We start from the raw sequence: 54,296 nt of genomic DNA, 5'->3' as shown, positions 1-54,296 counted from the left end.
GACGCCCATGCCCAGCGAGCCGGTGGCGAAGCCGGCCAGTGGGCCGCGGGGCAGCGCGAGCGTGTCCCGCCGCTGATCCAGCCCGGTCATCGACCGCCTCCTGTCCCGGCGGCCACGCCGCCATCAATCCAACGGATGCTGGATTGTAGGGGTAACAATGGCCTGATGACCATGCCTCGCCGCCGACCGGGCCGGCCCCGCCGCGACGATCAGCGGCCCACCCGGGAGTTGGTGCTCGCGGCCGCCACCGTGCTGTTCGCCGAGCGGGGCTTCGACGCGGTCAGCGTCCGTGACGTGGCCACCGCCGCCGGGGTGGACGTGGCCACCGTCGCCCACCACACCGGCACCAAGGCGCAGCTGTACGACGCATGCTTCGCCCGGGTGTTCAGCGCCGAACGCGAGGTGCTGGAGGCGGCCGGGGAACGTGCCCGGGCCGCTCTGGCCGCCGGCCCGCGCGAGGCGCTGCCGGCGTTGCACGACCTGCTCGACGTGTTCGTCGACTTCTTGGAGGACCGGCCGGAGACGACCGCGTTGTGGCTGCGTCGCTGGCTGGAGCCGAGCCGGCACGGTGAGTTGGACCGTCGCTACGCCGCGCCGCTGTACGCCGGGGTGGAGCAGTTGCTCGCCGCCGCGACCGCCGCGGGCGCGCTCGTCGAGCCGACCCCGCACGTCACCGTGCGCAGCCTGGTCTGGGCGGCGCACGGTCACGTGGTGGCGTTGGCCGCGGGCACCGGCTCGCAGGCCCGGCAGCGGCGGGAGTTCCGGGCGTTCGTGCACCGTTTCCTCGACGCGTTGTACCGGCCCGGGCCTTGACGGCGGGCCGCCCGCCGGAGATTATCCATCGGTCGTTGGATTAAAAGGGGGCGGGCATGACCACACCGAGAGTCGCGGTCGTCGGCGCCGGCGCCGCCGGCCTGGCCACCCTCAAGGCGCTCGCCGACGTGGGCGTGCCCGCGGTCGCGTTCGAGGCCGCCGACACCGTCGGCGGCCTCTGGGTGTACGGGTCGGCCGGGTCCCCCACCTACCGCACGCTGCACCTGAACACCAGCAAAGGGCGCACCGAGTTCGCCGACCACCCGATGCCGGCCGACTGGCCCGACTACCCCGACCACACCCGCATCGCCGGCTACCTCGGCGACTACGCCGACCGGTTCGGCCTGCGCGACGCGGTCCGGCTGCGGCACACCGTCGACCGGGTCACCCGCGTCGGGGACGGCTGGCGGGTGCACGCCACCGGCCCGGACGCACCGGTGACGGTCGACGTGGCGGCCGTGGTGGTCGCCAACGGGCACAACCGGCTGCCCCACCGGCCCGAGCCGTACCCGGGCGACTGCACCGCCGAACAGATGCACAGCCACGACTACCGCGGCCCGGAGCAGCTCGCCGGCCGGCGGGTGCTCGTCGTCGGCGGCGGCAACTCCGCCATGGACATCGCCGTCGACGCCTCGTACGCCGCGCAGCGCACACTGCTGTCCCTGCGCCGCGGCGTGTGGGTGGTGCCGAAGTACCTGCTCGGGCGGCCGTCGGACACCCTCAACGGTGCGCTGGCGCGCCGGCTGCCGTGGCGGCTGCGGCAACGCATCACCCAGGGCATGCTGACCGCCACCGTCGGCCCGCCCAGCCGCTACGGCCTGCCCGCACCGGCGCACGGCTTCCTCCAGGACCACCCCACCCTCTCCGACGGGCTGCTGTCCCGCCTCACCCACGGCGACATCCAGGCCCGCCCCGGCATCGCCCGGTTCGACGGCGACCGGGTCGAGTTCACCGACGGCCGCAGCGACCAGGTCGACCTGGTGATCTGGTGCACCGGCTACCGGGTGGCGATGCCGTTCCTCGAACCCGACCTGCTCGGCGACGGCCCGGAGCGGCTGCCGCTATACCGGCACGTGTTCCACCTGGACGCCCCCGGCCTGGCGTTCGTCGGGCTCATGCAGTCCACCGGCGCGGCGTTCCCCCTGGTCGAGGCGCAGGCCCGGCTCGTCGCCGCGCGCCTGGCCGGCACCTGGGCGCCACCGGACGCGGCCGGTCAGGCCGCCGCCTGCCGGGCCGAGCTGCGCGCCGCCACCACCCGGTGGGGGCAGCGCCGACCGCACATGCGGGTGGACTTCGACGCGTACCTGGCGCAGCTGCACCGGGAGTTGCAGGCCGGGCGGCAGCGGGCCGGAGCGGCGCGGTGAACGCGCTGACCGGCAAGCGGGTGCTGGTCACCGGCGCCCGGGGCACGTTCGGCCGGCACCTGGGCGCCGCACTGACCGCCGCCGGCGCCCAGGTGGCCGGGCTGGACCTGCACGCCGACCCCGACGCGGCCGTCCCGGTGTACGGGGTGGATCTGACCGACGCGGCCGCGACGCCGCCGGCCGTGGCCGCCGCCGTGGACCGGCTCGGCGGACTGGACGTGCTCGTCAACAACGCCGGGGTGGGCGGGCCCGCGCCTGCCGAGCTGCCGCCGGACGAGGTGGTACGCCGGCAGATCGAGGTGAACCTGCTCGCCGCCTGGCGGACCACCGCCGCGGCGCTGCCCGCCCTGGAGGCCAGCCGTGGGCGGGTGATCTTCGTGGCCAGCCGGATGGCGGTGCTGCCGCTGCCTTTGGCGGCCGCGTACGGGGTGAGCAAGCGGGCGCTCGTCGCGTACGCCGACGCGCTGCGCCACGAGGTCGGCACCCACGTCGGGGTCAGCGTCGTCTACCCCAGCATGGTCGCCTCCCCGATCCACGACAGCACGGTGGCGGCCGGGCTGTCGCTGAGCGGGGTGTCCCGGCCGGAGCCGGTGGAGGGGGTGGTCGCGGCGATCCTGCGGGCCGCCGCCGCCCGCCGCGCGCCCCGCGACGTGGCCACCACCCGGCGCGGCCGGATCGAAATGGCCCTGGCCCGGCACGCGCCGGCCCTGGCCGACCGAATGGTGCGCCGGACCGTCACCGGGCGGCTGGGCGCCGGTGACCTGGACGGCGCGACGTTGGCCGCCGGCATGCTGCGACGGCACCGGCAGGCCCGCGGGTAGCGTCCTCGCCATGCCCGTCTCGCCCTACATCGCCCGGCTGCGCCGGCACGTCGGCCACGACATGCTCATGCTCTACGGGGTCAGCGGCGTGGTCACCGACGACGCGGGGCGGGTGCTGCTGGCCCGCCGCGGCGACAACGGCCGCTGGTCGGTGCCCGCCGGCACGGTCGACCCGGGGGAGCAGCCCGCCGACGCGCTGGTGCGCGAGGTCCGCGAGGAGACCGGCGTGGACGTGGCGATCGTCCGGCTCGCCGGGGTGGCCACCCACCCCGTGCTCTACACCAACGGCGATGCCTGCGAATACCTCAACGTCTGGTTCCGCTGCCGGGCCGTCGGCGGCGAGCCCACCGCCGACGGCGACGAGTCGCTGGCGGTCGCCTGGTTCACCGTCGACGCGCTGCCCGAACTGGACGAGTGGGCGCGGCTGCGCATCGGCACCGCCCTCGACGAGGGCGCCCCACCCTGGTACGCCGCGCCAGGGCAGCGCCACCCGGCGCTGTGCCACCCGGACAACCTCTGACGGTCAGCACACCACCTCGCGCGCCGCGCCGCTGGTGTCGCGTACGGTCAGCCGGGGTTCCAGCAGCGTCACCTCCGGCACCGGCTCGTCGCGCAGCCGCCGCATCAGCAGCCCCACCGCCTGCCGGCCGATCTCCTCGGCCGGCACCGGCACGCAGGTCAGGCCGGACTGCTCGGCCAACTCGTCGGGGCACACCGCGACCACCGACACGTCCCGCGGCACCTGGCGGCCCAACTGCGGCAGGGTGGCCAGCACCGGGCCGACCGCGGACTCGTTCTGCACCACCAGCCCGGTGACGTCCGGGTGCGCGTCGAACAACGCCGCCAGGTCCTGGCGTACCGCCGTGGGGCCTTCCTCGCCGGGTCGGGTGACCGCGTCGACGCCGAGCCGGTCGGCGGCGGCGAGCACCCCGGCCCGGGTGCGGTGGGCGAAGCCGGTGCCCCGGTCGTAGACCGCCACGGGAGCGCCCAGCAGCGCGACCCGCCGGTGCCCGGCGGCGGCCAGGTGTTCCACGCACAGTTCCCCGGCGCGGCGGAAGTCCAGGTCCACGCAGGCCAGCCCGCTGCTGTCGGCGGGGTGGCCGATCAGCACGCCGGGCAGCGCCAGCTCCCGCAGCAGCGGCACCCGGGAGTCCTCCAACTCCACGTCCATCAGCAGCACACCGTCGACGAGCGCGCTGCCGGCGATGCGGTGCAGCCCCGCTGGCCCTTCGTCGGCGGTGACCAGCAGCACGTCGTGGTCGTAGCGGCGGGCGGTGGTGACCACCGCGGTGGCGAAGCGCATCACCACCGGCACCTGCATGCCGGTGCGCAGCGGCAGCACCAGCGCGATCACGTTCGCCCTGCGGCTGGCCAGGGCGCGCGCCCCGGCGTGCGGGTGGTAGCCGAGCGCGCGCACGCTTGCCAGCACCCGCCCACGGGTGGTGGCCGAGATGGTGCGTTTGCCGCTGAGCACGTACGACACGGTGCTGGCGGCCACCCCGGCGTGGCGGGCGACGTCGGCGATGGTGACCTGCTCGCCGGGCGCGCGGGCGGTCACCGGGCGGCGCCGTCGCGGCGGGCCGCCGGGGCGGTCGCCGGTTCGCCGCCGGTGACGGCGAGCGCGCCGACCAGCCGGATGTCCCGGGCGGAGCGGCCGACCAGCACCGAGTGGGTGGCGTCCTCCACGACCGGGGCGGCCCGCGTCTCGTCCCACCAGGTCAGGTCGGCGGTACGCAGGCGTAGCGTCACCCGGGCGGCGTGGCCCGGTTCCAGGGTGACCCGGGCGAAGTCCCGCAGCTGCCGCAGCGGCTGCTTGACCCGGGAGCGTCGCTGCCGGGTGTAGAGCTGCACCACCTCGGTGCCGGTGCGGCGGCCCGTGTTGGTGACCTCGACGCTCACCTCCACCTCCTCGCCGGCGTGCGCCGTGGCGGTGCTCAACCGCAGGTCGGCGTAGCCGAACTCGGTGTAGCTGAGCCCGTGCCCGAACGGGTACAGCGGCTCGCCCCGGTGGTAGAGGTAGGTGGCGTCGGCACCGATGACGTCGTAGTCGAGCAGGTCGGGCAGCTCGGCGGTGTCGGCGTACCAGGTCTGGGTGAGCCGCCCGGCCGGGTCGGCGGCGCCGAGCAGCACGTCGGCCAGCGCGTTGCCGTGTTCCTGCCCGCCGTGGGCGCTCCACAGCACCGCCGGCAGGTGCCGCTGCGCCCAGCCCACCGCGTACGGGTAGCTGCTGGTCACCACCAGCACGGTACGCGGGTTCGCGGCGTGCACGGCGCGCAGCAGTTCCCGCTGCCCGGTGGGCAGCGCCAGGTCGACCCGGTCCTCGGTCTCCCGGCCGTTGACCATCGGGTGGTTGCCCAGCGTCACCACCGCCACGTCGGCGGTGGCGGCCAGCGCGGCGGCCTCGGCGGTCCCGTCGACGACAAGGCCCACGGTGAACGCGGCCGCCTCGCCGCCGGTGACGCTCAGCCGCCCGTCCGGTTCGACCCCGACGTGCCGGCCGGTGGCCAGGTGGTGCAGCCCGGTGGTGCCGTCGGGGCGGTGGTGCAGGCGGAACGTCTCGCGTACCACCCACCCGCCCGGGCCGGGTCGGTCGACGACGAGCGCGCCGGTGTCGTCGGCGCCGACGTAGCCGCCGGTGTGGACCGCGCGCAACGCCACCACGTCCTGTCCCCAGTCGACCACGTCGAACTCGGCCGGCGTGGTGTCGCCGAGCGCCAGCGGCCCGGCGTCGTGGTGGCGCACCGCCAGGTCGCCGACGCGCAGGACGACCCGGTCGGTGCCGGGGTGGGTGGTGACCTGGGGCAGCCGGCCGCGCAGCGCGGCGTACGCGCTGACCGTGTACGGCGGGGTGCCGCTGTACCAGTCGGTGAGCACGGTGTCGGCGAGCGGGCCGAGGACCGCGACGCGGGTGCCGGCGGCCAGCGGCAGCAGCCCGTCGTTGCGCAGCAGCACCACGCACTGGCGGGCGGCCTCGCGGGCGAGTTCCCGGTGGGCCGGGCTGTCGAGGGTGTCCTCGGGCCCGTCGTCGTGCGGGTCCGGGTCGAGGTCGCCCAGGCGCAGCCGCACGGACAGGATCCGGCGGGCGGCCCGGTCCACGTCGGCGGCGGTGATCAGCCCTCGGTCCAGCGCCTCGGTGAGCCGTGCGACGGTCGGGCCGGGGTCCTCGTCGTCCTCGGTGAAGCTGTCGATCCCGGCGCGCAGCGCGGCGGCGAAACCGCTCACGTGGTCGGGCAGGTGTGCCTGCACCCCGGCGAGGTTGCCGACCGCACCGGCGTCGCCGACCACCATGATCTCGTCGTCGGCCCAGCGGCGCAGCACGCCGTCGATGAGTGGGCTCAGGTGCGCCGGCACGCCGTCGACCAGGTTGTACGAGGCCATCACCGCCACCGCCGCGCCGGCGGCCAGGGGTGCGCGGAAGGCCGGCAGTTCGTACTCGTGCAGCACCCGGGGCGGCAGGTCGCTGGAGGTGGTGGCCCGGTCGGTCTCGTTGTTGTAGCCGAGGAAGTGCTTGAGCGTCGGCGCGGTCCGCAGCCGGTCGGGGTGCCCGCCGCGCAGGCCGAGGCCGTACGCGGTGGCCAGCCGCCCGGTCAGCCACGGGTCCTCGGACCAGCCTTCCTCGTTGCGGCCCCACCGGGGGTCGCGCAGCGGGTTGACCACCGGCGCCCACACGTTGAGCCCGACGCGCTGCGGGTCGGCCCGGTGCTTGACCCGCACCTCGTCGGCAACGGCGGCGCCGACGGCCCGGATCAGGTCCGGATTCCAGCTCGCGGCCAGGCCGATCGCCTGCGGGAAGACGGTGGCCTCGCCGAGCCAGGCGACACCGTGCAGCGCCTCGGTGCCGGTGCGGAACGCCGGCAGGCCGAGCCGGGGCACGGGCGCCTGCCACTGGTGCAGCAGGCCGACTTTCTCCGGCAGGGTGAGCCGGGCCAGCAGGTCGTCGAGACGGTGGGATGCGGGGTCGGTCATGGCGCGGGCCTCCGGTCGGCGTACGGGTCGCCCGCCCGATGGTCGAAGCGCTTCGACAACCGGTCCGGTGGACGGCGGCGCGTACGCGAAAAGGGGTGGTGGTCGTGCGGCGGGGGCCGGCCCGGAGCGGTGGTGAAGCGCTTCGACGACCGCCGAAAATCATGCCGCCCCGGGTTGCCCGGTCCCGGGATGCGGCGCTACCGAGATTGGCACCCGAGGCGGACGCGGTCAAGGGTCATCCGGTGGGCAGTCGTCCCGCCTCCACGCCGGCAAGTGCGGCGGTGGCGCCACCGAGGGCGGTCACCGCCGAGCCCAACGTGCCGGCCTCCAGCCGCACGCCGGGCGGCACGGGCGTGCGGGCGGCGAGTTCGGCGCGGGCCGCCGGCAGCAGCCAGGGCGCGAGCGCCGCGAGGTGCCCGCCGACCACCACCACCTCCGGGTCCAGCAGGTCGGCCAGGACCGCCACCGCCTGCCCGAGTTGCCGGCCGGCGTCGGCGAGCCCGGCACACACCGGCTCGTCGCCGGCCCGGGCGAGGGCCTGGATCCGTTCGATCTCCGGCAGGTGGTCGGTGACCGGGCCGTCCTGCGCCACGTCGGGCAGCAGGCGGCGCACCATCGCGTCCACGCCGAGCAGCGCGCTGAGGCAGCCCCGCCGCCCGCACCCGCAGGGCGGGCCGTCCGGCGCCACCGGCAGGTGGGCGACCTGTCCGGCGAAACCCCGGGCGCCGCGTACCAGCCGGCCGCCGCTGACCAGGCCCGCGCCGATCGTCGGCCCGCCGGTGAGGTGCACCAGGTCGGCCGTGCCCGCGTACGGGCCGTGTCGTTGCTCGGCCAGCACGGCGAGGTTGGCCTCGGTGTCGACGACGACGGGGAAGCCGGGTTCGCGCAGGGCGCGGCGCAGCGCCGCGGCGAGAGGGAACCCCCGCCAGCCGAGCGCCGGGGCCACCGGCACCGTGCCGTCGGCGTCCACCAGGCCGGGCACGCCCACGGTCAGCCCGAGCACGGTACGGCCGGCGCCGGTGACCCGGGTGAGCGCGCGCCGGGTCAGCGCGGCGAGCGCGCGTACCGTCTCGTCACCGCCGGCGGTGCCGGCGGCGAACGCGCGACGCCAGGTGAGCACCGCCTCGCCGGCCAGATCGGCGGCGACCACGACGAGGTCGTCGGCGCCGATGTGCAGGCCCAGCCCGACGTAGCGGGAGCCGTCGACGACGAGCATGGTGGCGGGGCGCCCGACGCGGTTCTCGGTGACCCCGGTCTCGCGCAGCAGCCCGCCCTCGATCAGCTCGCCGACCAGGCTGGACACGGTGGCCTTGTTGAGCCCGGTGTGCGCGGCCACGTCGGCCCGGGAGCAGGGGGCGTGCCGGCGTACGTGCCGCAGCACCACCGCCCGGTTGGCCACCCGCACGTCGCCCAGGTCGGCCGTCGGCCGGTCCATGCTGATCACGTACTGCCCGCCTCCCGCGCCCCGGCCGTCCGGTTCGGCCACAGCCTAAACTAACTCGTGGATGCCCCCGGCCCGCCGGTCAGCCGGCGAACCACGGCGCGAACGGGGCCGGCTCGACCGGCTCGCCGTCGAGTACGACCCGGCCGGGCGCGTCGGTCCCGACCACGCTGACGCCGCGCACGTCGAGCGGGCCGTCCACCCGCACCCGCAGCGTGTCGCCGTCGCGGGTCGCGGTCAGCGTGGTGTCGCCGTCGGGGTCGTGCACCACCGTCACACCGTCGACGCCACCCCAGGTGACCAGCGTGACGTCACGGAACGGTCCGTCCGCGACGGTCGACGCGGGCGGCGTCACCGGCACCAGCGCGCCGTGCCGCACGTACAGCGGGAACCGGTCCAACGGCACGTCGACCCGCAGGTGCCGGCCGCCGGTGTGCCGTCGCCCGGTGGCCGTGTCCCACCAGTCGTCGCCGTCGGGCAGGTAGAGCACGCGCTGCCCGGAGGTGTCGAACACCGGCGCCACCAACAGGTCGACGCCGAGGCGGTACTGCAGGTCGGTGGTCCAGGCGGTCGGGTCGTCGGGGGTGTCCACCAGCAGCGCCCGCAGCATCGGGCTGCCGGTGCGGGCCGCCGCCACGGCCGCCGACCACAGGTACGGCAGCAGCCGGTAGCGCAGCCGCAGCGCCGCCACCGCGTGGCGTTCCGCCTCGGGCGGGAAGTCCCACGGCAGGCGGCTGGTGGTGCCGTGCAGGCGCACCAGCGGGGACAGCGCCCCGAACTGGGTCCAGCGCACGTACAGGTCCGGCTCGGGCGTGCCGTGGAACCCGCCGGTGTCGTGGCTCCAGAACGGCACCCCGGACAGGCCGTGGGACAGCCCGCCGCGCAGCGTGCTGGCCATGCCCGGCCAGGTGGCGTTGACGTCGCCGCTCCACTGCGCGCTGTGCCGCTGCCCACCGAGGTAGGACGAGCGCGCCCACACCGTGCGGTGCCCGGCCACCTCCTCGGTGACGTCGGCGACCACGTCGTTGAACAGCAACGCGTACACGTTGTGCAGCTCGACGCCGGTCATCCCGTTGTGCGCCACCGCGTCGGCGGGCACGGCCTCGGCGAAGTCGGTCTTGAACACCGCGACGCCCTGGGCCAGCAGCGGCCGCAGCAGGCCCCGGAACCAGGCCACCGCGTCGGGGTTGGTGAGGTCGACGATGGCGCAGGCCGGGTGGCTGCCGTGCCAACTGTCGGCGAGGTACGTGCCGCCGTCGGGGCGGCGCAGGAAGTAGCCGGCAGCCTCGGCGTCGGCGTAGAGCGGGCTGTCGGGCATCAGGTACGGGTTCATCCACAGGCAGACCCGGAAGCCCTGCTCGGCGAGGTCCTTGAGCAGCCGGTCCGGGTCGGGGAACGCCTCGGCGTCCCAGCGCAGCTCCGACCAGCGGCCGGCGACCTGCCAGTAGCAGTCCAGGTGCAGCACGTCGCAGGGGATGTCCCGCTCGCGGATGCGCCGGGCCCGTTCCCGCACCCGCTGCTCGTCGTCCGGGAAGAAGCCGGAGGAGATCCACGCGCCGAACGCCCAGCGCGGCGGCAGGTACGGCCGGCCGGTGAGCGTGTCGAGCCGGTCGAGCACCTGCGCCGGGGTGGGCCCGGCGAGCACGTAGTAGTCGAGCAGGTCGTCCGGGACCAGGATCTGCACGCTGCTGTGGGTGCTGGCGCAGACGTCGAACTGCACCGGCAGCCCGCTGTCCACGAGCACCCCGTAGCCCCGGTCGGACAGGTAGAACGGCACGTTCTTGTGCGACCTGTCGGACTCGCCGCCGAAGGCGTCGAAGTTCCACATCAGGGGGCGCTGGCCACGCTTGTCCAGGGGGGTGAACTTCTCCCCGAAGCCGACGAACCGTTCGTCGCCGGGGGCGACGAAGCTCTCGTGCCAGGCGACCGGCTCGCCGTCCACTGTGGAGCGACCCAGGGGCAGGGTGCGCCGCCGGCCGCTGATGTCGCGGGTGCCGCCGTCGGCGGCCAGCAGCAGCCGTCCGCCGCCGGTGACGAAGCGCAGCCCCCACGGGTCCAGGGTCAGCTCGGCGACCACGCCTCCGGCGTCGACGCGCACCCGCCCGTCGCGCACGGTCACGGTGGCGGGGTGCGGCTGCGGGCGTACCAGGGTCAGCGCCGCGGTGGCGCGTCCGCGGACGGCGAGGTCGTCGGCGAGGCGGACCCGGAGGATCCCCTCGCCGGCCGACTCCACCCGTGCCACGAGAGTGCGCCCGGAGGTGCACGTCGCGGTGAGGGTGACCCCGTGGCTGTCGGTCGCGGCCACCTCGGCCCGCACCACGTCGTCGGCGCCCTCCTCGCCCGGGGCGCGTACCGGCAGTTCGGGCGGGTCGGCCACGAAAGTCTCGTAGGGGACCAGCGGTGGGCGGTACGGCATGGGCGTCTCCTCGCGGCGACCACGGGCGGTACCGCCAGTTTCTTTGGAAGCCCAACTAACTGTCAATGATCGGCCGCATTGACTTTCGGCCTCACCTGTTCCTACTTTGACGGGGATGGCAACTAAAGCGCTCTGGGGTGACGGTCGGCTCTGCTACGGCGGGGACTGGAACCCGGAGCAGTGGCCGCCGCGCGTGTGGCGCGAGGACGTGGACCTGATGCGTGCCGCCGGCGTCAACCTGGTCACCGTCGGGGTGTTCGCCTGGTCCCGCCTGGAACCCACACCCGGCCGGTACACCTTCGACTGGCTCGACGAGGTGCTGGACCTGCTGCACGGCGGCGGCATCCGGGTCGCCCTGGCCACCCCCACCGCGTCCCCGCCGCCCTGGTTCTCGCTGCGCCACCCCGACGCGCTGCCGGTCACCGCCGACGGGACACGCCTGCAACACGGCAGCCGGGACACCTACTGCGCCGCCGCGCCCGCCTACCGCACCGCCGCCCGAGGCATCGCCGACGCGCTGGCCGCCCGGTACGCGGACCACCCGGCGCTCGCGCTGTGGCACGTGCACAACGAGTACGGCACCATCTGCCACTGCCCGCACACAGAGGCCGCGTTCCGCCGTTGGCTCACCGACCGCCACGGTGACCTGACCGCGCTCAACGACGCCTGGGCCACCAGCTTCTGGAGCCAGCACTACACCGACTGGGCACAGGTCGGCGCGCCCCGGGCCACCCAGTACCTGGCCAACCCCGGCCACCTCCTGGACTTCCGGCGCTTCTGGTCCGACACGCTGCTGTCCGCGTACACCGAGCAGCGGGACCTGCTGCGGGCCGCCAACCCGGCGATCCCGATCACCACGAACTACGTCCTCGGCGACTGGGTGCCGGTCGACCACGCCCGCTGGGCCCGCGAGGTGGACCTGGTCGCCGTCGACCACTACCCGTCCGCCACCGATCTGGGCGCGGAGGAACAGACCGCGCTCGCCGCCGACCTCGCGCGCGGCTGGGCCCGCCACGGACGGGGACGCCCCGCGCCGTGGCTGCTGATGGAAAGCGCCCCCAACCAGATCCACACCGCCGGGCGGATGCACACCAAGGAACCCGGCCGGATGACCCGCCACGGACTCGCCCACGTCGCCCGCGGCTCCGCCGGGGTGATGTTCTTCCAGTGGCGCGCGCCGGCCGGCGGTGCGGAACGGTTCCACTCGGCGGTGGTGACCCACGCCGGCGCCGACACCCGGGTGTTCCGCGAGGCCACCGACCTCGGCGCCGCCCTCGGCCGGCTGGCCGGAACCGCGCCGGGTCGTGTCGAGGCGAGCGTCGCCATCGCGTACGACGCCGCCAGCGCCTGGGCCCTGCGGCACCCGGGGATGCCCCGCGCCGGCCTCGACCACACCGCTGAGGTGACCGCCGCGCACCGGGCGCTGTGGCACGCCGGCATCACCGTCGACGTGGTGCCCCCCGGCGACCCGCTCGACGGCTGCCGCCTGCTCGTGCTCCCCGCCCTCTACCTCGCCTCCGACGCCACCGTCGACTGGGTACGCCGGCACGTGCACGGCGGCGGGCACCTGCTGGTCACCTGGCTCAGCGGCGTCGCCGACGAACACGCCCGCATCCGCCTCGGCGGCTACCCGGGCGCCTACCGGGACCTGCTCGGGGTGCGGGTGGAGGAGTTCCATCCCCTCGCCGACGACGAACGGCTGCCGCTGACCGGCGGCGGGACCGGCACGATCTGGTCGGAGACGGTGCGCCTGGCCGGCGCCGAACCGGTCACCGCGTACCTCGGGGGAGGGTTGACCGACCAGCCGGCGGTCACCCGGCACCGGATCGGCGACGCGCGCGCCTGGTACGTGTCCACCCGACCCGACGACGACACCTGGCGGCGGCTGCTCGCCGAGGCGGCCCGACTCGCCGGGGTCACCCCGGCCTGCCCCGGCGCGCCCCCCGGCGTCGAGGCGGTACGCCGCCGCGACGGCGAGCACGGTCGGCTGTACCTGCTCAACCACACCGACCAGCCGCAGCGGGTGCCCGCCACCGGCTGGGAACTGCTCACCGGTGCGCCTGTCGACGGGCTGCTGACCATGCCGCCCGGTGGCGTGGCGGTGCTGTGCGAACAACTGCACTGACGGTGCCGCACCGGGCGCACCCCCGCGTGCCGGCGGGCGCGCGGTCAGGGGGTGGCGACGGCCGCGCGGGACCGGTCGGCGGCGATACGCACCGCGAGCCCCGCCAGCACCGTTCCCATCACGTACCGCTGGAGGCGGGCCCAACCCGGCCTGCGGGTGAAGAACGCCGACACCGCGCCGGCGCCGAGCACGATGAGCGCGTTCACGGTCAACGCGACGACGATCTGGGTCAGCCCGAGCAGCAGGCTCTGCACCGCCACGTGACCGCGCGCCGGGTCGACGAACTGCGGCAGCAACGACACGTACAGGATGGCGATCTTCGGATTGAGCAGGTTGGTGACCAGGCCCATGGTGAAAAGGCGCCGGGGCCGGTCCGGCGGCAGCGCCGCCGGGGTGAACGCCGACCGGCCACCCGGGCGCAGCGTCCGCCAGGCCAACCACAGCAGGTACGCCGCACCGGCCAGCTTCACCGCCGTGTACAGCGGCGGGACCAGCACGAAGACGGTGGCGATGCCGGCCACCGCGGCGGCCAGGTAGACCAGGAAACCGGCCGCCACGCCGAGCAGCGACACCAACCCGGCACGCCGGCCCTGGGCCACCGACCGGGACACCAGGTAGACCATGTTCGGCCCGGGCGTGAGCACCAGACCGAGCGCCACCAGGGCGATCCCCACCACCGCGCCGACCGTGACCACGTCGCCCTCCCGCCGCCGATCCCGACCGGACCCTACGCTCGGCGCGCCGAGCCGCACCAGCGGATATCGGCGGGTCCGGACGATACTGGCCGCATGTCGATCGTGTTGTCCGCGCCGGCCACCCCGACCGTGCCCGGCCTACTGCTGCGTCCGTGGTGCGACGGCGACGCCGACGCGCTGATCGAGGTGTACCGGGACCCGGTGCTGCGGGCCTGGACCAGCTACCCGGTGACCGACCCGGTGCAGGCGCGGGCGTTCCTGCGCCGCAGCCGGCAGGGTTGGGCTTCCGGCGGCCGGTTCAGCTTCGCCGTGCTGCAGGGGGAGGGGCTGGTGGACTGCGTGGTGCTCAAGGGCGTCCGCCCGGGACCCGCCGCCGCCGAGGTGGGCTACTGGACGGCCGCGCCGGCACGCGGCCGGGGTGTCGCGCCGCGCGCCGTGGAGGCGGTCACCGGGTGGGCGTTCGCCCGTTTCGCCGCCGCCGGCCTGACCCACCTGGAGCTGCTGCACCAGGTGGACAACCCGGCCTCCTGCCGGGTGGCGGAGAAGAGCGGGTACGCCTTCGTCGAGGTGCTGCCGGCCCGCCCGCCGTACCCCCGTGACGGCCACCGCCACGTACGCCGGCTGCCCTGACCGTCCGCCCCACGCCCCACCGCACCGGAGGCGCCGACGGGCGGGAACAGTGCGGGCCCGTCCGACGCTGACCCTGCTCGGACGGCGGCGGATACGGTGGGTGGGGGAGGTGACGGCGGTGACGACGAGCTGGGAAGCCACGGTCGAGGCGCAGATCCGCTCGGCGCAGGAGCGGGGCGAGTTCGACAACCTGGCCGGCGCGGGCAAGCCCATCCCGGGCCGCGACACGCCCTACGACGAGGGCTGGTGGATCCGCAGCTTCATGGAGCGCGAGCAGATCCCGTCGGACCTGCTACTGCCCACGCCACTGCAGTTGCGCCGCCGCATCGAACAACTGCCCGACGAACTGCGCGACCTGCCCACCGAGGAGTCCGTACGCGCGTACGTGGCCGCGCTCAACACCGAGGTGGTGGCCTGGCTGCGCACCCCCACCGGCCCGCGGGTCGCAGTTCGCCCGGTCAACGCCGACGAGTCGGTACGCCGCTGGCGGGCCGACCGGGAAACCGCCGGGCAGGCAACTGCCGTGGTGTCGGAGTCACCCCGACCGGCCCCGGCCCGCCGCCGCTGGTGGCACCGTCGCTGACACCCGCTCCCTGGCGTTCAGGTTCGCGCCGCCTGCCAGGTCCACGCGGTACGTCGCGGCCGGCCGCCGAGCGGGGCGCGGCCGGTCAGCCACAGCAGCACCGACACCGGTTCGCCGTCGGGCGCGTCGGGGAACAGCCGGTGCACCACCCGGGCGCACAGCCCGGCCGGCGGCGTCGCGCGGTTCACCTCCGCCGCACCCGCAGCACGCAGGTCAGCATCGGCAGCGTGAACTCGCCGTCGGCCGTCTCCGGCCGGCTCCCCAGGTACGCGCGGATGCGGTCCAGCGTCTCCCGGCGCTCCCGCTGCGGCATGACGAGCATCCCGGCCCGGGTGGCGAGCGTCGCCACCAGCGAGTCGGCGGTACGGCGCTGCCCGTGCGGGAACTCCGCCTGCTCCGGCGAGCCGAACCGGGGCGTGCCGCTGTCCGGCAGGTGCATGCCCGCCGTGGCGACACGCCAGCTCGCGGGGGTGTCGCGCGGCCCGATGGCGGCGCTTCCGCTGACCGCCGCGAGCCCGGCGACCCAGTCGACCCGGTCGTCCACGACGTTCCACAGACCGGCCAGGACACCGTCGGGCGTGAGGACCCGGGCGAGCTCCGGGCCGGCGACGGCCATGTCGAACCAGTGCATGGCGTTGCCGGCCAGCACCGCGTCGACGGAGGCGTCCGGCAGCGGGACCGCCTCGGCGCTGCCGGTGAGCGCACGCACGTCCGGCAGGCTGCGGCGCAGCTCGGCCAGCATCTCCCGGTCCGGCTCGACCGCCGTCACGTTCCCGCTGACCTGGGCCAGCACGGCGGTGAGCTTGCCGGTGCCCGCGCCGACGTCGAGCACCCGCGTGCCGGGTGCGGGCTCCAGCGCCCACCGCGCCGCGGCCCGCGCGTAGTCCGGTCGGTGTGCGGCGTACGCGGTGGCCGCCGCACCGAACGACGACGAGTGGCGGCGCGCTTCTTCGTCCATCCGGCCACCGTATCGACAACCCACGATCGCCGCCGGCCCAGAGGCTCCTCCCGGACCGGGGCGTGTGTCGTACCGGCTGTTGATGCCGGCCGCATGGTCGTCGCCCAGGAAGTGGCAAGCGCCGATAGGGGATACCGGCTCGCTGGTCAACCGGACCCGCCACATTCAGCGCCATCGGCAAATGTCCATTATTGCCGTACAACTCGAAGCCCCTGGACACACCGGCTCCCGCGTACGCCGCACCACACCAACCCGCACGCCCTGAGGGGTTGTGGCCGACCATGACGAAAGGTAGCTTCCCCCTATTCCTGTCGGGCGCGTGAATGGAGACCGTTATGGCTACGTACATCCGTGCTGTGGGACGTCGCCTACGCAAGGCGAGGGTGAGCGGCGCATATCTGTACATACCTAAGATCTGCCGCTGATCCGTGCCCTTATCCGACGGTGGCGGCATAACGCCGCCACCGTCGAGGCAGGAGAAACACCTCGTGCGCGGCATCCCCGGTCCACCCGGCCAGTGGCTGATCGGCGACGTGACCGCCTACCAGCGCGACCGACTCGGCTGGCTGGCCCGAAATCGGGATCGGTACGGCGACGTCGTCCGGCTGTCCTCCGGTGTGGTCGCGGTGCACGATCCCGAACTCGTGCACCAGGTACTGGCCCAGACCAACGGCGCTTACGCCGTTGACAGCGGACTGCGCGCGGGTCGGCGCGAGCGGCTGGCCCGCGAGGCGCAGGTGGCCGAGTGGATGGCGGTGCGCCGGGACATCTGGCACAACGTCGCCGACCAGATCACCCACCTGCACGCCGAGCGGTTCACCGCGCGAATGGCCCACGACCTGGCCGGGCTGGCCGGTTCGAGCTTCGACCTGACGGAAACGTGCCGTCGGCTCCTCGGCCGGGCCCTGACCGACTTCTGCGCCGGGGCCGACGGGGATCCGGACCGGCTCGACGCACTTGCCGAAGCGGCCGACAACCTCTTCGGCTCAGCTCTTCAGGCGCTCCTCAGCCACGAGGGTCGGGTCGGCTGGTGGCCACGCCCGCACGCCCGCGAGGCGGTACGGGCCAACCACCGCCTGCTGGACCTCCTGGGGGAACTCGTCCGGCGGCGCCTGCCGCTTGCCCGCCCCGAGAAGCCTCGTGACCTGGTCGACGGGCTGACTGCCGGTATCACCTCCGAGGCCGACGTGAACCGGGCCGTCTCCGTGCTGCGGAGTGTCATGTTCGCCTCGCACGGGGTGCCCGGCGCGGCGCAGGCGTGGATAGCGCTCCGGTTGGCCGAGCGTCCCGAGCTCGCGGCGGCCGTGGCCGCCGATGCCGAGGGCCGGTACCTCGCTGCGGTGATCAAGGAAGCCCTGCGCCTGCACCCGCCGCAGTGGCTCATCACGCGAACCACGGCACAGCCAGTCGTCATCGGCGGTCACGACATCGATCGCGGCGTCGAGGTTCTGCTGTGTCCGTACCTTCTGCACCGCGACCCGCGCTTCTGGTCCGAGCCGGAACGGTTCGACCCGGACCGCTGGTTGGGAGCCGGGCAACCGCATGCGCGCCACGCCTATCTGCCCTTCGGGGCGGGCCCGCGATTCTGCCCCGGCTCGCTGCTGGCGACCACCCAGCTGACCATCGCGACCAAGATGGTGGCCCGCGACTACCGGTTGGAGCTGCCGCCGCTGCCGGCCGTCCAGGCCACGACCAACGGGTTGTTGATGCCCGAGTCGGTCAGCGCCCGACTGGTGAGGGTCGACCGGTCGCGCGAACCGGACGTGCCGGTCTGACCCACCGGACACCCCTCAACCGTCCACGCTGCGGGAGAGTTCGCTGATGCTTGTGCTCAGCGCCTCCGTGTAGGCGTGGATGCGCCACGCCGTGCCCACCACGATGCCGAACTGCGCGTGCGGCGGCGGCGTGGGGACACCTATGGGTACGCCGGTGGCCCAGGCGATCACCCGGGCGAACAGGTCGCCGATGACGCCACGGACGATGTCGGCGGTGAGGCTGATCAGCTCGCCGGCGCACCTGGTGATCACGGCCATGCCGGCAGCCACGTCGGCGAGTCCGATGAGTGCGTTGACGTTGTGCGCCATCCGGGCGTGGTAGGACCGCACGTCCAGCCGTGCACCGGCCGGCATGTCCCGCGCCACGCACTGTCGCAGCAGGTCGCCCAGACATCGCAGGTCCGCAGCGCTGGTCTCCCATCCGGCTGCGTCGCGGGCGCAGACCTCCGGCATACCGGCGAGGCCGTCGATGAGGTGACGCAACGGCTCGACGTGCGTCAGGGCGTACCGTAGGCCGCCGATCCGCAGGACGGCGTACCAGTCGTCGACGGGGGCGGCGAACTCGGCCACGGGTGCCGCCTCCGCCAGCGACGGGTCGACCCACTCCCGTCGCTCGACGTGAGCGATCACGCGGAGCATCATCCGGTCGTCCGAGGACTCGGGTTCCTCCACGAGCGGGGTGCCGCCGTCGGTGCGGGCATCGTCGTCGTGGCCGATCGCGGTCGTGAAATCCTGCCTGCCGTCGGCGACCTGACGCAGGATGTCAGCCCACGCGCGCATGGTCTCCTGCACATAGGCGGTCAACTCCTGCTGTCTGACATGCCGGTCGGTCATGCCGGACAGCAGCCAACCGCACACCGAACCGAACGCCGCCACGTCCTGCGCGGCCCGTGCCCGGGCGGCGTGCACCTCACCGAGCAGCGAGCGTACGGCGTCGAGGTTGTCCGCGTGGGCGAGCAACCGTTGCGGGGCGATCGGAGCAGCCGGCTGCGTCACGACGACCGGGGGGAGAGGCCGCACCTGTTCTTGATCGTCACGCCGCCATCGTATTCACCCGGCGTTCTCGGCGCCGCGGCGCTCGGACGACGCCCGCTAGGCCCTGGCCTGAACGGGCTACCGGCTGGTCAATGCCGGCCCGACCATTCGTCAGCCGTCGCCTGCAGCCCGTCGTCCCGCGCACCGGGCAGCACCCGAAAAAACTTCCACGCATACCCGTATGGGTCCTCGACCTCGACGTACCGCTCACCCCATGCGGCGTCCAGCGGGCCGGCTCCGATCACGCAGCCCGCGGCGCGGCACCATCGGGCCATCTCATCAACATCATCTACCTCGATGCCAATGACCACGCCAAGACCACGCGGTCCCGTCAACGTGTGACGCTCCCGCGCACTGTCTGGAAACGGCATGCCCACCAATGCATCGACCAGCAGCTGCAAAGGACCCCGACGCAGGATCACCATCAGCACCTCGCCGTCTCGACCCGGCACCCTTCCGACCGGCACGAAACCGAAGCCCTCATACAACGTCGCAGCCGCTACCACATCCTCGACCCGCAGTCCGACCCGCACCGGGGGTTCACCAGTCACAGCGGCGACGCTACCGAACCGAAACCCCGACCGCGCATACCCAGCCTGACCTTTCACGATCTGTAGCATCCGGGTATGGGCGCCAGCGGAGCACCCGTCGAAGCCGTCTTCTTCGGCACGTCGTCGGTGTACGTGTCCGACCGGACGTCGGCCGTCCTGGTCGACGGCTTCTTCACCAGGCCGTCCCTGCCGCGCGTCGTGTTCGGCCGGGTGGCCCCCGACCTCGGTCGGATCACCCGTGCCCTGACCCGGGCCGGGGTGACGCGGCTCGACGCGCTCTTCGTCGCCCACTCCCACTACGACCACGTCCTGGACGCCCCCGAGGTCGTCAAGCACCTCGGTGGCACGCTGTTCGGCTCCGAGTCGACGCTCCACGTGGGACGCGGTGGCGGCCTCGACGAACAGTCGATGACACGTGTCGCGGACGGCGACGAGCACCGCGTCGGCGCGTTCACCGTGCGGGTGTTCGGCAGCGTCCACAGCCCCGGCAACAGGTTCCCCGGCAGCATCGAGGCTCCGCTGGTGCCGCCGACCCGGGCGGGCAGGTACCGCGACGGCGGATGCTTCTCCTTTCTCCTCACCCATCCCGACGGCGTGATGCTCGTCCATCCGAGTGCCAATGTCGTCCCGCACAGCTTCGACGGACTCGACGTCGACGTCCTCTACCTCGGGGTCGGTGCGCTGGGCGGCCAGTCGGCGCGCTTCCAGGACGACTACTGGCGACACGTGGTGGAGGCGACCCGACCCCGCCTCGTCGTGCCGATCCACTGGGACAACTTCTTCGTCTCCCTGGACCGGAGGTTGCGGCCTCTGCCGGGTTTCCTCGACAGGTTCGCCGAGACGAAAGCGTTCCTGGAACGCAAGAGCGCGCAGAGCGGCATCCCCGTACGGTTCCAGGAGGCATTCGAGGTCCTCAACCCGTTCACGGCGTAGGCGGGGCGGGGTGGTGGGTCCGCAACGCGGTCAGCCGGTCCGGCGCCGCCACGTGCCGTCGTACCCGGTGTAGAGGGTGTTGTACTCGAAGAGGTTGCCGTGGCTGCCGCACTCAAGAGGCTGGTTGTACCGGGTCGCACAGGTCTGGTCACAGGACCACTCGGAGAAGAACCCGACCGGGTCGATGCTGGTACGGGTGAAGGTTCTCCCGGACGTGGACGTTTCCGACGGTGGGCGCCAGGTTCTCCAGGTAGTCGAAGTGGTTGTTCCGGATCGTGTTGTTCCGCGAGTTCCACATGGTCAGGCCCCCGGGGCCCACCGTGTCGGTGGAGTACGTGGCGCCCATGTGATGGAACCTCATGCCGTAGACGGTGTTGGCGTTCATCCCCTGGCCGGTGGGACGCCGCAGCCCGTTGACGGTGGCCACCGGGCCGACGACGGCCAGCCCACCCGCGCCGTACCCGCTGATGTCCAGGTAGTAGAACCGCAGCCCCGTATCGCCGCCGGAATGGCCTGCGGGCAGGCTCGCCCACAGCCAGTAACCGGGAGTGCCGTCGGACCGGAACATCGGACGTCCACCGGGCGGCAGGCTACCGGTGTAGGTGCAGCCCACGGGCAGAAAGCTGATCGTGTGGCCGCTGTAGACGGTGGGCCAGGGCGCGTACTCAGCCGGGACGTCCCGCCACGGGGCGCCGATCCGGATCCGCCACCGGATCCCATCGATGAGCTGCCGTTTCTCCCACTTCGGCGGCCGACCCGTTCTTGGCGCGGCAGGCAGCAGCGGGGCCAGAACAGCCCACTGCCTGTCGGTCAGGTCAGGCCGCCTCGTCACCGCTACGGTGGGTACGAGGTTCCCGGTGTGAAGTTCTTGCTTGGTCGCAGAACCACATACCGGAGACCTCGTCAGTTATCGATCACCGCCACGCCCCCTCGGACATCGTGCGATTCACCGGGTGGACCCGGTCGAGGCCGTGGTCCGGCGCGGCGCGCCCCAGCCCTCGGCCAGTCGCGACGGATGCAGGTTCGGCCCTCCGCCGTAGAACTCGAGGAACTTCATGATGAGCGGATTCCACTTGTCCGGGTCGACGTACCGGTCGGAGCCGAGCATCAGCAGGCTCTCCTCGATGTGGACCCGGACCACCTGGACGTCCACGGCCACGACTCCGGAATCCGGTTCGCCGAACGGGTGGATCCGGTTCACGACCGCTTCGAGGTGGACGAGGCAATCGGCCACCCGCGGCGGATCGACCTTGTCGGACGGGACGGGGGTCAGTCCGGCGGCGCCGAACTTATCGGCCTCGTACCGGTAGCCCTTGCTCACCTTGTGCGGGGGCACTGTGCGCGTGCCGGTCAGCAGTGCCAGCCGGTCGACCGCGGAGACGAGCCCGGCGTGCGCGAGGTTCAGCACGCCTTCACCGGTCCTGGCCAGGTTGTGAGTCGTCTGGGACGTCTCATCGAGCCCGAGCATGCCCGACCGGCCGACCCAGAACGCCGAGGACATCGGTGCCAGGTTCGGCGTGCCATCCTCGTTGGTCGTGCTGATGAGCACGACAGGAGTCCCAAAGTAGAGCACTCGTGGCTCGACAACGCGATGCATGAACCCGACCTCCGATGCTGATTGCGGCAGCAACACTGCCAGATGCAGTACCGGGCCGGCTGGCGGAAACCGGACGACGAACTCGATCTATGGGAGCAGGCTCGGTGCGACCGTCACCGCAGGTTCCGGAAGAACGCCCGCACGTCGTCGACGAACAGGCCGGGCGGCCCCAACGGGGCGAAGTAGCCGCAGCAGCTCCTTGATGACGGCGATCCACTTATGAAACGGGCCCTAGTTGGTGGTCCAGGTGGTCCGACCGGGAGGTCAGACACGTATTGATCAGCACCTCATATAACCACTGATCGATCGGCTGTCCCGTATCCGATCCCGGATGGCCCGCAACGCGGTCCAACCGCTCCGACGCCGCCGGCTTCGAGCCGGCAGGAAGACCAGGCGACTCAGCCCGCGTCGAGCACCTCGCCGCCTCGGATTGCCAGGTGGCGGTCGATGAAGGCGAGATCGTCGGTGTGCACCTGACGGCTCGTGTCGAACAACTCGACGTAGAGGTCTGCGACACCGGCGTACGCGTGCCGTACCTGTTCCATCTCCACCGCACGAGGACAGGATGTTCCCCCTCGGCTGCGGCGCCCCGCCCTTTGCCGGTTTCCAGGATTACCGGTAACGATTATTCGATAATCAGCTCCGGCAAAGCGGGCAAATCGTTGCTACACCATAATGACAGTTATGTGCGCGGCTGTGCGAGCGTGCCTTCAGGCCTGTGCTGTCGTCGCTTGTCCTGGCTCAGCGCAACTGATGCGGGTCGGGAGAGTTGACACCTTGGATCAGTGGATCTGACGCCGGCTCAGTTGGGCTCGGCCATCGGCGTCTGTGCTGGCGTCCCGTCAGGGGATCCATGGCCGGGCGTCCTGCCGATGATTACCGGGGCGGTGATGTCCGCGAGGCAGAAGAAGAAATCTGACACAAGGTGTCAGATTTTGGGTTGACTATGGCTTCACCGGTCGGCGTCGATGGCGCGGACCGGGCACCACGGATACATATGGGATAGATAACGACCTCCATGCGCGAAACTTCAGAAGATCTCCAACAGCTTCAGGCCCTCCTTGGCGCCTCCCTCTCCCGCTCCACCTCGCACCTCCGCTCGATCATCAAGGCTGAAAGCACACTGACCGCGGAGCAGCTCACCCAGGTCCTCACCGGCATGTGCACCCTCGCCCTGTCCACCGTGACGGCGAAGGGCGAGCCACGGATCAGCGGTGTGGACGGGCACTTCCTGCACGGGAAGTGGCACTTTGGCACGGCGCGCAACGCCGCCAAGGCGCGCCATCTCGCGGCGCGGCCTGCCGTCAGCGCCGCGCATATGCGCGGCGAGGACTTGGGCGTGTTCACGCACGGCAAGGTGGAGATCCTCAACCCCCAGGACGGCGAGCCGGCCGCGGACTGGCCCGACCTGCTCGCGTACTTCAAGGACTTCTACGGCGACGACCCCTTCGACTGGGAGAACGAGGTGGTCTACTACCGGCTACATCCGCACTGGATGACCGTCTACGCCCCCGACATCGCGAAGCTCACTGCGGCGTCCCCGTCTTGATCGGGCGTGTGGATCTGACGGTGTTTCCGGCCTGACCTGCCGGGCGTTGTGCCCGGTGAGGAGGGTGTCGTGATGACCGCGACACTGGACGACCAGGCCGGACGGAAGAAGCGGCCTGAGCCGTCGGCGGAGGCGAAAGCCGCTGCTGAGCTGGTCCGGGCCGCGACGGAACAGGGTCTGTCGTTGACCGGCCCGGATGGGCTGCTCAAGCAGTTGACCAAAACGGTCCTGGAGACCGCGCTCAACGAGGAGATGACCGAGCATCTCGGCTATGCCAAACGCGAATCCGACGGTGTCGGGTCGGCAACGTCGGCAACGGCTGCCGGTCGAAGGCGGTGCTGACCGACAGCACGGGGCCGGTGCAGATCGATGTGCCGCGGGACCGGGCCGGTGCTGGCCGGCGGCTAGCGCAGGTGCCGAGCGAAGAACCCGGCTGCGTCCTCCCCTGCAAACTGCGGGACACCGGTGTGTCCGCCCATGTTGGCGTGCAGCGTTTTCTCCTTGGAGCCGAAGGCGTCGAACAGGTCCAGGGCCGCCTGCCGGTCGTTCCCTTCGTCATCCCACTGCAGCAGGACATGCAGCGGAATGGTGACCTGTCGGGCCTCCTCGAACATCGCGCGCGGCACGAAACTCCCGGCGAAGAAGCCGGCGGCCACGATGCGGGGCTCGACCACCGCAAGCCGGATGCCGACGGAGATCACTCCCCCCGAGTACCCGACCGGGCCGCCGATCTCGGGCAGCGACAGGAGGGCATCCAGGGCGGCCTGCGATTCCGGGACCGCCTTGTTGACGAGCGGGAGGATGAGGGCGTCGATGATCTCGTCGCTGACCGGCTCGCCGGCCTCCAGTGCCCGGCGCAGGTCGGTGCGGGCCTGCTCGGCGACGGCCCAACGGGGCCGGTCACCGCTGCCGGGGAGCTCGATGGTGGCCGCGGCGAAGCCATCCGCCGCGGCGTGCTGAGCCCGAGCCACCAGACGGGGGTACATCTCGTGCAGTCCGAGCGGGGGGTGGCCGAGCAGGATCAGCGGGACCGGTGCGGATGCGGATCCGGGCGTCCACAGGATGCCGGGGATCTCGCCGAGGGTGAATTCGCGTTCGAGGACGCCGTCATCGAGGCGCTGCTCAGTAGTGAATCGCATGGTCGTGCCTTTCGGGAGTGCTCGTGAACGGCGCTCCCAGACGACCTATCGCCCGACCGTGACCCCAGAGGGGAGCACCCATGTCAAAACGTTCACGGGTACCACCTCCTCGGTCTCTCGCACGGCCTCCCGAAAACTAGCAGCGGCCGCCGTGATCCGCCAAACGTGTTTTCTGCGGAGGCTTGGTGGCCGGATGCCACGGACAGGCCGCGTGCGGTTAGGTGCGATGTGAGCTCACCGATCACGTCCCACGACGTGGCCCTGGTGTTCCCTTCCTGAGTCCCGCCCTGCCCTGACCGGCGGAGGCGGAACCTCAATGGTTCGGCCAGTGCTTGCTCTGCAAGATCAGTCGTACGCGGCTCTGCACAACAACCAGTACGCCGACACCAACCCGGGCGATCCGATCCCGACACCGCGACTTGCCTCAGAAAGACTGGCAGGAACCCTCACCAAAACCTGCCCGTCATCTTGAGGCACCACAGCTCAGGGGAACGATCATGCCTCAACCTCGTTGGCAGACGACATCTGACGGTGGAGTGGATGTTCGTGCCGACGATCGGATCGACCCCGGCGGATGTGCTTGAGTTCGCCGCCACGCGTGGGCGTAACCCTGGCACCACAGGTTGCGGCGCGGGGAGTGACCGATGCGCTGCCACCCGGGATCGCTACCAGGAGAAGATGAGGTGTGACGTCAATCCTGTCAACGCCGCCCGCCATTCCCGCCGGCACACTCGCGAGCCGCCCGCAACCGTCGCTGCCCGCCGCGGGCGGCCTGCTGCTGCGACCCTGGGAAGCGGCCGACGCCGCGGTGTTCTTCGCCGCCTATCACGACCCCGAGATCCGGCACTGGCACACTCGCCAACCCGCATCTGAAGACCAGGCCCGTGAGTGGTTCGACCTGTATCGCCAGGCGTGGGCGGAGGAGACCGGCGCGAGTTGGGCGGTGACCCGGGGAGGCGGTGAGGTACTGGGGCGTATGGCCATGGGCGGAATGGACCTTCATGACGGTGTGGCAGGGTGCTCCTACTGGATGCTCCCGGCTGCCCGCGGAGCAGGTGTGGCCTCTCGCGCGCTGACGACGCTGAGCGTCTGGGCACTTGGCGAGGCTGGTTTCCATCGTCTGTATCTGGATCACTCGACCCGCAACAACGCGTCCTGCCGCGTCGCCGTCAAAGCCCGTTTCCTCTTGGAGGGCACCAAACGCAGCGACGCCGTCCACTCCGACGGTCGGCACGACATGCACCTCCACGCCCGCATCCGAGGCGACGAGTGAGGCGGCACCCAGCGCGTGTGACTCCGGACGTGCTTGCGCCTCGGACTCAGCGCACTCTTAGCGGAAATGCCGCTCGCCGGCCAGGACCGCGTCCAACCATCGCTCGTACCACGACAGGAAGTCCCGATCCCCGGTGAAGATCGGGCCTTCTCTGCTCCCGCCGTTGTCGGTGACGCGTCCACGCGCCGGTCCGCTGACGACAAGGATCGACAGGCCCCCGCAGCCCTGGTCGCTGAGCGCCAGCGTCCCGCGGTACGGCTCGTCCTCGTCGCCGGGCGCCACTTCGGCCAGCCAGTCCTCGTACACCCGCCCCGGTTAGGCGGGAAACGGCCTGGACAACATGGTGGTGTCCGGCGCGCCCCACAGGCTCACGTCCCAGTCCTTGAGGGAGTGCAGCCCGTAGAAGGGGCCGGCGCCGCCGAACCGCCCGGGTCCGCCGTGCCCGACCGTGGTGATGAACCCCCGATAGTCAGCCGGCAGTCCCACGCCGTGCCGTTCCTCAAAGGCGACGACCGCGTCCTGCGGCAACGGTGGCCCGATTCGGAACCGGTGGGTGGTCGCGCCGAACATCACCGGATCCCCGGGCATCGACGCGGCAGTCGCCAACTTCGCCGCCACCCGCGTCAGTCGCGCCGACAAGTCGTCGGGCCGGTCCTCCAGCCCAACAGTCACTCAGAATCGTCCCGGGCCGGGCCGACGGCGCGCACGAGCTTGCTGGCCGGTCGGGCCAGCAGCGCGGCCACGATCACCGTGGTCGCGGCACCGATCAGGAAGCCGGCCGCCACGTCGTGTGGATAGTGGACGCCGACGAAGATCCGGGAGAACCCGGCCAGTACGCCGACGGGCAGCGCGAGCAGGCCCACCCGCCAGGAGACCAGGAAGATCGCCACGACCAGCCCGGCCGCGATCGTGCTGTGGTTGCTCGGAAAGGACCAGTCGCCTGTCGGCGGGCACGCGTCCGCGATGATCGTCAGCTCGGAAAACGTCCGGCAGGGACGTTCCGCGTCCAGGTAGGTCTTCGACCACTCGCTCAGCCCGTACGCGATCACCACGCCCAGGCCGCCGGCCAACGCCACCGCCATCGGCTTGACCGGTCCCCGGCGGCTGCGCCAGAACACCAGCGCCCACATCGCGGCGAGCACCACGATGCCCAACTCGGTGAAGTGCTCCATGAACGTCTGAACGGGGCCCGGGGTGGTGTCGGCCCACTCGACGACGTCCCGGTACCACTCACCGGCGATGTCCGGCACGTTCCTGATCTTGTCTTCGTGGACCACCGGCCCGGCGACGGCGGGAGCAGGCGTCGCGACCACCACCAACGTCCCGGCGGAGACCGTGCCGGCCACGTACCGCTTCCTTCCCATTGCCCCCGACGCCCCTCTGATCCGGCTCTCTGCCCTGCCCTGGACACTGCGCAGATCGCAGGCGTGATCCTAGATCAGGACATCCTGCCTTCGTCAGGGATGATCCATTACTAAAGGAAGGTCGAGACTCGCGCTGGCACCCCGAAGAACCGGAGGCGCCCCACGCGACAAGCGTGCTCGACCCGGGTCCTCGATGGACGAGGAATGATCGGGACATGGATCAGGACACCCGCGACGAGACCCTCGAAGACTTCGGCCGCCGGTTTCTGGACGAGGCGGCCCGCCTCGATCCGTGCGTGGCGGTGGTCGACTGTGGAGAGCAGGACGTCGACGTGCTCACCGACTACGGCCCGGACGGTCATCAGGCCCGCGCCGACCTCGCGGCCTCCGCGTTGCGCGAGCTTCGGGCCCGGCCCGCGACGAGTCCGCTGCACGCGCACCTCACCGAACGGCTGCACGCCCGCATCGCCTTCCACGACGCCGGGGAGAACCTGCGCGAACTGCACGCGGCGGCCACCGGCCCGCTCCAGCTCGTCCGCCAGTGCGTCGAGGCGGCGGTACCCGCCGGGGACGTCCCCGGCCCGGCCCGCGAGGACGGTTGGGCCCGGGTGGGCGCGCGCCAGGCCGCGATCCCCGCGGCCCTGGACGGGTACGCCCGCAGCCTGCTGCTCGCCGCCGACCGCGGCCACCTGCCGACGCACCGCCAGGTCGACCTGGTGACGCACCGCTGCCAGGGCTGGATCGACGACGACATCGCCATGGTCGAACGCTACGGCGACGGGCCGCAGCGGGCGTCGTTGCGGGCGGCGGCCGAGGGCGCGCGGCAGGCGTACCGGAGGCTGGCCGCGACGCTTACCGAGGACCTGGCGCCACGCGCGCGCGACGACGAGGCGTTCGGCCCGCAGCGGTACGCCCTCTGGGTGCGGGCCTTCCTCGGCGCGGAGCCGGACCTGCGCGAGCTGCACGACTGGGGCTGGGACGAGTTCACCGCGATCGAGGCGGAGGTGGTCGCGGAGGCGAAGGCTCTGGGCGGCAGCGTGCCCGAGGTGCTCGCCCGGCTCGACCGCCCCGACGCGCCCGGCACGCTGCACAGCCAGGCGGCGTTCGAAGAGTGGCTGCAGAAGCTGCTGGAATCCACCATCGACCGGTTGGACGGCGTGCACTTCGACATTCCCGCGCCGCTGCGCCGCATCGAGTGCCGGACGACCGGATCGGGCGGCACCGCGTACATCGGGCCGTCGCAGGACCTGTCCCGGCCGGGTCGGGTCTGGTGGCTGCTCCCCGAGGGCAGGACCAGCTTCCCCACCTGGTGGGCCTACAGCACCGCGTACCACGAGGGTGTTCCCGGCCACCACCTCCAGATCGGCCAGGAGGCCTGCCGGGGCGGCCTCGGACCGCGACTGAACCTGCTCGGCGGGCTGTCCGGCTGCCAGGAGGGCTGGGCCCTGTACGCCGAACGGTTCATGGACGAAATCGGGCTCTACCAGCAGCCCGGTGCCCGGCTCGGGCACCTTTTCATGCAGTTGCTGCGGGCGGCGCGGGTGGTCCTCGACATCGGCCTGCACCTACGGCTGCCGATGCCGTTCGGTGATGGCACGCTGTGGACCCCGGACGCCGCTCTGCGGCTGCTGCGAGAGCGCTGCCACCAGGGGCCGTACGCGTCCCTGGAGCTGGCCCGCTACCTGGGCCGGCCGGGGCAGGCGCTGACGTACAAGGTGGGGGAGCGGGTGTGGCGGCAGGCCCGCTCGTCCTTCCCCGGTGATCGGCGGGCGTTCCACCGGCGGGCGCTGGCGCTCGGTTCCCTCGGACTGGGTCAGCTGGCGGTCGCGTTGTCCTGAGCCGCCAAGGATCGTCACCTCGGTTTCGGGCCGCCGGGCGGGGGGGGGGGGGGGGGGGGGGCGCCCCCCCACGGCGCGCCCCGGCGGCGCCCCCCCCCGCCTACCGGCTATTCCCGGGCCAGCAGGGTGAAGGTGAATCCCGTGCGGGTCGTCCGGTTCAGCGCGACGCCGCACGTGACCCGGCGCAGCACCTCGGACCGGCTGAGGCCGAGGCCGTACGCGATGAGCCGTTCCGGACGCACCGGCACCGGGTCGGCGAAGGTGACCTCCACCTGGATCGGCCACGTGTCGCACGGCACGGTCGTGGTGTCCAGGCGGCAGGCGCCGGTCCAGTCGAGGGTGACGTGCCCGCGCCGGGTCAGTGCCGGATCCAGCAGGGTGGCCGCCACCAGTGCCGGATCGTTGCGGTGGTAGCCGTGCAGTGTGTCGGGGGCGAAGGAGCTGACGGGCGTCCGTTCGTGGACGGTGAGCTTGCTCGTCCGATCGCAGCGTACGCAGCGGACCAGCAGCCACACGTCGAGCAGTTTGCCGTTGGCGTTGACGCGGAATCTGCCCTTGCCGGTGGTGGCCGACTCCGACGGGCAGTCCACGCACCGCTTCGACAGCAGCGGCAGGCGGGTCCGGCGGACGACCCAGGGCAGCACGACATGGGGTGTGGAAGACATGACTCGGGACCTGATCTCTGAAAGACCTGACACGAGGCCGATGACGCGCGGCCTCGGCGCGAAGGATCGGGCGCGCGGGGGCAGCCCGGTGGAGCCGGCGGGTTGCGCCGGCTACCGGTGAGCGGAAAGGCGTGTCAGGCCTTGCGAGCAGGTGGGGTCACGCGAAGTCGTCCAGTTCTCGATCCGACGGGTTCGGCAGCACCGTACGAGAACGTGGGGGTGTTTCTCCACAGGTTTTGACCGCCGTCGTCGCTCGGCGCGGCGACGTGCTCCACTTCACTCACTAAAAGTTTGCACTGCGTGCAAGATCAGTCGTAGCGTCGCCGTGTGACCGACACCGACCGGGGCCGCCCCGGCCTTCGAGACCGCAAGAAGCGCCGGACCCGGGCCGCCCTGAGCGAGGCGGCCCTGCGCCTGGTCGCCGAACGAGGGCTCGACCAGGTGACGGTGGAGGAGATCAGCGAGGCGGTCGAGGTCTCCGCGCGGACCTTCTTCAACTACTTCGCCAGCAAGGACGAGGCGCTCCTGGGTGACCCGGCCGCCGAGGCCGAACTGCTGACCCGGCGGATCCTCGCGGCGCCGCCGGATCTGTCCGCCTTCGACGCGGTGCGGTCGGCCTTCGACGACGTGGTCGCGGCGATCGAAGCCGACCGGGAGGTGTGGCGGCTGCGGTTGACGGTGATCGCCGCGAACCCCTCGCTGCTTCCCCGGCTGGTCAGCGGCAACGCCGCGACGGAACGCCTGCTCGTCGCGGCGGTCGCGCAGCGCCTCGGCCTCGACCCGTGCCACGGCCATCCGATGCTGGTCACCACCGTCGCCGGGGCCGTCTTCCGCACCGCACTGATGCGCTGGGCGGAAGAACCCGCCCCCGCACCCCTGCGTGAGCTGGTCGCCGAGGCGTTCACCGCCGTCGCCGCCGGCCTGCCCGATCCCCGCGCCACCCGCTGACCCACCCCGATCCAGACCGGCCGCCACGGCCGCACCCGACGAGGAGTTCGATGACCACCGCCACTGTTCCGCCCGCCGGCGCTGCCGGGACGGGCACCCGGATGTCGCGCCGGGAGGTCCTCCAGGCGTTGTCCGGCCTGATGGTCGGCATGTTCGTGGCGATCCTGGCCTCGACGGTGGTGGCAAACGCGCTGCCCCGGATCATCGCCGACCTCAACGGCAGCCAGACCGTCTACACCTGGATCGTCACCAGCGAACTGCTGGCGATGACCGCGACGGTGCCGCTGTGGGGCAAGATGGCCGACCTCTACAGCAAGAAGCTGCTGATCCAGTTGTCGCTGGGCCTGTTCGTGGCCGGCTCGCTGGTCGCCGGCTTCACCCCTAACGTCGAGGTGCTGCTGCTCAGCCGCGTCATCCAGGGCATCGGCGCGGGCGGCATGACCGCGCTGGCCACCATCGTCATGGCGGCGATGATCCCGCCACGCGAGCTGGGCCGGTACGCCGGCATCTTCGGCGCCGTCTTCGGTGTCGGCACCATCGCCGGCCCGCTGATCGGCGGCGTCCTCGTCGACACCTCCTGGCTGGGCTGGCGCTGGTGCTTCCTGATCGGGGTGCCGTTCAGCCTGATCTCCATCGCCCTGCTGCAGAAGACCCTGCACCTGCCGGCGGTGCGCCGCAAGGTCCGCATCGACTGGCTCGGCGCGGTGCTGATCACCGCTGGTGTGTCCACGCTGCTGATCTGGTCGTCCCTGGCCGGCAGCAAGTTCGACTGGGCGTCCGGGTGGACCGCGCTGCTGGTCGGCGGCGGGCTGGCGCTGCTCGCGCTCGCCGTGTTCGTCGAGGCCCGCACCGAGGAGCCCATCATCCCGCTGGGCATCTTCCGCAACCGCACCGTCACGCTGACCACCGTGGCGAGCGTGCTGGTCGGCGTGGCCATGTTCGGTGGCACCGTGTTCCTGTCGCAGTACTTCCAGACCTCGCTCGGCAAGTCGCCCACCGCGGCTGGTCTGATGAGCCTGCCGATGGTCCTCGGCCTGCTGGTCTCCTCGACCGTGGCGGGTCAGCTGATCACCAAGTACGGCCGGTGGAAGATGTTCCTGGTGGCCGGTGCCGCGGTGATGACGGTCGGCATGCTGCTGTTGGGCACCATCGACGCGAACACCAGCGTCCTCGCCCTGTCGGTGTACATGGCGGTGCTGGGCGTCGGCGTGGGCATGCTGCTGCAGAACCTGGTGCTGGCCGCGCAGAACGACGTACCGGCCAGCGAGCTGGGCGCGGCGACCTCGGTGCTGACGTTCTTCCGCAGCATGGGCGGCGCGGTCGGGGTGAGCGCGCTCGGCGCCGTCCTGGCCAACCGGGTCACGTCGCTGACCACCGAGAAGCTCGGCCCGCTCGCGGCCGGCGGCGGGTCGACCGAGGTGCCCGACCTGTCGGCGCTGCCGGAACCGGTGTTGCGGATCGTGCAGGAGGTGTACGGCACCGCCACGTCGGAGATGTTCCTGATCGGGGCGCCGTTCGCGCTGCTCGCCCTGATCGTGGTGCTGTTCATCAAGGAGAAGCCGCTGAACACGCTCAGCGGTGACGAGCGCCGGGCCAGGGAGGAGGCGGCGGCCGCCGCCGGGATGCACTGACCGTCCGGTCGAGCGTGGGGCCGCCCCCGGGTCATCCCGGGGGCGGCCCTTCTGCGTCCGCTCAGTGCTCGGTGCGGTCGTCGATCTCGGTGCCGCTCTCTCCGGGCCGCGCGCCGATCGACTCCTCGGCGGCCCGCCCGCCGGTGCTCTCGTCGCCCTGCCGCAGGGAACTCCTGGGCAGCCCTGCCAGGTGCGCGGGGTCCTCGATCGGTTGGGGCGGCCAGTCGTTCTGCGTCCCGTCGGCCACGCCGGCGCGGCGCAACGACTCGACCAGTTCGTCAGGCGACATGCGGTCGACCTCTCGGATGCCGGCGCCGATCGCCATCGCCTGAAGCGTCTTCAGGTCTTCGCTCACGAATGTCTCGGCCATGTCGGAGGCTTCCCGGCGCCCAAGACAAGGAAACCCCCCGCGCCGCCACGGCGAAGCCGTCCTGCCCGATCCGTGCCGTCCCCGCGACGTTCGTCCCGAATTGATCGGTCCCGGCCGTTCGCGCGCGGTCGGCGGTCAGCGGCGTGCGGGTTTGCGTTCGGGGCGCGGACGGCCACGTTCCGGGTCCACGCCCAGCTGCACGGCGAAGGCCGGGTCGACGGCGAGCAGCGGTCGAGGACCGAACAGCGCCATGCCGGTGAGCAGCGCATCGGTGTCCCGGCCCTGCCACACCGGACGGCGTTCGGGGTCCAGGTCGGCGTGCTCGCGGCGCAGCCGGCGCAGCAGCCGTCGGGCGGCGGCCCCGGTCTCCGGCACCTCGGTCAGCCACCAGCCGCCCAGCGCGGTCGCCAGGCAGCACAGCAACAACCCTGCGACCGATGCCGGGTCGCCGGCCGACCGTCCCTCCACCGCGCTGTCCACCAGCCGGGCCACCCCGACGGCGGCGACCGCGAACAGCGGGATCGTGCCGCAGGCGACCCGCCGCCGCTGCCTGCGGGTGAGCAGCCACCCGTCCCGCACCAACCGACCCACCACCCGACGCAGAGCCCGGCCCACCGCCGGATCGGCGAGCACCGCCGCCCAGGTCTGCGGGCGACGCAGCGCGGTGTGCAGGGCGCGCACCAGCGGGAGCGAGCCGGGCGGCGGCGGTCCCTCGACGTGCAGGGTGGCCAGTTCACCGACGCTCACCCCGCCGCCGCGGCGCAACGCGGCCACGCCGACCTGGCAGGCCAGCACCGCCCGGTCGGTCAGATACGCCAACTCGACCCGGTCGGGTGGCGCGCCGCGGACCCGCCGGCCGGTCAGCTCCCGTACTGCCACGGCGACCGCGACGGCCACCGCCACCGCGGCCAGGTAGTCCAGCAGGAACAGTGAGCCGCTGACACCCCAGAGCATGGCGACGAGTATGGCAGGACCGGTGCGGGACCCGCTGGTGGCAGATCGGCGCCGTCGTCCGGTGGGCGGAAACCGCTGGCCGGGGTGGGCGGACGGTGACTACCGTGCCCACGATGCACATCCGCGAGTACACCCACGCCGACTGGGATCAGGTCTGGCCGATCATCGCCGACGTCATCGCCGCCGCCGACACCTTCGCCTACGACCCGGCGTGGCCGGCCGACGTGGCGCGTGAGGTGTGGGTGGAGCGCCCGCCGGGGCGTACCTCGGTGGCGGTGGACCACGACGGCACGGTGCTCGGCACCGCGAAGATGGGCGCGAACCGGCCCGGGCCGGGCTCGCACGTGGCGACGGCGAGTTTCATGGTGGCCGCGTCCGCGCGCGGGCGGGGCGTCGGTCGGGCGTTGTGCGAGGACGCGCTGGACTGGGCCAGCCGGCAGGGTTTCGCCGCGATGCAGTTCAACGCCGTGGTGGAGACGAACACCGCCGCGGTGGCGTTGTACCGGCGGCTCGGCTTCAGCGTGATCGGCACCGTGCCGGAGTCGTTCGCCCACCCGACGCGGGGACGGGTGGGGCTGCACGTCATGCACCGTCCACTGTGATCGCGGCCCCGGACCGGCGGCGTGGACGGTGGAGGCGAAAACGCGTGGCCGGAACCGGCCGGTTGCTGACAGGCTGCCGATCATGACCGCTCATGCTCTCGCCGGGGCGCTCGCCGACGAGCGCCGCCGTACCGTGTTCGCCGCGATCGTGTTCGGTGCCCGGGACGTGCCGGCCGTGGTGGCCCGCACCGGCCTGCCGGCCCGCGACGCCGCCACCGCCGTACGCCGGCTCACCGACGCGGGCGTGGTGGCCGACGACGGTGGCGGGCTGCGGGTCGACGGCGAACGGCTGCGCGAGTTCGCCCGGGCCGGCGCGGCCGCACCGGCAGGCCCGGCCGCGACGCCGCAGGAGACCATTCTGCGCACGTTCCTGCGCGACGGCGTGCTGGTCCGGTTGCCCGCGCAGCGGGGCCGGCGCCGGGTGCTGCTGGAACACATCACCGAGCGCGCGTTCGAGCGCGGGCGGCGCTACCCGGAACGCGCGGTCGACGCGGCCCTCCGCCCCTGGTGCGACGGCGGGGCGGCCGATCACGTGACACTGCGCCGCTACCTGGTCGACGACATGCTGCTCACCCGCGAGGACGGTGTCTACTGGCGGACCGGCTGGAGTGTCCACATCGCCCGTCCCGACGACGTCGAGGCGGTCGTTCTGCTGCGTGAGTACATGGCGGAGATGGTGCGCCGGTGGTACGGCCGGCCGGAACGGCCGGAGGAGGTCGACGCCGCGCTTGCCGAGGACTCCAACGACGACCTGGTCCCGCCGACCGGGCTGCTGGTGCTGGCCCGCCACGACGGCCGGCTCGCCGGCTGCGTGGGGCTGCGCCGCCAACTCGACTGGTCGGAGGTGACCCGGCTGTACGTGCGTCCGGCGCACCGGGGCGCCGGTGGCGGGGCGGCGCTGCTGGCCGCGGTCGAGGCGTACGCGGCCGAGGGCGGGGCGGACCGGATCCGGCTGGACACCCGCTCCGACCTGGTCGAGGCGCGTGCCCTCTACGCCCGGCACGGCTACCGGGAGGTGCCCGCGTTCAACGCCGGACCGTACGCCCAGCACTGGTTCGAGAAGTCACTGCCGGCCCGGGTTGACGACGTCGCGGCACCGCGCTAAAACAGAAGCGAGAACTTGAGTCACCAAGACTCAACTTGAGACCCTGGGTCAGGAGAACCGAGGAGGCAGAGCCATGTTGATGCGTACCGACCCGTTCCGCGAGATCGACCGGATCGCCGAGCAGTTCTTCGGCACCACCGCCCGTCCGGCCACGATGCACCTGGACGCCTACCGCGACGGCGACCACTTCTACGCCGCCTTCGACCTGCCCGGCGTCGACCCGGACAGCATCGACTGCACCGTCGAACGCAACGTGCTGACCGTGCGCGCCGAGCGGCGCCGCCCCACCGGCGACAACGTCGAACTGGTCGCCGCCGAACGGCCGATGGGCACGTTCACCCGGCAGCTGTTCCTGGGCGACACGCTCGACACCGACCGGCTGGAGGCCGGCTACGACAACGGCGTGCTGACGCTGCGCATCCCGGTCGCCGAGCGCGCCAAGCCGCGCCGGATCTCGGTCACCACCACCGGCGAGGGCAACCGGCGGGAACTCACCCCCGCCTGAGCGGGTTCACGACGACGCGGGGGAGGCCGACGCGCCGGCCGACCCCGCGTCCGCCGGATAGAGCCGGGTCAGGGCGTGCGCGGTGGCGGTGAACCGGTCCCGCAGCGACGCCGGGGCCAGCACCTCCACCTCGGCGCCCAGTTTCAGGAACTCGCCGTGGGCGTGGCGCACCGACTCGATCGGCACGGTGGTCTCCACCCACCCGTCCGGTCCGGGCTCGCCGGCCGCCGCCCGGGCGGCCCGGCTCATCTGCGGCGGGAAGACGTACGCCATGAACTCCAGCGCGGCCATGGTGAGCCGGATGCGCGCCTCGTCGCGGTAAACGTCGCGTTCGTAGCGGGCGGTCCACTCCCGCCAGTACGCGGCCAGGTCGAACCCGTCGGGCCACTCGTACCGCTCGTCGGTGACCGTCACGTCGAGCACCGACCCGACCCGGTAGGTGCGTGGCTCATCCCCGCGGCGGCCCACCAGGTACCAGCGGCCCGCCTTGAGCACCACGCCGAGCGGGGCGACCAGCCGGGTCACCTCCCGGGGCGCACGCCAACGCCGGTAGCGCAGCAGCACCAGCCGGTCCTGCCACACCGCCCCGGCAAGCGTCGCCAGGTGCGGGGTGGGTTCGGGCCGGCGGAACCATCCGGGTGCGTCCAGGTGGAACCGCTGTCGCAGCCGGCCGCTGCGGTCGGCCAGGTCGTCGGGCAGCGCGGCACGCAGCTTCAGCTCGGCGGCGGTCACCACCGACGCCAGGCCCAGCTCGGCGGCGGGTTCGGGCAGGCCGGCGAGGAAGAGCGCCTCGGCCTCCGGCCCGGTCATCCCGGTCAGCCGGGTCCGGTAGCCGGCCACCAGCCGGTAGCCGCCGGCCGGACCGCGGTCGGCGTACACCGGCACACCGGCGGCGCCGAGCGACTCGACGTCGCGGTAGACCGTCCGCACCGACACCTCTAGGGCGTCGGCGAGTTCCCGGGCGGTCATCCGTCCCCGGGTCTGCAGAAGCAGCAACAACGAGACCAGCCGGCTGGCGCGCACCCCGTGACGGTAGCCCGCCCTCGGCAACCGGGTCGGGCGCGCCTCGCCGCGAAACGCCCCGATGGCTGAGAGCCTTTCTCACATGCTTCGTTCCGAGGTGCGGCCCCGCGTCCGTGCCGCCCTGCCCGCCGCCCCGACCGACGTCACCGAGGCGTGGCTGCGCAACCGGCGGCTGTCCACGCACACCCGTGACGCGTACCGGCGTGACGTCACCGGCTGGCTGAGCTGGTGCGCCGAGCGCGGCCTGGACCCGCTGCGGGCCACGTTCCTCGACGTCAACGCCTACGGCCGGGAGCTGGAGTCCACCCCACGCGGGCGGGCCGGGCGCCCGCTGACCCCGGCCACCGTGGCCCGCCGGCTGTCCGCGCTGTCCAGTTGGTACGACTTCCTGGCCAAGCTGGGCGCGGTCGCGGCCAACCCGGTGTCGGCGGCGGACCGGCCCCGCGTCGACCGGGACCACTCGGCCACCGTCGGCCTCACCCCGCAGGAGGTCGACGCGCTGCTCGCCGCCGCCGACGCCGACACGGGACCGACCGCCGCCCGCAACCGGGCCGCCGTGGCGCTCCTGGCGGACCTGGGGCTGCGGGTCGGGGAACTGGTGTCGCTGGACCTGTCCGACCTGGGCACCGAGCGCGGCCACCGCAGCGTCCGGTTCGTCGGCAAGGGCGGCAAGGTACGCCGACGCGCGCTCACCCCCGGCACCGCGTACGTGCTGGACGCCTACCTGGCCGAGCGGGCCGCCGCCCACGACGTCCCGGTGGCACAGCTGACCGGCCCGCTGCTGGCCACCGCCACCGGCGGGCGGCTGGACCGGCACGCCGTGTTCCGGCTGGTGCGCCGCCTCGCGCGCAGCGCCGGCATCGCCGCCTGGGCGAAGTTGTCGCCGCACTCGCTGCGGCACGCGTTCGCCACCACCGCCCGCTCCGAGGGGGTGCCTCTGGAGGACGTGCAGGACGCGATGGGGCACGCCGATCCGCGGACCACCCGCCGCTACGACCGGGACCGGCACAACCTGGACCGCGATCCGGCGTACGCGATCTGGGCGGCGCGGGCCCGCCGACGCGGCTGAGCGTCGTACCCGCGTCGTAGGGTGCCGGCATGCGGCACGGGTTGGAGATCGCCTGCGGCGGCGGCTCGGTGACGGTGTCCGACCTGGTCGCCCTCGGTGAGCTGGCCGAACGCTCCGGCTGGGACGGCGTGTTCCTGGAGGACTACCTCATCCACCACGCCGGGGACGACCCGCCGACGTGGGATCCGTGGCTGGTGCTGGCGGCGGTGGCCGGGCGCACCGGGCGGGTGCGGCTGGGCACCACGGTGACCGCTTTGCCCCGGCGTCGCCCGGCCAAGCTGGCCCGTGAGGTGCTCACCCTCGACCATCTCTCCGGTGGCCGGGCCGGCGTCGCGGTCGGCGTGGGCGACCCGGCCGACCGGGGGCTGGCCGCGTTCGGCGAGACCACCGACCTCAAGACCCGCGCCGCGATGCTCGACGAGGGCCTCGACCTGCTGCTCGGCCTGCTCGGCGGGCAGCGGGTCACCCACCGCGGCGTCCACTACCGCGCCGAGGACGTGACGCTGCGCCCGCCGCCGGTGCAGTCACCGCGGGTGCCGGTCTGGGTCGGCGGCAGCCTCCAGGCCAGGGCGGTGCTGCGGCGCGCGGCCCGCGCCGACGGCATCGTGCCCTACAAGCTGACCGACACCGCCGGCTGGTCCGACCTCACCCCCGACGAGGTGGCCGATCTGGTTGCCGCGTTGCCTGCCCGCCGCGCGGACGGGCAGCCGTTCGACGTCGCGGTCGGCGGTCGGCGGCGGCGACCCGACGAGCGCGCCGAGCAGGCCTACCTGGCGCAGTTGGCGGCGGCGGGCGCGACCTGGTGGCTGGAATATGTACCGGCCGGTGATCGGGCCGCGATGCGGGCCGCGGTGGGCCGCGGCCCGCTGCGCTGACCGGTCAGCCCTGCGGTCGGCGGCAGAGGCAGAACGGCTGGCCGACCGGGTCGAGCAGCACGGTCCACCGTTCACCGCCGGGCTGGAAGTCCGGGCGGGTCGCGCCAGCGGCCAGCAGGTCCTTCTCCGCGGTCGCCAGGTCGTCGACGTAGAGGTCGAGGTGGTAGCGCTTGCCGCCGGTCTCGTCCGGCCAGGCCGGCGGCGTGTAGCCGGGCAGCAGGCCGAAACCGATGGGCGTGCCGCCGGCGACGATCATGGCGTACTCGGTCTCGCTGTGGGTGATCTCCGCGCCGAGGGCGTGGGCGTAGAAGGCCGCGTGGGCGGCCGGGTCGGAACTGTCCAGGCTGATCATGGCGATGTCGGCGTGTGTGCTCATGTCGGCAGTGTGCCGCCGGTGGCTGTCATCTGCTGTCAGGTACGGCCGAGCGACGCAACCGGCTGCGCGCCGGTGCCCGGTTGCCTACCGTCGACGGTGATGGGCAGGCAGGGGGAGTGGCACCACGCGGCCCGGCGTCGCCGGCCGGCGCGCGCCGGTGTACTGGCCGCCGGCCTCGGGCTGGGCATGTGCCTGATCGGGGTGGCCGGTCTGGCGGTGTGGAACGCCCAGGTGGTGTTGCAGTCCGACGGTCCGGTGCGGGAGACCGCCGACGGGTTCTTCCGCGAGGTCGCGGCCGGCGACACCGACGCGGCGTACGAGCGGCTGTGCCGCCAGGCACGCGGGCGGTGGAGCGAGGCCGGCTTCGGTAGCTGGGTGCGGACCCCGCCGCAGGTCAGCGGCTACGAGATCGTCGACGTGTCGGTGGCGACCCGGTCCGGCCGGCCGCACGGCACGGTGCGGGTGCGGATCAACCGCGACGGTGGCGGCAGTGAGGAGCGTGAGCTGCCGGTGGTGCCGGAGGACGGCGGCTGGCGGATCTGCGGGGACCCGTTCTGACCGGCGGCCGGGGGTGGTGCGGTGCCGCTCAGGCGGTGCGGTGCCGCTCAGGCGGTGCGCGGCCCGAGGTCGCCGGAACGGAAGTGCCGTCGGCACAGCACCTGGTAGCGCACGTCGGCGGTGTCCACGGTGTCGCCGATGACGACCTGCGCGCCCTCGCGGACCACCCGGCCGCCCACCACCCGGGCGTTGAGCAGCCCTTCCCGGCCGCACCAGCAGAGCACCTCGATCTGGATGCGGGCCACCTCGTCGGCCAGTTCGAACAGCCGTTGTGCGGCCGGGAACAGGCAGGAGCGGAAGTCGGTGGCCAGGCCGAACGCGTAGACGTCGACGTCGAAGTTGTCGACCAGTTCGGCCATCTGCTCGACGTGTTCCAGGTTGTAGAACGATGCCTCGTCGCAGATGAGGTAGTCCACCCGTACCCCTTCGGCCCAGGCGTCGCGGACCAGGTCGCGCAGGTCGAGGTCGTCGGTGACCTCCACGGCCTCGTGGGCCAGGCCGATGCGGGTGGTGACCTGCGGGCCCAGTGACCTGTCGATGCGGGTGGTGACCAGCCCGCGGCGGCCCTGCCGGGCGTGGTTGTGGTTCATCTGCAACGCCATGGTGGACTTGCCGCAGTCCATCGGCCCCCAGAAGAACTTCAGCGCGGCGGCGTGCAGGGGACGGCCGTCGGCGCCGCGGGCGGCGGCGCAGCCGGCACGGGCGTCGTCGGGGCCCGGCAGCGGTCGGGCCAGGCAGTTCGAGGCGGCGTCGGTCACGTCGGGGCAGCCTAGCCCATCGACGCCCGCCTGTCCGTGCCGCGATGATCCGCCCCCCGCCCCGGGTCAGAGCACCCGGGGCGGGGTGTTGCCGGCGGCGATGATGGCCCGGCGCATCGGCACGGCGGCCAGCAGCGCGAACCCGACCACGAAGAAGATGAGCAGCGAGACCAGGCCGACCCGGTACGACGCGGTCAGCTGGAACACCAGCCCGAAGGCCAGCGGGCCGAGCCAACTGGTGCCCTTGTCGCTGATTTCGTAGAAGCCGTAGTACTCGCCTTCCTTGCCGGCCGGGATGAGTTGGCTGAACAGCGAACGGCTCAGGGCCTGGCTGCCGCCCAGGACCAGACCGATGCAGCCGCCGAGGATCATGAACGGCACGGGCGCCTCGGCGGGCAGCCGGAACGCGGCGATGATCACGCCGGTCCACAGCACCAGCGACAGCAGCACGGTCTTCCACGCGCCGATGCGTCGGGCCAGGGCGCCGAGGGTGAGCGCGCCGCCGAAGGCGAGGAACTGCACCAGCAGGATGGTCACGATCAGGGTGCCCTGCTCCAGTCGCAACTCCTCGGTGCCGTACTGGCTGGCGAGGGTGATGACGGTCTGGATGCCGTCGTTGAACACCAGGAAGGCGAGCAGGAAGTACAGGGTGAGCGGGTACGCCTTGATCTCCCGCAGGGTGCGCCCGAGCTGCCGGAACCCGTCGGTGAGCACGTTCCCGCCGCCCTCGCCGTGGCCGACCGCCCCGCCGGGCCGTTCGCGTAGCCAGCGCAGCGGGACCAGGGTGAACGCGGCCCACCACACGCCGGCCGACACGATCGACCAGCGGGCCAGGTCGAGGGTGCGCTGGGCGTTGCCGTCCTCGCTGAGCATCGTCACGGCGACCAGGTTGAGCGCCAGCAGCACCCCGCCGCCGAGGTAGCCGATCGCCCAGCCGCGGCTGGAGATGCCGTCGCGTTCGTCCGGGCCGCCCAGTTGCGGCAGGAACGAGTTGTAGACGACCACGGCGGCGCCGAACGAGATGTTGGCGATCATGAACAGCGCGCCGCCGAGCAGGTAGCGCTCGCCGGTGACGAACGCGAACGCGATGGTCGCCCCGGCGCCGGTGAACGCCGCGGCGGCCAGCAGCCGCTTCTTGTGCGCCGACCGGTCGGCGATCGCGCCGATCACGGGCAGCACGAACACGGTGAGGAACACCGACAGGGAGATCAGGTACGGGTAGAAGGAGCCGGCGGCGACCTTGATGCCCAGCGGGTACACCGCACCGTCGCAGGTGTCCGCGCCCAGTTCGCAGCCGGCGGCCAGTTCGGTGACGGTGGTCAGGAACGGCCCGAGGAAGACTGTGATGACCGTCGTCTGGAACGCGGAGTTGGCCCAGTCGTAGAAGTACCAGCCGGTGCGTTCGCGGCGGGTGCTGCCGGGCCCGGCGGCGGGGTCGGTGACGGCGGGGGTGACCGTGTCGGCCATCGGGGCGGTCCTTGAGGGGGTCAGGCGGCCCAGTGGCCGCGGCTGCGGTAGACGTCGCGGAGCACGCCGACGTGATCGGTCATGATGCCATCCACCCCAAGATCAAGTAAGTGGTGCATCCGGTCAGGTTCGTCGATCGTCCAGACGTGCACCTGCAACCCGATCCGGTGGCAGTACGCCAGGAAACGCCTGTCGACGACCGGGACCGGCCCGTAGGAGACGGGAACCTGGGCGGCGACGACCGACGGCGGCAGCCGCACCGGTCGCCCGTGCAGCGAGGCCAGCCGCAGCCGGGCCACGCCGCGCATGCCGAGGCTGGTGGCGACCTTCGGGCCGGCCAGCGCGCGCAGCCGGGTCAGCCGGGCGTCGCTGAACGAGGCGAGCAGCACCCGGTCCCCGGCGCCGGCCCGGGTGATCGTGGCGACGGTGGGCTCGGCGCCCGCGTCGGTCTTGACGTCGACGTTGAACCGCACCTGCGGCCACGCGTCGAGGACCTCGTCGAGGCGGGGGACCAGGGCGGCCCCGCCGACGCGTACCGAGGCGAGGTCGGTCCAACGCAGGTCGGCGATGCGGCCGGGTTCACCGGTGACCCGTTCCAGCGTCGGGTCGTGGAAGATCACCGGCACGCCGTCGGCGGTGGCGTGCACGTCGGTCTCCACGTACCGGTAGCCCAGGTCCACCGCCCGGGCGAAGGCGGCGACGGTGTTCTCGTCCCCGTCCGCCGCCCCACCGCGGTGGGCGAAGGCCAGCGGTGTCGGCGCGTCGAGGTAGCCGTGACGGGGCTGCACGCCGGCAGTATGCCCGCCCTCGTCCACCCACACATGCCCGGTCGGGAAAACTCCCTATCCTTCCCTCGGGGAGCTAACGTAGGGTCCGATGAGTAACGACCTGTACTCGGTGGAGCAGGTGGCGAGCCTGCTCGGGTTGCACGTGCGCACGGTGCGCGGCTACATCCGCTCCGGCCGGCTGCGGGCGGTGCGCATCGGCAAGCAGTACCGGATCGCCCGCGCGGACCTGGACGCGCTGACCGGCCGCCCTCCCGCGGTGGCCCGGCCGGCGGCGGAGACCTCAAGCGTCGTACGCCTCGACGGCGTCGACCGGGCCGCCGCCGACCGGCTCGCCACGCTGGTGCTGGCCGGCGTCAACACCCACCACGACCCGGATCGTCCGCTGCGTGTGCAGACGGTCCACGACGAGGAGCGCCACCGTATGACGATCATGATTCTGGGCGACCTGGACTCCACCGCCGACCTGCTACGCCTGCTCGGCGCGGTGCTCGACGGCGACAACGGCCTGCGCCACGGCGACGGCCCGCGCGACGGCGAGGTCGGCCGTGCCTGACCTGTTGCAGGAGCGGGCCGGGGCGCAGGTGCTGGTGTGCGACCCGGCCGGACCGCCGATCGCCACCGAACGCGACGCGTTGGACCTGATCGGCGCGGCGTTCCTCGGCGCGACCGTGGTGGCGGTGCCCGCCGCCCGCCTCGACCCGAGCTTCTTCGCGCTGGGCACCCGCTTCGCCGGTGAGGTGATGCAGAAGTTCGTCAACTACCGGCTGCGCCTGGCGGTGGTCGGGGACATCTCCGCGCACCTGGCCCACAGCGGCGCGTTGCGCGCCCTGGTCGCCGAGTCCAACCGCCACGACCAGGTGTGGTTCGTGCCGGACCTGGCCGCGTTGGACGAGCGCCTGCGCGCCGCCGCCACGCCCTGACTGCCCGCGTCTGCCGGGCGTAGCCGGGCAGACGACGCCTGTCACGGGCGGCGGGCTCAGACCCGGTGGCGGCGGTGCGCGCGGCCGGGGTCCACCGGGCGGCCCGGGTCGACGTGCCGCGGCTGGTCGGGCTCGTCGGGCCGCAGCGGCGCCAGGGCGTCGGTGATCGCGTCGATGATCGCGTCGGTGGCCTGCCGGGCGCCGCCGGGGGAGTTGCGGGGCAGGTCGTGCAGCGGCACCGGGTCACCGAAGTGCACCCGGATGACCGGCCGCCGGGCCAACGCCCGGGCCAGGCCGCGCAGCATTCCCCGGGGCGCCCGATAGGGCAGCACCTCGTGGGAGCCCCACTGGGCGACCGGCACGACGGTGGCGCCGCTGGCGAGAGCGAGGCGTGCGGTTCCGGTGCGGCCGCGCTCGGGCCACATGCCCGGGGCGATCCCGATGCGCCCTTCCGGGTAGACCAGCACCACCGAGCCGGCGGCCAGCGCGTCGGCGGCGGCCTCCAGCGAGCGGTGCACCGCGGCGGTGCCCCGGTCGACGCGGATGTGCCCGGCGTGGCGCATCAGCGCCCCGACCACCGGGGCGCGGAACAGCCCGCCGGTGGCCATGATCCGGGGGGCGACGCGCCGGGCCCGGCAGGCGGCGGCGAGCACCAACGGGTCGAAGGGGCTGATGTGGTTGGCCGCCAGGATCAGCGGACCGCGGCGCAGTGCGTCCGGCACGTCGCCGGTGACCTCAAGCCGGCCGAGTAGTCCGACGGCGGCGCGGGCGAGCGTCTGCGCGCCCCGCCACAGCAGCGGCGCGCGCCAAGGGGTGCTGTTCATCAGTCCTGGATGATCGCACGCGTGCGGCGGTCGGGGCACCGGCCCGGCTGCGCCGCGCGGCGCAGCCGGGCCCTGCGGCAAGAGGTGATCAGGGCCCTCCGGCAAGGGTGATCAGGGTCATTGGTCCCGGGTCCCTTGAGGCCGTGCGGCCCTGCTGCTTCCGCTACGACGCCGAGTAGTATCTACTACGTCTCGTAGTATGCGCAGCTGGGGGTTAACTGGTGGACGCGTTGGACGTCGCCCGCTGGCAGTTCGGTGTCACCACCGTCTACCACTTCTTGTTCGTGCCGTTGACCATCGGCCTGTCGGTGCTGGTGGCCATCCTCCAGACCATGTGGTATCGCACCGGAAACGAGCGGTACCTCAAACTCACCAAGTTCTACGGCAAGCTATTCCTGATCAACTTCGCGATGGGTGTGGTCACCGGCATCGTGCAGGAGTTCCAGTTCGGCATGAACTGGAGCGACTACTCCCGTTTCGTCGGCGACATCTTCGGCGCCCCGCTGGCCATCGAGGCCCTGGTCGCCTTCTTCCTCGAATCCACCTTCATCGGCCTGTGGATCTTCGGCTGGGACCGGCTGCCCAAGCGGCTGCACCTGGCCGCGATCTGGGCCGCCGCGATCGGCACCAACCTGTCGGCGTACTTCATCCTCGCCGCGAACTCGTTCATGCAGAACCCGGTCGGCTTCCGGATCAACCCGGACAGCGGCCGCGCCGAGCTGACCGACTTCGTCGCCGTGCTCACCAACAAGGTCGCCCTGGTCACCTTCCCGCACACCCTCGCCGGGGCGTTCCTGGTCGCCGGCTCGCTCGTGGTGACCGTCGGCCTGTGGCACATGATGCGCAACCGCGACAGCCCCGACACCGGCGCCTACCGCTTCGCCACCAAGCTCGGCTCCTGGGTGGTCCTGATCTCCTCGGCGCTCGTCGTCATCACCGGCGACATCCAAGGCAAGATCATGACCGAGGTGCAGCCGATGAAGATGGCCGCCGCCGAGGGCCTCTACACCACCGAGAGCCCCGCCTCGTTCTCCGTGCTCACCGTCGGCAGCCTCGACGGCAGCCGGGAACTGTTCGCCGTCAAGATCCCGTACCTGCTGTCGTTCCTCGGCACCGGCGACCCCAACGGCACCGTGCAGGGCATCAACGACCTCCAGGCCCAGTACGCCAGCCAGTACGGCCCCGGCAACTACGCCCCGATCATCCCGGTCACCTACTGGAGCTTCCGCTTCATGATCGCCTTCGGGTTGGCCGCCGCCGCTATCGCCCTGCTGGTGCTCTGGAGCCAGCGCAAGGGCCGCACCCCGACCAGCAAGTGGCTGCTGCGCGCCGGCCTGGTCATGCCCGTGCTGCCGCTGCTGGCCAACTCCTTCGGCTGGATCTTCACCGAGATGGGCCGCCAGCCCTGGATCGTCTTCGGCGAGATGCTCACCCGCGACGGCGTGTCCCGCACCGTCTCCCTCACCGAGGTGCTCACCTCCTTCACCGCCTTCACCGTCATCTACGCGGTCCTCGCGGTCGTCGAGTTCAAGCTGTTGGTCCGCTACGCCCGCGCCGGCGTACCCGACCTCACCCCGGAGACCGACGACGACACCGACGACGACGACGCCGAGCGCCCGTTGGCGTTCGCCTACTGACCCCGGAGCCCTCACCGTGGAACTGACTACCGTCTGGTTTCTCCTCGTGGCCGTGCTGTTCACCGGCTACTTCATCCTCGAAGGCTTCGACTTCGGCGTCGGGATGCTGCTGCCCGTGCTCGGCCGCGACGACAGGCAACGCCGCGTCATGATCAACACGATCGGCCCGGTCTGGGACGGCAACGAGGTCTGGCTGATCACCGCCGGCGGCGCCATGTTCGCCGCCTTCCCCGAGTGGTACGCCACCCTGTTCTCCGGCTTCTACCTGCCGCTGCTGCTCATCCTGCTCGCGCTGATCGCCCGGGGCGTCGCCTTCGAGTACCGGCACAAGCGGCCCGAGGCGGCCTGGAAGCGCCGCTGGGACCTGGCCATCTTCTGGGGTTCGGCGGTGCCCGCCGTGCTGTGGGGAGTGGCGTTCGCCAACATCTTCCGCGGCGTGCCCCTGGACGCCGACCACGAGTACGTCGGCGGCCTGTTCAACCTGCTCAACCCGTACGCGCTGCTGGGCGGCCTGACCACCCTGGGGCTGTTCCTCACCCACGGCGCGGTGTTCCTGGCGCTCAAGACCACAGGCGACATCCGCGAGCGCGCCGCCGCCCTGGCGGTCAAGCTCGGCGTCGGCACCGCCGTGGCCGCCGTGGCGTTCCTCGGCTGGACGCTGACCATCCGCTCCAGCGCCGTCGCCGTCGTGTTCGCCGTCGGCGCCGCCCTCGCCCTGCTCGGCGGGCTGGCCGCGGCCAAGGTACGCCGGGAGGGCTGGGCGTTCACCGGCACCGCCGTGGCCATCGCCCTGGCCGTGGCGACCCTGTTCGCCGCGCTGTTCCCGAACGTGATGCCGTCCACCCTCGACCCGGCCGGCACGCTGACCGCCACCAACGCCGCGTCCACCCCGTACACCCTGAAGATCATGACCTGGGTGGCGGTGGTGTTCACCCCGATCGTGCTCGCCTATCAGGGATGGACGTACTGGGTGTTCCGCCGCCGAATCGGGGTACAGAACATTCCGCGACACTGATCGAACCTGTGGGCGCAGGGGTAACGCGGGGCCGGTGCGAGGGGGTCGCACCGGCCCCGCGGGGCGTCTCACCGCGCCTCGCGCAACTCCGCCAGCCGCGCCTCGATCTCCGCCAGCTCGGCGCGCAGCTTCTCCGCCTGCTGCTCCGCCTCGGCCCGCTCCGCGGCCATGATCTGCTCCACCGCCTCCTGCACCCCCGGCACGTCGACCAGCGCCACCATCCGCAGTGCCTCGGCCGGCTTCACCACGTACGGCCGGGCCAGCGCCTTCGCGCCCTGCTGCGCGGCGACGGTCCACTCGCCCTCGGCGTAGGCCAGCGTCACGGTCAACCCGGGCGGGGTCTTCGGTTTCGCGGCCTTCGCCGCCCGCTTCGCCGGCTTGGCGTCCGCCGGTGCCGGCTCCGCCTTCGGCTCCTCCGTCTTCGGCTCCTCCCGCCGGGGCGCCGGCACCCGCGGCGCGTCCAGCACGAACTCCGGCGCCGGTGGCACCGGTGGCTGCTCCGGCTCCGGCTTCGCCTCGGCGGTCGCCCGCCGGCCGGCACCCTTCGGCGCGATCGCCACGTCGGTGGGGGAGAAGGGCAGCTCGTCGCGGCCGAACCGCACCACCACGAACTCCTCCGACGCCGCCGGATCGGTCAGCTCCACCACCTGCCCGAGCTGACCGGCCATCTGCCCGGCCGCCTCGGTGAACACCACCCGGGGTTTGCGGCCCGCGGCCAGCGCCTCCCGGATCCCCTGAACCTCGTCAGTGGACAAACCCTGACCCGCCATCACGCCCTCTTCCGTACATCTGTTTGACTGCGGTCTTGATACCAGCCGGCTGCGACACCGCGGCGGTCAGCCCCCGAGGGCCCGCAGCGCGGCGTCGGCGTGCTCGTTCATGCTCAGCTCGCTGTGCACCACGGCCAGCACCCGCCGGTCCGGGCCGATGACGAACGTCATCCGCCGCGTGCTCAGCGCGCCCAGCGGCAGCCGCCGCCGCACCCCGAACGCGTCCGCCACCGCCCCGTCGACGTCGGACAGCAGCGGATAGTCGAACCCGTGCCGGCGGGAGAACTCCGCCTGCCGCTGCACCGGGTCGCGGCTGATCCCCACCCGGGTCGCGCCCACCGCCGCGAACTCCGCCGCGAGATCCCGGAAGTGGCAGCTCTCCGCCGTGCACCCGCGGGTCATCGCCGCCGGGTAGAAGAACAGCACCACCGCTCCGGCGGCCAGAAACTCCGACAGCCGCCGTGGCGTGCCCGTCTGGTCCGGCAGCGTGAAATCCTCGACCAGGTCACCGACACCCATCGCGTTACTCATGAGGCGAGGATATGTAGACATCGGCGATCCGGCTCCGACGTACCGGCGAGCGACGGAAACCGCCGTCGACCGACACGAGGGAACGACAGTGAAGTACGTGATCATGGTCCACTCGAATCCGCAGCCGTGGGGCCACCCCACCTCCGAATACCTGGCCGACCACCAGGACCTGCCCGCCGAGGTACGCGATCGGCTCAACGCCGACTTCGAGCAGGTGATGAACGAGTTGCACGCCAACGGCGAACTGCTCGGCGGCGAGGCGCTCGGTGACCCGTCGGCCGCCCGGCTCTACCGGTGGCGCGACGGCGCGCCCCTGGCCACCGACGGCCCGTACTCCGAGGCCAAGGAACACCTGGCCGGCTTCTTCCTCATCGACGTCGAGGACGCCGCCCGCGCGGAAGCCGTCGCCGCGAGGTTCACCGGCCCGGGGGAGACTGTCGAACTGCGGCCCCTGATGTGGCCCGGCGGCGCCGATCAGTAGCGGACCGCCGCTCGCGGACGTGTGGCGCCGGGAGGCGCCGCACGTGCGCGGCGCGCTGCTGCGCCGCTACGGCCGGCCCGACGCCTGCGACGACGCCCTGCAGGACGCGGCGGAGGCGGCCGCCGCCCGGTGGCCGCTCACCGGCGTCCCCGACGATCCCCGGGCGTGGCTCATCCGGGTCGCGTCACGACGGCTGATCGACAGGCTGCGCGCCGACTCGGCGCGGGTCCGCCGCGAGACCCTGGACGCGGCTCGGCAGCCCGACGCCGGCATCGCACCGGCGGCCGACGACACACCCGCGACCGGCGACGACGACACGCTGCGGCTGCTGTTCCTCTGCTGCCACCCGGCCCTGAGCCGCCCGTCGCAGGTCGCGCTGACGCTGCGCGCGGTGGCGGGCCTGCGCACCGAGCAGATCGCCGCCGCCTACCTGGTGCCGGCCCGCACCATGACCCAGCGCCTGCACCGGGCCCGTGCGACCCTGCGCGCGGCCGGCGCCCGGTTCACCATGCCGCCGCCGCACGCACTGCCGGAGCGGGTGGCCGCCGTGCTGGACGTGTGCCACCTCGTGTTCAGCGAGGGCTACGCCCGCACCTCCGGGGACCAGCTCCTCGACGTCGAACTCGCCGAGGAGGCGATCCGGTTGACCCGGCAGGTCCACGACGCGCTGCCCGAGCACCACGAGGTCACCGGCGCGCTGGCGCTGATGCTGCTCACCCACGCCCGGTCACCCGCGCGCACCGACGCCGCCGGTGACCTCGTGCCGCTTGCCGACCAGGACCGCTCACGGTGGCACGGCCACCTCATCGACGAGGGTGTCACGCTGCTCGGCCACGCCCTGCCCCGCGGCCCGGTGGGCCGCTACCAGCTCCAGGCGGCCATCGCCGCCGTGCACGCCGAGGCACCGACCTTCGAGGCCACCGACTGGCTCCAGATCAGCGTCCTCTACGACATGTTGAGCCGGGTCGCCCTCACCCCGTTCGTCACCCTCAACCAGGCCGTGGCCGTGGCCATGGCGCACGGCCCCGCGCTCGGGCTGGCCCTGCTCGACCCGCTGCTCGCCGACCCGGCGATGCGCCGCCACCACCGCCTGCACGCCGTCCGCGCCCACCTGCTGGAGCTCGGCGGCGACCCGACGGCCGCCGCCGAGCACTACCGCACCGCGGCCGCGCTGACCGGCAGCCTTCCCGAACAGCGCTACCTCAACCGGCGGCTCGCGCACCTGCGCCGGCAGCACCCCGGGGCGTAACCCGACGCCCGCGCGCCCGGCACCTGCGGTGGCCGTGTGCGGGAGGCAGGGCGGCGGTTCACCCGCCGCTCGCCCGAGGCCGCCCGGCGGGGTCGCCGGCCGCGCCGAGTTCGACCTCGATCAGGTCGGCGGCCCGGTCGGCGCCTCCCGCCTCCCGGGCCTGCCGCCTCAGCTCGGCGCTGCGGGCGAACACGGCGGGGTCCGTGGTGAGGGCGAGCAGCGTCTCGCGCAGCTGCGCGGCGGTGACGGTGGCCGAGTCCACGACCCGGGCGACGCCCAGCGCGGCCAGTTGTTCGGCGTTGGCGAACTGGTCGACCGCCTGCGGGACGGCGATCATCGGGGTTCCGCAGTAGAGGCCTTCGCTGCTGCCGCCCATGCCGGCGTGGGTGACGAAGGCGTCGGCCTGTTGCAGCACGGCCAGTTGCGGCACCCACCGGTGGACCTCGACGCTGTCCGGGACGGCACCGAGCTCGGCGGGGTCGACGTGGCCGCCGATCTGCAGGACGGTGTGCCAGCCGGGCAGGTCACCGAACGCGGCGACGCAGCGGCGGTAGAACTCGGGCTGCCTGGTGAACGCGGAACCCAGGGAGACCAGCAGCACCTTCTCGACGCCGTCCGGACGTGCCCAGGACCCCTGGTCGGAGCGGTCGCCCAGGACCGGGCCGACGAAGCTGTAGACCGACCGGTCCACCCGGTCGGCGTGGGGCTGCAACGCCTGCGGTGGCAGCACGAGGCCGCGCGCCGGGCGCCCCTGGAAGGCGATGCTGTCGGTGACCGACGAACCCTGCGCGGTCAGCCACTCCTCGAACCGCCGGTAGTACTCGGCGCCGCGCGGGTCGGCCCGCATGGCCTCGACGACGGGTGCCGTCTCCTGCTCGTAGCCGTCCCAGGCCACGAACGTCGAGGACAGCTGGATGGCCGGAACTGCCCACTGTTCGCCGAGTAGCCGGGCGGGCGCGCCGGCGATGTCGTAGAGGAAGAGATCCGGCCGGTCGTCGGCGTAGGCGGCACGCAACTGCGGCAGCATGGCTATGGCGTCGTCGAGGAAGAGGGTGAGCTGCTCGATCGGGTCGTCGGTGCCGGCGCCACCGTCGCGGGGAAGCGTGGTGTCGTAGGGCTTCAGTTCGGCACCGGTGCCCTCGACGACCTCGGCGAAGGTGGGGTCGTTGGCGTAGGTGACCCGGTGGCCGCGCCGCACGAGCGTCCGAATGATCTCCAGGCTCGGGTTGACGTGTCCGTGGAACGGAATGCTGACCATGGCGATGTGCGACACGGGGTCTCCTCAAGCTCCGAGACGGAACGTTCCGTCTCGCCATAAGAAGAGCACGACACCGGGCGCCCGTCAAGACGAGACGTTTCGTCTCGCGATAGGGTGGTGGAGTGACTCCACAACCCGCCCGCCGCAACGAGCAGTCCCGCCGCGCGATCCTCGCCGCCGCCCTGGAACTGCTGACCGAGACCGGCTACTCGGCCGTGACCGTCGAAGCGATCGCCGCCCGCGCCGGCGTCGGCAAACAGACCATCTACCGCTGGTGGCGCGGCAAGGGCCCGGTCATCCTCGACGCGCTCGTCGACAACATGCCGGCGGTCCTCGCCCTGCCCGACACCGGTGACCTACGCGCCGACCTGCGCCAGGTGCTGCGGGCCACGGTCGCCGAGTTCGCCGACCCACGGCTGTCCGCCACCACCCGCGCCCTCACCATCGAGACCCTCGCCGACGAGGAACTGGCCGACCAGGTGCGCGACCGCCTGCTCCGCCCCCAACTGAACGCGGTCCGCACCCGCCTGGCAGCCGCCCGCGACGCCGGCCAGGTCCGCACCGACGCCCCCCTGGACCAGGTGGTGGAGCTGCTGTTCGGCCCGCTCTACCACCGCTGGCTGCTGCGCACCGGCCCGCTGACCGACGCCTACGCCGACAGCATCGTCGACCTGACCGTCGCCGCCGTCACACCGCCCGGCACGTGACACCGCGACGTCACCGGGCGTCCGGTGCGCTCGACCGCCGGCCGCGCGCCCGTCACGCCCAGACCGCCGCCACCTCACCGGCCACCTCCGCGGCCTGCGCGAACCCGGCCCGCGCCGACGCCGCCCGCCGCGCCGGATCCAACACGTTACGCCCGATCGCCGCCCGCGCCGCCCGGTCCGGCGACACCACCGCCACCCGCGCCCCCGCCGACCGCAACGCCGCCACCTGCGCCGACAACCGCGGCATCGGCCCCACCGCGGCGCGCGTCGGCGCCAGCACCACCACCTGCCCGCACCCCGCCGCCAGGTCGGCGTTCACCGGTGAGCGGACCCCGCCGTCGACGTAGCGGCGGTCGCCGACCGTGACCGGCGGCCACACCCCCGGCACCGCACAACTCGCACCCACCGCGTCGACGAGCGACACCCCCATGTCCGCGTCGAACACCACGAACTCACCGGAGACCGCGTCGACGGCGGTGACCAGCAGCCGCCGCGCCGGCCACCGGTCCGACGGCAGCCGCGCCGCGATCACCGCCCGCCGCGACTGCTCCGACGGGGTACGCGCCGACAACGCCAACGCCCCCAGCCGCGCACGGGCCCGCGCCGCGTCCCGACCCCGCCCACCGGCCCACGCCCACCGCGCCAACACACCCACGCCCAGCCGCGCCGGCACCTCGTCGCGTGGCGGGCGCAACTGCGCCGCGTACCACTGCGGCAGCGGCACCCCGGAACACACCTGCGCCCCGACCACCGACCCCGCCGACGTGCCCACCACCAGATCCGCCTCGTCCAGCGACAGCCCCTGACCGGCCAGCCCGGCCAACAACCCCAGCTCCCAGGCCACCCCGGTCACCCCACCGCCACCCAACACCAGCGCCCGCCCCATGTGACCGTCCTCTCTGCACCGCGGGGACCGCCCCGCCCACGGTAACGTCACCCGTACCACGAGGAGGGGAGCAGGGCATTGACCTGCGTCACCATCGTCACCGGGGGAGGACGCGGCATCGGTGCCGCCACCGTACGCCGACTCGCCGCCGACGGCCACGACCTGGTGATCGGCTACCGCGGCGACCACGCCGCCGCGGAAGCCGTGGCCACCGACGTGCGCGCCGCCGGCCGACGCGCCGTCACCGTCGCCGCCGACACCACCGACCCCGAACAGGTACGCCGGATCTTCGCCGCCGCCGAGCAGCTCGGCCCGCTCACCGGCCTGGTCAACAACGCCGGCGTCACCAGCCCGATCGGCCCCTTCACCGACCTGCGCCTGGCAAACCTGCGCGAGGTCGTCGACGTCAACCTCATCGGCTACGTCCTGTGCGCCCAGGAAGCGGCCCGGCGGCTCACCCACGGCGGGGCCATCGTCAACGTCTCCTCCGCCGCGGCCACGCTCGGCTCACCCGGCGAGTACATCCACTACGCCGCCGTGAAGGCCGCCACCGACACCCTCACCATCGGCCTGGCCAAGGAACTCGCACCACGCGGCATCCGGGTCAACGCCGTCGCCCCCGGCATCATCCGCACCACCATCCACGCCCGCTCCGGCGTGCCCGACCGCCCCGACACCGCAGCCGGCCGCATCCCGCTGGGCCGCGCCGGCCACCCCGAGGAGGTCGCCGGCGCGATCGCCCACCTGCTCGGCCCGGACGCCTCCTACACCACAGGCGCGGTGCTACGCGTCTCCGGCGGCCTCTGACCGGCCGCGGCCCGGGGCCACCGCCCCAACACCTGCCGCGACAGGGGAGAGGCCACCATCACCCCACCACCGAACCCCATGATCGCCACCCCGATCGCCGTCTACCCCGTCCCGAAATGAGCGATCAACGAGTTCTTGTACACGCTCGTCGCATACACCTGCCCGATACACAGGTGGATCGCCAACGCGGCCGGGGGAATCAGCCACCGGCTGTACCCCGGCGGCGCGACCGTGTGCCGACGATCGAGTGCGGAAAGCACATTGCTTCCTCCGTTCAGATGGCGGGAACACCCCGTTCATCCCCCACCACACGCAGCACCCAAACCCGGCGATCGCCCGACGGTCGAAACCCTGAGTCCAACGGCCCCCGCCACGCCCGCCCGTCACCGGCACACCACCACCGGTCACCCCGGCACCGGGATGCGACGATGACCCGGTGAAGATCCTGTCCATCCAGTCGTCAGTCGCCTACGGCCACGTCGGCAACTCCGCCGCCGTGTTCCCCCTCCAACGCCTCCGACACGAGGTCTGGCCGGTACTCACCGTGCACTTCTCCAACCACACCGGCTACGGTGCCTGGCGCGGCCCACTGCTCGCCCCCACCGACGTCGCCGACGTCATCAACGGCATCGACGACCGCGGCGTACTCGG

At 72.8% G+C, this 54,296-nt stretch carries 58 protein-coding genes and 2 pseudogenes (2 of these 60 only partly in view); 30 read left to right on the top strand and 30 right to left on the bottom strand.

Annotated elements, in window-relative coordinates:
• Positions 1-90 carry the 5' portion of an MFS transporter gene (locus tag ACLQ2X_RS03440; protein ID WP_425679428.1) on the bottom strand. It extends 1,260 nt beyond the left edge of the window, so 90 of the gene's 1,350 nt are visible here — the first part of the coding sequence; it begins with the start codon at positions 88-90; the stop codon falls past the left edge of the window.
• 81 nt (positions 91-171) lie between these two features.
• Here ACLQ2X_RS03440 and ACLQ2X_RS03435 point away from each other — a divergent pair, with 81 nt between their 5' ends.
• The 4 genes from ACLQ2X_RS03435 to ACLQ2X_RS03420 are packed head-to-tail and all read left to right on the top strand — an operon-like array spanning position 172 to position 3,518.
• Entirely contained in the window at positions 172-813 is a 642-nt protein-coding gene (locus ACLQ2X_RS03435; protein ID WP_425679542.1) for a TetR/AcrR family transcriptional regulator, read from the top strand.
• A 56-nt stretch (positions 814-869) separates the two neighbouring features.
• Positions 870-2,177 carry a flavin-containing monooxygenase gene (locus ACLQ2X_RS03430; RefSeq protein ID WP_425679427.1) on the top strand — a complete coding sequence of 436 codons (1,308 nt, stop codon included), beginning with the start codon at positions 870-872 and terminating at the stop codon, positions 2,175-2,177.
• A complete protein-coding gene (locus ACLQ2X_RS03425; protein ID WP_425679426.1) occupies positions 2,174-2,998 on the top strand; it encodes an SDR family NAD(P)-dependent oxidoreductase in 825 nt (274 codons plus the stop codon). Before ACLQ2X_RS03430 ends, ACLQ2X_RS03425 begins: the two co-directional genes overlap by 4 nt.
• Positions 2,999-3,008: 10 nt before the next feature.
• Positions 3,009-3,518: an NUDIX hydrolase gene (locus ACLQ2X_RS03420; protein WP_425679425.1), complete on the top strand. Its 510-nt coding sequence runs from the start codon at positions 3,009-3,011 to the stop codon at positions 3,516-3,518.
• A gap of 3 nt (positions 3,519-3,521) precedes the next feature.
• Here ACLQ2X_RS03420 and ACLQ2X_RS03415 read toward each other — a convergent pair whose 3' ends face one another.
• From ACLQ2X_RS03415 to ACLQ2X_RS03400, 4 genes are all read right to left on the bottom strand, one after another.
• A complete protein-coding gene (locus ACLQ2X_RS03415; RefSeq protein ID WP_425679424.1) occupies positions 3,522-4,556 on the bottom strand; it encodes a LacI family DNA-binding transcriptional regulator in 1,035 nt (344 codons plus the stop codon).
• The gene (locus ACLQ2X_RS03410) at positions 4,553-6,964 is read right to left on the bottom strand and encodes a glycoside hydrolase family 3 C-terminal domain-containing protein (protein ID WP_425679423.1); all 2,412 of its coding nucleotides are present in this window, start codon (positions 6,962-6,964) and stop codon (positions 4,553-4,555) included. Before ACLQ2X_RS03410 ends, ACLQ2X_RS03415 begins: the two co-directional genes overlap by 4 nt.
• 235 nt (positions 6,965-7,199) lie before the next feature.
• Positions 7,200-8,450, bottom strand: a complete 1,251-nt coding sequence (locus tag ACLQ2X_RS03405; RefSeq protein WP_425679422.1) for an ROK family transcriptional regulator — start codon at positions 8,448-8,450, stop codon at positions 7,200-7,202.
• Between the two features lie 37 nt (positions 8,451-8,487).
• On the bottom strand, positions 8,488-10,821 hold the full coding sequence (locus ACLQ2X_RS03400; protein ID WP_425679421.1) for a TIM-barrel domain-containing protein: 2,334 nt from the start codon (positions 10,819-10,821) through the stop codon (positions 8,488-8,490).
• Positions 10,822-10,936: 115 nt separating this feature from the next.
• On the opposite strand from ACLQ2X_RS03400, the gene ACLQ2X_RS03395 reads away from it, so the two are divergent.
• Complete coding sequence (locus ACLQ2X_RS03395) at positions 10,937-12,946, top strand: beta-galactosidase (protein ID WP_425679420.1); 2,010 nt, start codon at positions 10,937-10,939, stop codon at positions 12,944-12,946.
• A gap of 44 nt (positions 12,947-12,990) precedes the next feature.
• On the opposite strand, the gene ACLQ2X_RS03390 is transcribed toward ACLQ2X_RS03395, so the two are convergent.
• Positions 12,991-13,641 carry a LysE family translocator gene (locus ACLQ2X_RS03390; protein ID WP_425679419.1) on the bottom strand — a complete coding sequence of 217 codons (651 nt, stop codon included), beginning with the start codon at positions 13,639-13,641 and terminating at the stop codon, positions 12,991-12,993.
• 93 nt (positions 13,642-13,734) lie between these two features.
• On the opposite strand from ACLQ2X_RS03390, the gene ACLQ2X_RS03385 reads away from it, so the two are divergent.
• Positions 13,735-14,271 (top strand): GNAT family N-acetyltransferase, encoded by a 537-nt coding sequence (locus ACLQ2X_RS03385; RefSeq protein WP_425679418.1) that lies wholly within the window; start codon positions 13,735-13,737, stop codon positions 14,269-14,271.
• A gap of 118 nt (positions 14,272-14,389) precedes the next feature.
• Positions 14,390-14,854, top strand: a complete 465-nt coding sequence (locus tag ACLQ2X_RS03380) for a DUF1992 domain-containing protein (RefSeq protein WP_425679417.1) — start codon at positions 14,390-14,392, stop codon at positions 14,852-14,854.
• 17 nt (positions 14,855-14,871) lie between these two features.
• On the opposite strand, the gene ACLQ2X_RS03375 is transcribed toward ACLQ2X_RS03380, so the two are convergent.
• The gene (locus ACLQ2X_RS03375) at positions 14,872-15,042 is read right to left on the bottom strand and encodes a hypothetical protein (protein WP_425679416.1); all 171 of its coding nucleotides are present in this window, start codon (positions 15,040-15,042) and stop codon (positions 14,872-14,874) included.
• On the bottom strand, positions 15,039-15,812 hold the full coding sequence (locus tag ACLQ2X_RS03370) for a class I SAM-dependent methyltransferase (protein WP_425679415.1): 774 nt from the start codon (positions 15,810-15,812) through the stop codon (positions 15,039-15,041). The genes ACLQ2X_RS03375 and ACLQ2X_RS03370 overlap by 4 nt, the downstream gene beginning before the upstream one ends.
• Positions 15,813-16,300: 488 nt before the next feature.
• Here ACLQ2X_RS03370 and ACLQ2X_RS03365 point away from each other — a divergent pair, with 488 nt between their 5' ends.
• A complete protein-coding gene (locus ACLQ2X_RS03365) occupies positions 16,301-17,587 on the top strand; it encodes a cytochrome P450 (RefSeq protein ID WP_425679414.1) in 1,287 nt (428 codons plus the stop codon).
• Positions 17,588-17,602: 15 nt separating this feature from the next.
• On the opposite strand, the gene ACLQ2X_RS03360 is transcribed toward ACLQ2X_RS03365, so the two are convergent.
• Positions 17,603-18,607 carry a hypothetical protein gene (locus ACLQ2X_RS03360; RefSeq protein ID WP_425679413.1) on the bottom strand — a complete coding sequence of 335 codons (1,005 nt, stop codon included), beginning with the start codon at positions 18,605-18,607 and terminating at the stop codon, positions 17,603-17,605.
• A gap of 104 nt (positions 18,608-18,711) precedes the next feature.
• A complete protein-coding gene (locus ACLQ2X_RS03355; protein WP_425679412.1) occupies positions 18,712-19,173 on the bottom strand; it encodes a VOC family protein in 462 nt (153 codons plus the stop codon).
• A gap of 75 nt (positions 19,174-19,248) precedes the next feature.
• On the opposite strand from ACLQ2X_RS03355, the gene ACLQ2X_RS03350 reads away from it, so the two are divergent.
• Positions 19,249-20,106 (top strand): MBL fold metallo-hydrolase, encoded by an 858-nt coding sequence (locus tag ACLQ2X_RS03350; protein WP_425679411.1) that lies wholly within the window; start codon positions 19,249-19,251, stop codon positions 20,104-20,106.
• A 640-nt stretch (positions 20,107-20,746) separates the two neighbouring features.
• On the opposite strand, the pseudogene ACLQ2X_RS03345 reads toward ACLQ2X_RS03350, so the two are convergent.
• The 3 genes and pseudogenes from ACLQ2X_RS03345 to ACLQ2X_RS03335 form a co-directional block, all read right to left on the bottom strand.
• Positions 20,747-20,938: pseudogene (locus ACLQ2X_RS03345) on the bottom strand (transposase); the annotation flags it as partial.
• Positions 20,939-21,052: 114 nt separating this feature from the next.
• Positions 21,053-21,739, bottom strand: a complete 687-nt coding sequence (locus tag ACLQ2X_RS03340) for a flavin reductase family protein (RefSeq protein ID WP_425679410.1) — start codon at positions 21,737-21,739, stop codon at positions 21,053-21,055.
• A gap of 362 nt (positions 21,740-22,101) precedes the next feature.
• The gene (locus ACLQ2X_RS03335) at positions 22,102-22,254 is read right to left on the bottom strand and encodes a hypothetical protein (RefSeq protein WP_425679409.1); all 153 of its coding nucleotides are present in this window, start codon (positions 22,252-22,254) and stop codon (positions 22,102-22,104) included.
• Positions 22,255-22,721: 467 nt separating this feature from the next.
• On the opposite strand from ACLQ2X_RS03335, the gene ACLQ2X_RS03330 reads away from it, so the two are divergent.
• Both ACLQ2X_RS03330 and ACLQ2X_RS03325 read left to right on the top strand, forming a co-directional pair.
• A complete protein-coding gene (locus tag ACLQ2X_RS03330) occupies positions 22,722-23,252 on the top strand; it encodes a pyridoxamine 5'-phosphate oxidase family protein (RefSeq protein ID WP_425679408.1) in 531 nt (176 codons plus the stop codon).
• Positions 23,253-23,324: 72 nt separating this feature from the next.
• Positions 23,325-23,644, top strand: a pseudogene (locus ACLQ2X_RS03325) (transposase); the annotation flags it as partial.
• A gap of 12 nt (positions 23,645-23,656) precedes the next feature.
• Here the strand turns inward: ACLQ2X_RS03325 and ACLQ2X_RS03320 are convergent.
• Positions 23,657-24,391 (bottom strand): alpha/beta hydrolase, encoded by a 735-nt coding sequence (locus tag ACLQ2X_RS03320; RefSeq protein WP_425679541.1) that lies wholly within the window; start codon positions 24,389-24,391, stop codon positions 23,657-23,659.
• A gap of 685 nt (positions 24,392-25,076) precedes the next feature.
• On the opposite strand from ACLQ2X_RS03320, the gene ACLQ2X_RS03315 reads away from it, so the two are divergent.
• Entirely contained in the window at positions 25,077-25,664 is a 588-nt protein-coding gene (locus ACLQ2X_RS03315; protein ID WP_425679407.1) for a GNAT family N-acetyltransferase, read from the top strand.
• 57 nt (positions 25,665-25,721) lie between these two features.
• Here ACLQ2X_RS03315 and ACLQ2X_RS03310 read toward each other — a convergent pair whose 3' ends face one another.
• Genes ACLQ2X_RS03310 through ACLQ2X_RS03300 form a run of 3 tightly spaced genes read right to left on the bottom strand, consistent with a single transcriptional unit; the run spans position 25,722 to position 27,028 of the window.
• Entirely contained in the window at positions 25,722-25,970 is a 249-nt protein-coding gene (locus ACLQ2X_RS03310; protein WP_425679406.1) for a hypothetical protein, read from the bottom strand.
• A gap of 9 nt (positions 25,971-25,979) precedes the next feature.
• Positions 25,980-26,336 (bottom strand): hypothetical protein, encoded by a 357-nt coding sequence (locus ACLQ2X_RS03305; protein WP_425679405.1) that lies wholly within the window; start codon positions 26,334-26,336, stop codon positions 25,980-25,982.
• Positions 26,333-27,028 (bottom strand): phosphatase PAP2 family protein, encoded by a 696-nt coding sequence (locus ACLQ2X_RS03300; RefSeq protein WP_425679404.1) that lies wholly within the window; start codon positions 27,026-27,028, stop codon positions 26,333-26,335. The genes ACLQ2X_RS03305 and ACLQ2X_RS03300 overlap by 4 nt, the downstream gene beginning before the upstream one ends.
• A gap of 215 nt (positions 27,029-27,243) precedes the next feature.
• Here ACLQ2X_RS03300 and ACLQ2X_RS03295 point away from each other — a divergent pair, with 215 nt between their 5' ends.
• Positions 27,244-28,866 (top strand): DUF885 domain-containing protein, encoded by a 1,623-nt coding sequence (locus ACLQ2X_RS03295; protein WP_425679403.1) that lies wholly within the window; start codon positions 27,244-27,246, stop codon positions 28,864-28,866.
• A gap of 107 nt (positions 28,867-28,973) precedes the next feature.
• Here ACLQ2X_RS03295 and ACLQ2X_RS03290 read toward each other — a convergent pair whose 3' ends face one another.
• Positions 28,974-29,531: a DUF1062 domain-containing protein gene (locus ACLQ2X_RS03290; protein WP_425679402.1), complete on the bottom strand. Its 558-nt coding sequence runs from the start codon at positions 29,529-29,531 to the stop codon at positions 28,974-28,976.
• Positions 29,532-29,858: 327 nt separating this feature from the next.
• On the opposite strand from ACLQ2X_RS03290, the gene ACLQ2X_RS03285 reads away from it, so the two are divergent.
• Positions 29,859-30,479, top strand: a complete 621-nt coding sequence (locus ACLQ2X_RS03285; protein WP_425679401.1) for a TetR/AcrR family transcriptional regulator — start codon at positions 29,859-29,861, stop codon at positions 30,477-30,479.
• Positions 30,480-30,529: 50 nt separating this feature from the next.
• Positions 30,530-32,110 carry an MDR family MFS transporter gene (locus ACLQ2X_RS03280; protein WP_425679400.1) on the top strand — a complete coding sequence of 527 codons (1,581 nt, stop codon included), beginning with the start codon at positions 30,530-30,532 and terminating at the stop codon, positions 32,108-32,110.
• Positions 32,111-32,171: 61 nt separating this feature from the next.
• Here the strand turns inward: ACLQ2X_RS03280 and ACLQ2X_RS03275 are convergent, their stop codons facing one another.
• Both ACLQ2X_RS03275 and ACLQ2X_RS03270 read right to left on the bottom strand, forming a co-directional pair.
• The gene (locus ACLQ2X_RS03275) at positions 32,172-32,480 is read right to left on the bottom strand and encodes a hypothetical protein (RefSeq protein WP_425679399.1); all 309 of its coding nucleotides are present in this window, start codon (positions 32,478-32,480) and stop codon (positions 32,172-32,174) included.
• 135 nt (positions 32,481-32,615) lie between these two features.
• The gene (locus ACLQ2X_RS03270) at positions 32,616-33,434 is read right to left on the bottom strand and encodes a TIGR04222 domain-containing membrane protein (RefSeq protein WP_425679398.1); all 819 of its coding nucleotides are present in this window, start codon (positions 33,432-33,434) and stop codon (positions 32,616-32,618) included.
• Positions 33,435-33,547: 113 nt separating this feature from the next.
• Here ACLQ2X_RS03270 and ACLQ2X_RS03265 point away from each other — a divergent pair, with 113 nt between their 5' ends.
• The 3 genes from ACLQ2X_RS03265 (at position 33,548) to ACLQ2X_RS03255 (ending at position 35,646) form a co-directional block, all read left to right on the top strand.
• Positions 33,548-34,036 (top strand): GNAT family N-acetyltransferase, encoded by a 489-nt coding sequence (locus ACLQ2X_RS03265; RefSeq protein ID WP_425679540.1) that lies wholly within the window; start codon positions 33,548-33,550, stop codon positions 34,034-34,036.
• A gap of 82 nt (positions 34,037-34,118) precedes the next feature.
• Positions 34,119-35,141: a GNAT family N-acetyltransferase gene (locus ACLQ2X_RS03260; RefSeq protein WP_425679397.1), complete on the top strand. Its 1,023-nt coding sequence runs from the start codon at positions 34,119-34,121 to the stop codon at positions 35,139-35,141.
• A 73-nt stretch (positions 35,142-35,214) separates the two neighbouring features.
• Positions 35,215-35,646, top strand: coding sequence for an Hsp20/alpha crystallin family protein (locus ACLQ2X_RS03255; RefSeq protein WP_425679396.1), 432 nt, complete (start codon positions 35,215-35,217; stop codon positions 35,644-35,646).
• Positions 35,647-35,652: 6 nt separating this feature from the next.
• Here ACLQ2X_RS03255 and ACLQ2X_RS03250 read toward each other — a convergent pair whose 3' ends face one another.
• On the bottom strand, positions 35,653-36,669 hold the full coding sequence (locus ACLQ2X_RS03250; protein WP_425679395.1) for a helix-turn-helix transcriptional regulator: 1,017 nt from the start codon (positions 36,667-36,669) through the stop codon (positions 35,653-35,655).
• Positions 36,670-36,751: 82 nt separating this feature from the next.
• On the opposite strand from ACLQ2X_RS03250, the gene ACLQ2X_RS03245 reads away from it, so the two are divergent.
• Positions 36,752-37,738 (top strand): tyrosine-type recombinase/integrase, encoded by a 987-nt coding sequence (locus ACLQ2X_RS03245; RefSeq protein ID WP_425679394.1) that lies wholly within the window; start codon positions 36,752-36,754, stop codon positions 37,736-37,738.
• A gap of 29 nt (positions 37,739-37,767) precedes the next feature.
• Positions 37,768-38,613: an LLM class flavin-dependent oxidoreductase gene (locus tag ACLQ2X_RS03240; RefSeq protein WP_425679393.1), complete on the top strand. Its 846-nt coding sequence runs from the start codon at positions 37,768-37,770 to the stop codon at positions 38,611-38,613.
• Between the two features lie 4 nt (positions 38,614-38,617).
• Here ACLQ2X_RS03240 and ACLQ2X_RS03235 read toward each other — a convergent pair whose 3' ends face one another.
• Positions 38,618-38,989, bottom strand: a complete 372-nt coding sequence (locus tag ACLQ2X_RS03235) for a VOC family protein (RefSeq protein ID WP_425679392.1) — start codon at positions 38,987-38,989, stop codon at positions 38,618-38,620.
• A gap of 99 nt (positions 38,990-39,088) precedes the next feature.
• On the opposite strand from ACLQ2X_RS03235, the gene ACLQ2X_RS03230 reads away from it, so the two are divergent.
• Positions 39,089-39,547: a hypothetical protein gene (locus ACLQ2X_RS03230; RefSeq protein ID WP_425679391.1), complete on the top strand. Its 459-nt coding sequence runs from the start codon at positions 39,089-39,091 to the stop codon at positions 39,545-39,547.
• Positions 39,548-39,594: 47 nt separating this feature from the next.
• Here ACLQ2X_RS03230 and ACLQ2X_RS03225 read toward each other — a convergent pair whose 3' ends face one another.
• From ACLQ2X_RS03225 to ACLQ2X_RS03215, 3 genes are all read right to left on the bottom strand, one after another.
• A complete protein-coding gene (locus tag ACLQ2X_RS03225; RefSeq protein ID WP_425679539.1) occupies positions 39,595-40,281 on the bottom strand; it encodes a thymidine kinase in 687 nt (228 codons plus the stop codon).
• Positions 40,282-40,371: 90 nt separating this feature from the next.
• Complete coding sequence (locus tag ACLQ2X_RS03220) at positions 40,372-41,772, bottom strand: MFS transporter (RefSeq protein ID WP_425679390.1); 1,401 nt, start codon at positions 41,770-41,772, stop codon at positions 40,372-40,374.
• 20 nt (positions 41,773-41,792) lie between these two features.
• A complete protein-coding gene (locus ACLQ2X_RS03215) occupies positions 41,793-42,560 on the bottom strand; it encodes a glycerophosphodiester phosphodiesterase (protein WP_425679389.1) in 768 nt (255 codons plus the stop codon).
• Positions 42,561-42,648: 88 nt separating this feature from the next.
• Between ACLQ2X_RS03215 and ACLQ2X_RS03210 the strand changes: the two genes are divergently transcribed.
• Together ACLQ2X_RS03210 and ACLQ2X_RS03205 are read left to right on the top strand one after the other, a co-directional pair.
• Positions 42,649-43,113 carry a helix-turn-helix domain-containing protein gene (locus ACLQ2X_RS03210; protein ID WP_425679388.1) on the top strand — a complete coding sequence of 155 codons (465 nt, stop codon included), beginning with the start codon at positions 42,649-42,651 and terminating at the stop codon, positions 43,111-43,113.
• Complete coding sequence (locus ACLQ2X_RS03205) at positions 43,106-43,480, top strand: DUF4180 domain-containing protein (protein ID WP_425679387.1); 375 nt, start codon at positions 43,106-43,108, stop codon at positions 43,478-43,480. Before ACLQ2X_RS03210 ends, ACLQ2X_RS03205 begins: the two co-directional genes overlap by 8 nt.
• 56 nt (positions 43,481-43,536) lie before the next feature.
• Here ACLQ2X_RS03205 and ACLQ2X_RS03200 read toward each other — a convergent pair whose 3' ends face one another.
• Entirely contained in the window at positions 43,537-44,304 is a 768-nt protein-coding gene (locus ACLQ2X_RS03200; RefSeq protein ID WP_425679386.1) for a lysophospholipid acyltransferase family protein, read from the bottom strand.
• A 221-nt stretch (positions 44,305-44,525) separates the two neighbouring features.
• On the opposite strand from ACLQ2X_RS03200, the gene ACLQ2X_RS03195 reads away from it, so the two are divergent.
• Entirely contained in the window at positions 44,526-45,941 is a 1,416-nt protein-coding gene (locus ACLQ2X_RS03195) for a cytochrome ubiquinol oxidase subunit I (protein WP_425679385.1), read from the top strand.
• A 16-nt stretch (positions 45,942-45,957) separates the two neighbouring features.
• Positions 45,958-46,956, top strand: a complete 999-nt coding sequence (gene cydB / locus ACLQ2X_RS03190) for a cytochrome d ubiquinol oxidase subunit II (protein WP_425679384.1) — start codon at positions 45,958-45,960, stop codon at positions 46,954-46,956.
• A 68-nt stretch (positions 46,957-47,024) separates the two neighbouring features.
• Here cydB and ACLQ2X_RS03185 read toward each other — a convergent pair whose 3' ends face one another.
• On the bottom strand, positions 47,025-47,726 hold the full coding sequence (locus ACLQ2X_RS03185; protein ID WP_425679383.1) for a hypothetical protein: 702 nt from the start codon (positions 47,724-47,726) through the stop codon (positions 47,025-47,027).
• Between the two features lie 66 nt (positions 47,727-47,792).
• Positions 47,793-48,257 carry a peroxiredoxin gene (locus ACLQ2X_RS03180; protein ID WP_425679382.1) on the bottom strand — a complete coding sequence of 155 codons (465 nt, stop codon included), beginning with the start codon at positions 48,255-48,257 and terminating at the stop codon, positions 47,793-47,795.
• Positions 48,258-48,345: 88 nt separating this feature from the next.
• On the opposite strand from ACLQ2X_RS03180, the gene ACLQ2X_RS03175 reads away from it, so the two are divergent.
• Together ACLQ2X_RS03175 and ACLQ2X_RS03170 are read left to right on the top strand one after the other, a co-directional pair.
• The gene (locus ACLQ2X_RS03175; RefSeq protein ID WP_425679381.1) at positions 48,346-48,738 is read left to right on the top strand and encodes a YciI family protein; all 393 of its coding nucleotides are present in this window, start codon (positions 48,346-48,348) and stop codon (positions 48,736-48,738) included.
• A 19-nt stretch (positions 48,739-48,757) separates the two neighbouring features.
• Positions 48,758-49,987 (top strand): RNA polymerase sigma factor, encoded by a 1,230-nt coding sequence (locus ACLQ2X_RS03170; protein WP_425679380.1) that lies wholly within the window; start codon positions 48,758-48,760, stop codon positions 49,985-49,987.
• Between the two features lie 58 nt (positions 49,988-50,045).
• Here ACLQ2X_RS03170 and ACLQ2X_RS03165 read toward each other — a convergent pair whose 3' ends face one another.
• Complete coding sequence (locus tag ACLQ2X_RS03165; protein WP_425679538.1) at positions 50,046-51,245, bottom strand: macrolide family glycosyltransferase; 1,200 nt, start codon at positions 51,243-51,245, stop codon at positions 50,046-50,048.
• 122 nt (positions 51,246-51,367) lie between these two features.
• Between ACLQ2X_RS03165 and ACLQ2X_RS03160 the strand changes: the two genes are divergently transcribed.
• Positions 51,368-51,952 (top strand): TetR/AcrR family transcriptional regulator, encoded by a 585-nt coding sequence (locus tag ACLQ2X_RS03160; protein WP_425679379.1) that lies wholly within the window; start codon positions 51,368-51,370, stop codon positions 51,950-51,952.
• Between the two features lie 52 nt (positions 51,953-52,004).
• Here ACLQ2X_RS03160 and ACLQ2X_RS03155 read toward each other — a convergent pair whose 3' ends face one another.
• A complete protein-coding gene (locus ACLQ2X_RS03155) occupies positions 52,005-52,838 on the bottom strand; it encodes a patatin-like phospholipase family protein (protein ID WP_425679378.1) in 834 nt (277 codons plus the stop codon).
• Positions 52,839-52,916: 78 nt separating this feature from the next.
• On the opposite strand from ACLQ2X_RS03155, the gene ACLQ2X_RS03150 reads away from it, so the two are divergent.
• Positions 52,917-53,645 carry an SDR family NAD(P)-dependent oxidoreductase gene (locus ACLQ2X_RS03150; protein WP_425679377.1) on the top strand — a complete coding sequence of 243 codons (729 nt, stop codon included), beginning with the start codon at positions 52,917-52,919 and terminating at the stop codon, positions 53,643-53,645.
• Positions 53,646-54,081: 436 nt separating this feature from the next.
• Positions 54,082-54,296, top strand: partial view of a pyridoxal kinase PdxY gene (pdxY, locus tag ACLQ2X_RS03145; RefSeq protein ID WP_425679376.1) — the start only. Its footprint extends 637 nt past the window's final position; only the first 215 of its 852 coding nucleotides appear in the window; the start codon lies at positions 54,082-54,084; its stop codon lies off the right edge, out of view.

The organism is Micromonospora sp. DT31, assembly GCF_049841795.1.
Classification (GTDB): domain Bacteria; phylum Actinomycetota; class Actinomycetes; order Mycobacteriales; family Micromonosporaceae; genus Micromonospora.
The sequence above is the reverse complement of the archived record's forward strand: the minus strand, read 5'-3'. Positions and strand labels throughout refer to the sequence as shown.

What these genes read in the sequence shown, in the direction of transcription:
- ACLQ2X_RS03435 (WP_425679542.1), top strand. Translation starts at nt 172, where the DNA reads ATGCCTCGCCGCCGACCGGGCCGGCCCCGCCGCGACGATCAGCGGCCC.
- ACLQ2X_RS03430 (WP_425679427.1), top strand. Translation starts at nt 870, where the DNA reads ATGACCACACCGAGAGTCGCGGTCGTCGGCGCCGGCGCCGCCGGCCTG.
- ACLQ2X_RS03420 (WP_425679425.1), top strand. Translation starts at nt 3,009, where the DNA reads ATGCCCGTCTCGCCCTACATCGCCCGGCTGCGCCGGCACGTCGGCCAC.
- ACLQ2X_RS03410 (WP_425679423.1), bottom strand. Translation starts at nt 6,964, where the DNA reads ATGACCGACCCCGCATCCCACCGTCTCGACGACCTGCTGGCCCGGCTC.
- ACLQ2X_RS03400 (WP_425679421.1), bottom strand. Translation starts at nt 10,821, where the DNA reads ATGCCGTACCGCCCACCGCTGGTCCCCTACGAGACTTTCGTGGCCGAC.
- ACLQ2X_RS03395 (WP_425679420.1), top strand. Translation starts at nt 10,937, where the DNA reads ATGGCAACTAAAGCGCTCTGGGGTGACGGTCGGCTCTGCTACGGCGGG.
- ACLQ2X_RS03385 (WP_425679418.1), top strand. Translation starts at nt 13,735, where the DNA reads ATGTCGATCGTGTTGTCCGCGCCGGCCACCCCGACCGTGCCCGGCCTA.
- ACLQ2X_RS03370 (WP_425679415.1), bottom strand. Translation starts at nt 15,812, where the DNA reads ATGGACGAAGAAGCGCGCCGCCACTCGTCGTCGTTCGGTGCGGCGGCC.
- ACLQ2X_RS03350 (WP_425679411.1), top strand. Translation starts at nt 19,249, where the DNA reads ATGGGCGCCAGCGGAGCACCCGTCGAAGCCGTCTTCTTCGGCACGTCG.
- ACLQ2X_RS03330 (WP_425679408.1), top strand. Translation starts at nt 22,722, where the DNA reads ATGCGCGAAACTTCAGAAGATCTCCAACAGCTTCAGGCCCTCCTTGGC.
- ACLQ2X_RS03320 (WP_425679541.1), bottom strand. Translation starts at nt 24,391, where the DNA reads ATGCGATTCACTACTGAGCAGCGCCTCGATGACGGCGTCCTCGAACGC.
- ACLQ2X_RS03300 (WP_425679404.1), bottom strand. Translation starts at nt 27,028, where the DNA reads ATGGGAAGGAAGCGGTACGTGGCCGGCACGGTCTCCGCCGGGACGTTG.
- ACLQ2X_RS03295 (WP_425679403.1), top strand. Translation starts at nt 27,244, where the DNA reads ATGGATCAGGACACCCGCGACGAGACCCTCGAAGACTTCGGCCGCCGG.
- ACLQ2X_RS03290 (WP_425679402.1), bottom strand. Translation starts at nt 29,531, where the DNA reads ATGTCTTCCACACCCCATGTCGTGCTGCCCTGGGTCGTCCGCCGGACC.
- ACLQ2X_RS03280 (WP_425679400.1), top strand. Translation starts at nt 30,530, where the DNA reads ATGACCACCGCCACTGTTCCGCCCGCCGGCGCTGCCGGGACGGGCACC.
- ACLQ2X_RS03275 (WP_425679399.1), bottom strand. Translation starts at nt 32,480, where the DNA reads ATGGCCGAGACATTCGTGAGCGAAGACCTGAAGACGCTTCAGGCGATG.
- ACLQ2X_RS03270 (WP_425679398.1), bottom strand. Translation starts at nt 33,434, where the DNA reads ATGCTCTGGGGTGTCAGCGGCTCACTGTTCCTGCTGGACTACCTGGCC.
- ACLQ2X_RS03265 (WP_425679540.1), top strand. Translation starts at nt 33,548, where the DNA reads ATGCACATCCGCGAGTACACCCACGCCGACTGGGATCAGGTCTGGCCG.
- ACLQ2X_RS03260 (WP_425679397.1), top strand. Translation starts at nt 34,119, where the DNA reads ATGACCGCTCATGCTCTCGCCGGGGCGCTCGCCGACGAGCGCCGCCGT.
- ACLQ2X_RS03255 (WP_425679396.1), top strand. Translation starts at nt 35,215, where the DNA reads ATGTTGATGCGTACCGACCCGTTCCGCGAGATCGACCGGATCGCCGAG.
- ACLQ2X_RS03245 (WP_425679394.1), top strand. Translation starts at nt 36,752, where the DNA reads ATGCTTCGTTCCGAGGTGCGGCCCCGCGTCCGTGCCGCCCTGCCCGCC.
- ACLQ2X_RS03240 (WP_425679393.1), top strand. Translation starts at nt 37,768, where the DNA reads ATGCGGCACGGGTTGGAGATCGCCTGCGGCGGCGGCTCGGTGACGGTG.
- ACLQ2X_RS03235 (WP_425679392.1), bottom strand. Translation starts at nt 38,989, where the DNA reads ATGAGCACACACGCCGACATCGCCATGATCAGCCTGGACAGTTCCGAC.
- ACLQ2X_RS03230 (WP_425679391.1), top strand. Translation starts at nt 39,089, where the DNA reads ATGGGCAGGCAGGGGGAGTGGCACCACGCGGCCCGGCGTCGCCGGCCG.
- ACLQ2X_RS03220 (WP_425679390.1), bottom strand. Translation starts at nt 41,772, where the DNA reads ATGGCCGACACGGTCACCCCCGCCGTCACCGACCCCGCCGCCGGGCCC.
- ACLQ2X_RS03210 (WP_425679388.1), top strand. Translation starts at nt 42,649, where the DNA reads ATGAGTAACGACCTGTACTCGGTGGAGCAGGTGGCGAGCCTGCTCGGG.
- ACLQ2X_RS03200 (WP_425679386.1), bottom strand. Translation starts at nt 44,304, where the DNA reads ATGAACAGCACCCCTTGGCGCGCGCCGCTGCTGTGGCGGGGCGCGCAG.
- ACLQ2X_RS03185 (WP_425679383.1), bottom strand. Translation starts at nt 47,726, where the DNA reads ATGGCGGGTCAGGGTTTGTCCACTGACGAGGTTCAGGGGATCCGGGAG.
- ACLQ2X_RS03180 (WP_425679382.1), bottom strand. Translation starts at nt 48,257, where the DNA reads ATGAGTAACGCGATGGGTGTCGGTGACCTGGTCGAGGATTTCACGCTG.
- ACLQ2X_RS03165 (WP_425679538.1), bottom strand. Translation starts at nt 51,245, where the DNA reads ATGGTCAGCATTCCGTTCCACGGACACGTCAACCCGAGCCTGGAGATC.
- ACLQ2X_RS03155 (WP_425679378.1), bottom strand. Translation starts at nt 52,838, where the DNA reads ATGGGGCGGGCGCTGGTGTTGGGTGGCGGTGGGGTGACCGGGGTGGCC.